At 48.6% G+C, this 57,671-nt stretch carries 35 protein-coding genes and 1 pseudogene (2 of these 36 running past the window's edge); 28 read left to right on the top strand and 8 right to left on the bottom strand.

Translation table 11 applies throughout. The features are described 5' to 3' along the window. The 5 genes from AC0YN0_RS21875 to AC0YN0_RS21855 all read left to right on the top strand — a co-directional run. Nucleotides 1-478 carry the end of a family 43 glycosylhydrolase gene (locus AC0YN0_RS21875; RefSeq protein WP_475823155.1) on the top strand. Its footprint begins 788 nt before the window's first position, so 478 of the gene's 1,266 nt are visible here — the last part of the coding sequence; its start codon lies off the left edge, out of view; it ends in the stop codon at nucleotides 476-478. A 93-nt stretch (nucleotides 479-571) separates the two neighbouring features. Continuing rightward, entirely contained in the window at nucleotides 572-3,736 is a 3,165-nt protein-coding gene (locus AC0YN0_RS21870; RefSeq protein ID WP_475823154.1) for a CBM96 family carbohydrate-binding protein, read from the top strand. Nucleotides 3,737-3,754: 18 nt separating this feature from the next. Beyond that, nucleotides 3,755-5,566, top strand: coding sequence for an RICIN domain-containing protein (locus AC0YN0_RS21865; protein WP_475823153.1), 1,812 nt, complete (start codon nucleotides 3,755-3,757; stop codon nucleotides 5,564-5,566). 89 nt (nucleotides 5,567-5,655) lie between these two features. Further along, a complete protein-coding gene (locus tag AC0YN0_RS21860; RefSeq protein ID WP_475823152.1) occupies nucleotides 5,656-7,743 on the top strand; it encodes a glycosyl hydrolase 115 family protein in 2,088 nt (695 codons plus the stop codon). A 508-nt stretch (nucleotides 7,744-8,251) separates the two neighbouring features. After that, the gene (locus tag AC0YN0_RS21855) at nucleotides 8,252-8,569 is read left to right on the top strand and encodes a DUF4085 family protein (protein ID WP_475823151.1); all 318 of its coding nucleotides are present in this window, start codon (nucleotides 8,252-8,254) and stop codon (nucleotides 8,567-8,569) included. 110 nt (nucleotides 8,570-8,679) lie between these two features. On the opposite strand, the gene AC0YN0_RS21850 is transcribed toward AC0YN0_RS21855, so the two are convergent. Together AC0YN0_RS21850 and AC0YN0_RS21845 are read right to left on the bottom strand one after the other, a co-directional pair. Continuing rightward, the gene (locus AC0YN0_RS21850) at nucleotides 8,680-9,156 is read right to left on the bottom strand and encodes a GyrI-like domain-containing protein (protein ID WP_475823150.1); all 477 of its coding nucleotides are present in this window, start codon (nucleotides 9,154-9,156) and stop codon (nucleotides 8,680-8,682) included. Between the two features lie 34 nt (nucleotides 9,157-9,190). After that, nucleotides 9,191-9,664 carry a hypothetical protein gene (locus tag AC0YN0_RS21845; protein ID WP_475823149.1) on the bottom strand — a complete coding sequence of 158 codons (474 nt, stop codon included), beginning with the start codon at nucleotides 9,662-9,664 and terminating at the stop codon, nucleotides 9,191-9,193. 91 nt (nucleotides 9,665-9,755) lie between these two features. Between AC0YN0_RS21845 and AC0YN0_RS21840 the strand changes: the two genes are divergently transcribed. Continuing rightward, complete coding sequence (locus tag AC0YN0_RS21840) at nucleotides 9,756-10,724, top strand: helix-turn-helix transcriptional regulator (protein WP_475823148.1); 969 nt, start codon at nucleotides 9,756-9,758, stop codon at nucleotides 10,722-10,724. A gap of 13 nt (nucleotides 10,725-10,737) precedes the next feature. Here AC0YN0_RS21840 and AC0YN0_RS21835 read toward each other — a convergent pair whose 3' ends face one another. After that, entirely contained in the window at nucleotides 10,738-11,892 is a 1,155-nt protein-coding gene (locus AC0YN0_RS21835; protein ID WP_475823474.1) for an MFS transporter, read from the bottom strand. Between the two features lie 372 nt (nucleotides 11,893-12,264). Here AC0YN0_RS21835 and AC0YN0_RS21830 point away from each other — a divergent pair, with 372 nt between their 5' ends. Together AC0YN0_RS21830 and AC0YN0_RS21825 are read left to right on the top strand one after the other, a co-directional pair. Next, complete coding sequence (locus AC0YN0_RS21830) at nucleotides 12,265-12,846, top strand: TetR/AcrR family transcriptional regulator (RefSeq protein WP_475823147.1); 582 nt, start codon at nucleotides 12,265-12,267, stop codon at nucleotides 12,844-12,846. Nucleotides 12,847-13,314: 468 nt separating this feature from the next. Then, nucleotides 13,315-13,716, top strand: coding sequence for a hypothetical protein (locus tag AC0YN0_RS21825; protein ID WP_475823146.1), 402 nt, complete (start codon nucleotides 13,315-13,317; stop codon nucleotides 13,714-13,716). Between the two features lie 106 nt (nucleotides 13,717-13,822). On the opposite strand, the gene AC0YN0_RS21820 is transcribed toward AC0YN0_RS21825, so the two are convergent. Next, nucleotides 13,823-14,692, bottom strand: a complete 870-nt coding sequence (locus AC0YN0_RS21820; protein WP_475823145.1) for an AraC family transcriptional regulator — start codon at nucleotides 14,690-14,692, stop codon at nucleotides 13,823-13,825. Between the two features lie 157 nt (nucleotides 14,693-14,849). Between AC0YN0_RS21820 and AC0YN0_RS21815 the strand changes: the two genes are divergently transcribed. The 11 genes and pseudogenes from AC0YN0_RS21815 (at nucleotide 14,850) to AC0YN0_RS21765 (ending at nucleotide 32,569) form a co-directional block, all read left to right on the top strand. Beyond that, nucleotides 14,850-16,610, top strand: coding sequence for a sensor histidine kinase (locus AC0YN0_RS21815; RefSeq protein WP_475823144.1), 1,761 nt, complete (start codon nucleotides 14,850-14,852; stop codon nucleotides 16,608-16,610). Then, nucleotides 16,603-18,225: a response regulator transcription factor gene (locus AC0YN0_RS21810; protein WP_475823143.1), complete on the top strand. Its 1,623-nt coding sequence runs from the start codon at nucleotides 16,603-16,605 to the stop codon at nucleotides 18,223-18,225. Before AC0YN0_RS21815 ends, AC0YN0_RS21810 begins: the two co-directional genes overlap by 8 nt. A gap of 111 nt (nucleotides 18,226-18,336) precedes the next feature. Continuing rightward, nucleotides 18,337-20,028 (top strand): extracellular solute-binding protein, encoded by a 1,692-nt coding sequence (locus AC0YN0_RS21805; RefSeq protein WP_475823142.1) that lies wholly within the window; start codon nucleotides 18,337-18,339, stop codon nucleotides 20,026-20,028. Nucleotides 20,029-20,132: 104 nt separating this feature from the next. Next, nucleotides 20,133-21,035 (top strand): ABC transporter permease, encoded by a 903-nt coding sequence (locus AC0YN0_RS21800; RefSeq protein WP_475823141.1) that lies wholly within the window; start codon nucleotides 20,133-20,135, stop codon nucleotides 21,033-21,035. 19 nt (nucleotides 21,036-21,054) lie between these two features. Continuing rightward, a complete protein-coding gene (locus AC0YN0_RS21795; RefSeq protein ID WP_475823140.1) occupies nucleotides 21,055-21,939 on the top strand; it encodes a carbohydrate ABC transporter permease in 885 nt (294 codons plus the stop codon). Nucleotides 21,940-21,959: 20 nt separating this feature from the next. Further along, entirely contained in the window at nucleotides 21,960-24,677 is a 2,718-nt protein-coding gene (locus AC0YN0_RS21790) for a family 78 glycoside hydrolase catalytic domain (protein ID WP_475823139.1), read from the top strand. A gap of 105 nt (nucleotides 24,678-24,782) precedes the next feature. Beyond that, nucleotides 24,783-27,158, top strand: coding sequence for a glycoside hydrolase family 95 protein (locus AC0YN0_RS21785; protein ID WP_475823138.1), 2,376 nt, complete (start codon nucleotides 24,783-24,785; stop codon nucleotides 27,156-27,158). 139 nt (nucleotides 27,159-27,297) lie between these two features. After that, complete coding sequence (gene cyoE / locus AC0YN0_RS21780) at nucleotides 27,298-28,218, top strand: heme o synthase (protein WP_475823137.1); 921 nt, start codon at nucleotides 27,298-27,300, stop codon at nucleotides 28,216-28,218. A gap of 233 nt (nucleotides 28,219-28,451) precedes the next feature. Then, a pseudogene (locus tag AC0YN0_RS21775) lies at nucleotides 28,452-28,565 on the top strand (LacI family DNA-binding transcriptional regulator); the annotation flags it as partial. A 39-nt stretch (nucleotides 28,566-28,604) separates the two neighbouring features. Next, a complete protein-coding gene (locus AC0YN0_RS21770) occupies nucleotides 28,605-29,462 on the top strand; it encodes a LacI family DNA-binding transcriptional regulator (RefSeq protein WP_475823136.1) in 858 nt (285 codons plus the stop codon). Between the two features lie 170 nt (nucleotides 29,463-29,632). Continuing rightward, nucleotides 29,633-32,569, top strand: a complete 2,937-nt coding sequence (locus tag AC0YN0_RS21765) for a DUF4832 domain-containing protein (protein ID WP_475823135.1) — start codon at nucleotides 29,633-29,635, stop codon at nucleotides 32,567-32,569. A gap of 298 nt (nucleotides 32,570-32,867) precedes the next feature. On the opposite strand, the gene AC0YN0_RS21760 is transcribed toward AC0YN0_RS21765, so the two are convergent. After that, nucleotides 32,868-34,163, bottom strand: a complete 1,296-nt coding sequence (locus tag AC0YN0_RS21760) for a Gfo/Idh/MocA family protein (protein WP_475823134.1) — start codon at nucleotides 34,161-34,163, stop codon at nucleotides 32,868-32,870. A 29-nt stretch (nucleotides 34,164-34,192) separates the two neighbouring features. Then, complete coding sequence (locus AC0YN0_RS21755) at nucleotides 34,193-35,731, bottom strand: glycoside hydrolase family 31 protein (protein ID WP_475823133.1); 1,539 nt, start codon at nucleotides 35,729-35,731, stop codon at nucleotides 34,193-34,195. A gap of 239 nt (nucleotides 35,732-35,970) precedes the next feature. On the opposite strand from AC0YN0_RS21755, the gene AC0YN0_RS21750 reads away from it, so the two are divergent. The 7 genes from AC0YN0_RS21750 to AC0YN0_RS21720 all read left to right on the top strand — a co-directional run bounded on the left by AC0YN0_RS21750 (nucleotide 35,971) and on the right by AC0YN0_RS21720 (nucleotide 50,641). Then, nucleotides 35,971-37,305 carry an ABC transporter substrate-binding protein gene (locus AC0YN0_RS21750; protein WP_475823132.1) on the top strand — a complete coding sequence of 445 codons (1,335 nt, stop codon included), beginning with the start codon at nucleotides 35,971-35,973 and terminating at the stop codon, nucleotides 37,303-37,305. A gap of 78 nt (nucleotides 37,306-37,383) precedes the next feature. After that, on the top strand, nucleotides 37,384-38,253 hold the full coding sequence (locus AC0YN0_RS21745) for a carbohydrate ABC transporter permease (RefSeq protein WP_475823131.1): 870 nt from the start codon (nucleotides 37,384-37,386) through the stop codon (nucleotides 38,251-38,253). Between the two features lie 20 nt (nucleotides 38,254-38,273). Then, entirely contained in the window at nucleotides 38,274-39,104 is an 831-nt protein-coding gene (locus AC0YN0_RS21740; protein ID WP_475823130.1) for a carbohydrate ABC transporter permease, read from the top strand. A 124-nt stretch (nucleotides 39,105-39,228) separates the two neighbouring features. Continuing rightward, a complete protein-coding gene (locus AC0YN0_RS21735; RefSeq protein WP_475823129.1) occupies nucleotides 39,229-45,606 on the top strand; it encodes an S-layer homology domain-containing protein in 6,378 nt (2,125 codons plus the stop codon). Between the two features lie 135 nt (nucleotides 45,607-45,741). After that, a complete protein-coding gene (locus tag AC0YN0_RS21730; RefSeq protein WP_475823128.1) occupies nucleotides 45,742-47,262 on the top strand; it encodes an extracellular solute-binding protein in 1,521 nt (506 codons plus the stop codon). A gap of 35 nt (nucleotides 47,263-47,297) precedes the next feature. After that, a complete protein-coding gene (locus tag AC0YN0_RS21725) occupies nucleotides 47,298-49,010 on the top strand; it encodes a sensor histidine kinase (RefSeq protein WP_475823127.1) in 1,713 nt (570 codons plus the stop codon). Between the two features lie 17 nt (nucleotides 49,011-49,027). Then, on the top strand, nucleotides 49,028-50,641 hold the full coding sequence (locus AC0YN0_RS21720) for a response regulator transcription factor (protein WP_475823126.1): 1,614 nt from the start codon (nucleotides 49,028-49,030) through the stop codon (nucleotides 50,639-50,641). A 414-nt stretch (nucleotides 50,642-51,055) separates the two neighbouring features. Here AC0YN0_RS21720 and AC0YN0_RS21715 read toward each other — a convergent pair whose 3' ends face one another. Then, entirely contained in the window at nucleotides 51,056-51,928 is an 873-nt protein-coding gene (locus AC0YN0_RS21715; protein ID WP_475823125.1) for a helix-turn-helix domain-containing protein, read from the bottom strand. A 135-nt stretch (nucleotides 51,929-52,063) separates the two neighbouring features. Between AC0YN0_RS21715 and AC0YN0_RS21710 the strand changes: the two genes are divergently transcribed. Then, nucleotides 52,064-54,547 (top strand): glycosylhydrolase-like jelly roll fold domain-containing protein, encoded by a 2,484-nt coding sequence (locus tag AC0YN0_RS21710; RefSeq protein ID WP_475823124.1) that lies wholly within the window; start codon nucleotides 52,064-52,066, stop codon nucleotides 54,545-54,547. A gap of 19 nt (nucleotides 54,548-54,566) precedes the next feature. Here AC0YN0_RS21710 and AC0YN0_RS21705 read toward each other — a convergent pair whose 3' ends face one another. After that, nucleotides 54,567-55,391, bottom strand: coding sequence for an AraC family transcriptional regulator (locus AC0YN0_RS21705; RefSeq protein WP_475823123.1), 825 nt, complete (start codon nucleotides 55,389-55,391; stop codon nucleotides 54,567-54,569). A 146-nt stretch (nucleotides 55,392-55,537) separates the two neighbouring features. Between AC0YN0_RS21705 and AC0YN0_RS21700 the strand changes: the two genes are divergently transcribed. After that, nucleotides 55,538-57,671, top strand: partial view of a glycoside hydrolase family 2 TIM barrel-domain containing protein gene (locus AC0YN0_RS21700; protein ID WP_475823122.1) — the 5' portion only. 170 nt of this gene lie beyond the right edge of the window; 2,134 of the gene's 2,304 nt are visible here — the first part of the coding sequence; the start codon lies at nucleotides 55,538-55,540; its stop codon lies beyond the right edge, outside the window.

The following is a 57,671-nucleotide window of genomic DNA, read 5'->3' as shown; positions in this document are numbered from 1 at the left end:
GTATCCTTATCAAGCCTCGAGCGCCACGCAGGTATGGCTGCCTATCACCGTTCATGAAGACACGTGTTCCATTTCGAATTATTGGCCGGCATGGGAGAGTGAATCGGTTTCCCAGGTACTGCTTGATGGCACGACAGAACTGTTGCCGTTTCGTTCCAATGAACGCGGGGCAACCGTAAGTCATGCATTTGAAGGCTCGCGTATTATCGTTTACGGAACTAGCGATTGTCATGGCGGGTATGCGGAATTTACGCTGTATGATGAAGCGGACCAACTTGTTCATCGAGCAGTAGTTGATTTCTATAGCTTGGTTTCGGATTCCAATATGAAATATGTATCACCGACCCTTTCTTCTGGAAGCTATACGATGCGAGTCAGGGTCATGGGTGATCACGGCGTTTGGTACAAAAAAGACGGCACGCAATTCGGAAGCGACGATGACTTCGTGATAATTGAAAGCGTTAAAGTTTGCGTTTGAAGGTAGTCATATGTCGGGGAATGTTCTACTGCAAGGGCGATAGCGTTTGATTTCCGTTCATCGAATAATAGCATGTGAAAGAGAGGGAAAATGATGTCCAAACCGTTTATTCAACGATTCGGTATTACTCTTTCCATCATGACGCTACTGACGGGTTTACTATCATTTCAGACTATGCAAAGCGCGGCAGCCGCGACTCCGATCTCCACAATCGATACCTCGCTGTCCGCCCACGACAGGATCGTCATGAATGTGGATGGGAAGCCGTTCTTCTTCAACGGCATTCAGATTCGAGACGATAAAATTATTGAGAGATTTAATTACACCGACGCGCAGATGCAAAACGTTTATCAGATGGCCGCCGACAATGGATTTACAGTCGTCAACTCTCAAATTCTGTGGTCGATGATTCAACCGGATCAGGCTTTCCCGGCGATCGAGTCGACCTACATCTCCGGCGGAACGAACGCGAATACGAATTTCTCGAGCAGCGGCTCCATGAAAGCGAAATACGATTCGGCCAATACGAGTAATCAGGCGTTATCTTACTTCAAGTTCGATTTTTCCAGTCTCTCCGGCACGCATGCGGATGCGGCGAAGATTCGTATTTATGTCAATGCGATGGATAGCGGAACCGCCAACCTGCATCTATACGGTATCGCGAATGATTCCTGGAATGCGTCCACGATGACATGGAACAACGGCGCGCCTAATCATAGCGGATACAACTTGTCGGGGACGCAGGGCGTCGATTACTTCGATCTGGGCGTAACGCCTTCCTATGATCCCGTGAGTCAAGTAGCGGTTTATGACTTCGACGTGACAGACTTTCTCAATAACCATGCCTATGGGGATGGGAAAAAAGCCAGCTTTATGCTAAGGGCGGACACGACGAATAACATAGGCGTGACAATCGATGGGGCTACGGGGACGACGCTGGCTCCGCAACTTGTCATTTCTCGTAAGGACGTGTGGGATTACAGTTGGGTCGATAAGGTGATCGGCTGGGCGGAAGCGGCCAATCTTAAATTGGAGCTGATGTGGTTCGGCACAGATACGACCAAGCATACGATCGACAGCCGTGTTCCCTACTACGTCATCCGAAATTATGAGAAAGCGCAAGCTTATGATGGACGAGTACTGCAGCAGAAGATGGCGGGAATACGCTTGAACGATTACGTTTATGATTTTCTTATGTCGAAGGACGACCCGACTCTTAGAAGTCAGGAATACACGGCTTTAAAAAATTTGTTCGACCATGTCGCTGTCTATAATAGCTCGCACGGCAACAAGAAGACGGTCGTCGGCGCCCAAATCACGAACGAGCCGAGCAATATGATCGGGGGAGGTCGATCCTATTCCCCTTACAGTCAGGCTGCGTATACCGCCGGAGGCTTCACGTCAGAAAATCTGTTCATGTGGGATACCTTCGCGAAGTATGCCCAAAACCTAGGGGCGGCCGTAAAACAGTCCAACTACCCGGTCTGGACGAGAATCAATTTCCATTCCCAGCAATTCTACTTCCTGTACCGAAACGAGGAGTTAAAAGCCAGCGGAGGCACGAGCTATGTCGACTTTGTCGGGTACGATCCGTATATCGGCACGACTGACGAAGGCTTCCGTTACGGTCTCGGACTTTGGAGCGATGCAGAATATTATCCCTATAATTATGGGCGCAACCTCCCCATGATCATGGAGACTGCCGCCAACCGTTCCAATTCGGATTATCTGAATCTGGCCACGCTTGCGGGAGGATCTCTTTACAACCTGTACAACTTCATGGCCAACGACGGCAATGATATGTACAACAACGGAACCGGCAATGTTCCGGTGGCGAATAACAGCAATATCGAGGGTATCAAGAAGACGAATTTCTGGCTCCGGACTCTGTGGCATGATCTTGCGACCAACCAGCCGGACGCTGCCGGCGGAACGAGGCTCAAGTTCTTCAACGAGCATGCGAACGGATCGGCCACGGTCACGAAGAAATTGCGCGGCATAGACGTGACCTATGGCACGAGCAACACCGGAGTCGGGATCGCGGTTGAGAGAAGCGACAAAGAGATTGCGCTGGCGAGCAAAACGTCGTCTACCTTTACGCTTAAGAATTTGCTCCTCTATGGGCCCGTGACGATGACGATCGGTTACTACGATGCGAATAATAACTGGGTATCGACCGGAACCAAATCTTATACAAGCAGCGGGAACGATGTCGTCGTTAATATGAACGGATACGAGACGGTAAGGGTGCTGACGAATGCTTCTATTCCCACTCTTAATACGGTTTATTCCGTCAACGACAACTTTGACAGCCTAAGCGCTGGCAGCGCTCCCACGGGCTGGACGACGAGCGGCACAACGGGGGGGACGGTCAATATAGCCGATAAGCCGGGTATCTTGGATCGCAGCCTGCGGATTAACCGTACTTCAACCTCATCCGGCGTCTCTTATGCGGAGAAATCCTTCACGCCGGTTAGCGGTGTTGTGAAGTTGGAAGCGAGGGTTCGCAAGGACGACACCACGCAATGGTATGCTGCGCCGTACGTATACGACGGAGCAGGAAACGCGATTATCAGAGTAGCCTTCGATCAAGCCGGTAATATTGTCTATAGGAATGCAAGCGGAGTTTGGACGACTCTGCAAAGCTATTATACCCGGGCATGGTTTAAGCTTGATATGGAGATCAACACCGATACGGATACTTTCGATCTTTATATTAACGGAATCAAGATGCTCAACCAAGCACCGCTGATTTCGCCGGTATCCGATATTGCGAAAATTCGTTTTTACACGGAAAATGCTCCAGGAGCAGCGAATTTCGACTCGATTAAAGTGTTCCAAGAATCCGTAAACGGCAGCGGCATCGTTAGCGGTGCTACTTATAAAATCAAAAATTCGGTATCCGGTAAATATCTCGATACCGATGCGAATGGCGTAGTCATACTCGCCCCCAATTCGACTTTTGACGACCAGAACTGGATCGTGACCCAAGATGCATCCGGTAATTGGACTATCAAAAATACCAGATCAGGACGGTATTACTTGGATACCGACGCCACCAACAACCAAGTAATCTGGAACTCAGGGGCAGTGATTTCCGATTCCTTATGGAGTCTTGAATCCGTCTCGGGCGGAGGCTACCGGGTGAACAATCTGTATGCCGGAAGGGAGTATATGTATGCCACTTCGGCGGATGAGTTGAAGTGGAATACGGGTGCCGCGGATTCCAGTACGGTCTGGATCTTCGAGAAACAGTAAACTTGGGAGGGATATACAGTGAAGCGTGCGATGAGAGCAATCCTTATCTCCCTATTGTCTATGTCCACTGTTTATGGTTTAGGATCGCAGCCTGGGCTAGCGAATGCAGATGTGGCTATGCCCGCTGTAACAGCAGGCGCGACCTTAATCAATGAAGATTTCACGAATGGCAGCGGTACGTTCGGATTTGATGCAGGTGCGTCGATTTCCGGCGGTGTACTCAACGTAACACAGAACATGGGGAACTACTCGACTTCCGTCAAACATTTTGACGCCAATATCTCCGGGCAGCGGCTTGTAGACCTGACCTTTGATTGGAAAACGGCCGTCGTGAGCGATGGCAAGAAGACGGGTATTGAGTTCCGCGATCTGTATGGCAGGTTAATCTTTGCAATTTCTGGCGCCAAGGGCACGGAGCTGCGTTATTCGACAAGTGGAAGGGACTCGGATTCCACCCAATCTCAGTTCGACTGGGAGCCGACGTGGTCCAAAGTTACCCTTGACTCTTCCAAGACGTACACGGTCCGGCTGCTTGCCGACTTTGACCAGAAAACCGTGAGCTACTCGATCGCGGAGAAAAACGTCAGCACCCTAATTGAACAGGTCGATATTCCAACGCAGGCAACCGGCGTGGCCAAGATGATCGCGAGCAACTACTATACGGCTGGCGGCAACGGCACGCAGATGATCGATAACTTCAAACTGTTTGCTCCCGTCCAGCAGCTTGATCTTCCTCTCGTGGGTAAGACCATGTACGCTTTCGGCGACAGTATTGTCGATGGTCATAAGTACTCTAGAGCAGGCTTCGCTGAATTCGTGGCGGCTAGGGAGGGCATGTTGCTGACTTATAACGGCGCTAAGAACGGTGCAACGATCATGCCTGGCGGGTCGGGAGGACAGATAGTTAACCAAGTTACGAATGCCCCTGCAGCTTCTCCCGACTTCGTCGTCTTCGACGGCGGAACGAATGACGCTTATGAAACCAATGACAGCCATTGGGGCTCCGTGGGGGAGAACAAAGACCCGGCTGCGCTAGACATTGGTACCGTTGCGGGCGCTTTCGAGAATTCGATATATCAGATGAAGCTGAAGTGGCCGAACGCGAAGCTCGTCTATGTCGCGGTACATAGACTTGCTGGGGGACGCACTGTCGAGCGTCAGGACATTCTTCATACGATAGAACTGACTGCGTGCGCAAAGTGGGGTGTTACGGTGGCCAATCTTTACGATGACGCCGTCCTTAATACGAGGGAACAGAATGATAGGTGGACATATACGTTTGACAACTTAGGCTATGACGGGTTGCCCGGAACTCTAGCAACGCGCGCTAGCTCGGAGTTCGATACGGATACGCCTACCGGTACGCACCCGAACTTCCGCGGCATCGAGGAATTCTACGTACCATTCGTCTCTCACGCGCTGCGTCAGATTGAGATTATTAGCGGAGCAACCTACAAAATCAAAAACGCGGCATCTGGAAAATATCTTGATACCGATGCGAATGGCGCAGTCATACTCGCTCCGCTTTCGAGCTATGATGACCAAGATTGGATCGTTTCTCGAGACGCTTCCGGTTATTGGACGATCAAGAATGCGAGGACGGGACGTTATTATCTGGATACCGACATCGCCAACAACATGGTGATCTGGAACTCGGGTGCTGTTATCAGCGACTCTCTGTGGAGTTTTGAACCTGTGGTTGGCCGCGGTTTCCGGATGAATAACCAGCATGCCGGCAGGGAGTATATGCATGCCACTTCGGATAATGAATTGAAATGGAATACAGGATCAGCGGATTCAAGCACGGTATGGGTCTTCGAGAAGAAATAAGCATACGCAGCGATCAAAAAGATGACCGGAATGCGCGTATAAGCGATTCCGGTCATTTTTTCTTCATTATAATTTAGGGAGAGTGAGTCATGCCTTGGATTGACGCAATGACGACGTACATTGAACCTACGCAAGCGGCAAGTCCGGTAAAGCACGCGCTTCGAATGCTATATCGAGATCATAAATCCGTTTTTCGTTCCAAAGCCCTTCTCGGGGACGCCAAGGGCGCCGCGGGAACGATCGTTACCATCCGTTACGCGGATGAAGCAGATGCTTGCCCGAGGTGGCCGGAAGCATTCGCTCTGCTCGTGAGAAATGAACACAGCGTCGAGATCATCGGGCGAGACGATCGTGGTCTCGTATACGGTATCCTGCACTATAGCCGCTTCGTCCTTGGCGTTGATCCGTTCTGGTTCTGGGCGGATCTGCCTCCCCAACATAGGGAAGCTATTGAGATGCCATCGTCCGGCTATGTTTCCGAGAAACCGAAGACGCGTTTCAGGGGCTGGTTCGTGAACGACGAAGTGTGCTTAATCGGCTGGAAGCCGAGCTATCCGCCGACCGATGAGGTATGGCTGCCCGTCTTCGAAGCATTATTACGATGCGGGGGCAATATGGTGATTCCAGGAACGGATTTGCCGAAGTCAGGCATTCATGCGGATCTCGCTTCCGAGATGGGACTTTGGATCACGCATCATCATGCGGAGCCGCTCGGGGCAGAAATGTTTCTGCGCGCTTACGAGGGGCTAAAGGCGAGCTACCATGAGCACCCTCGTCTATTCGAGGCGCTGTGGGCGGAAGCCATCGAGAAGCAGAAGGATCGGGACACGGTATGGGTGCTGTCGTTCCGTGGACAAGGAGACGCTCCTTTCTGGGAAAACGATCCTGCTTTCGATACGCCGCGGAAGCGCGGCCGACTGATCGAGCTAGCCGTCCGAAGACAGTATGAGATGGTCCGGGAAGCAGTCGCCGATCCGGTATGCTGTATGGCCATGTATGGGGAAATTGCGGAACTATACAAGCAAGGACATCTCAACGTGCCGGAAGGAGTCATTCTCGTCTGGGCGGACAACGGATACGGTAAAATGGTGTCTCGCCGCCACGGTAACGTGAATCATAGAATACCTGCGCTCCCAATTCCAAAGGAAGGGGAGGCCCATGGTATCTACTATCATGTGACTTTTCATGATCTACAGGCTTCAAATCATCTAACGCTATTTCCTTCGCCGGTCTCTCTTATGCGGGAGGAACTGGAATCCGCGTTTGCCGCGCAAGCGCATGATTATTGGCTGATCAACAGCGGCAATATCCGGCAACACCTCTACACATTAGACTTGATTGCGGAAATGTGGGGGAATGAGCAACCGAGTATAGAGGAGCACGGGGAACGTTTCGTCTCGAGGTTATTCCCGGAATCGAAGGAACAGCATACGCATATTAGGCAGTTTCTGACGGACTACGAAGAAGCTACAATCCATTACGGTTCTCATGAAGACGACAAGGCCGGAGATGAGTTTTACCACCATCCTGCACGGAGAATCATTGGGCACTGGCTTCGCGGAGAATGGGTCCAACCCGCTGAACCGTTGTTCTGGGCGACGGGCGACGTCGACTTCGATCGTCAGGTGCAGCGCTTCGAAGCTCTGTGCGAGCAGGCGTTGCCAGCGTGGGCGGCGCTAGTGAAACGGGCAGTAATCGTATTTAACGACACGGCAGATTCCGAGAAACAGAGATTCGAAGATCATCTCTTATTTCATATCCGACTGAATGATTCGGGATGCAGAGGCTTCTATTACTTATGCAGGTCATACCGCTCGTTTAGAGAGGGCGACGCGCCGGCGGCTTTTGTCTATGCCGTACGCTCTCTAGAGGCTTATCGCGAAGGGGTGGTCGTGCTTCATCAGGCAGAGCATGGCAAGTGGTCTAATTTCTATTCGGCTGATTACTTGACGAATATAGCCAGCACGGTCAATAACGTCGAATCAGTCGTGAGATACCTCCGCCTGCACGGCGACAGTCCGGACTTCTTCCAATGGTACAAGCAATATCTCATGCCCGAGACGGAGAAGTACATCTATTTGGAAAACACGCATCGCCGCGTGCGATCCGACGAAGAGCTAGCCCAACAGTTGGACGTTTTGTTTACCGCTCTTGGGAGGGTATCGCCAACTGAGTAACAGATTTTCGGCGCATTGTGTGGAGAACGGTCTGCTTTAATTACTAGAAGTTTTCGGTTATACGACGTTGGCTTTTGATTTCAAACAGCTGTTTCCGCGAATCACAAGGAAGCGTTTGCGCTTTCCTATACGAGGCTCTTCTTTCTGGAGATCCGGATGTCTCAGAAGTAAGCAAGGAATAGTCTCAGTCACAAATAATTGCGATTAAATGAAAATGGGAAGGATCAGATGTTATTTCTGCTCCATCCCGTTTCTATTTTACTCGAGTGAAACTTGCTGCAACAAATTATGGGCAAGCGAAAGCCACCTAGCAGTTTTGACAGTTCAGCGTCCGTTATCAGCAACCGGTCAAGTATTGTGTTCTTTATACAGTAATAGAAATTTTTATTAATCTACTTTTTTCGTTCTTGTGTTAAGGTCACGCTTAGCTTTTCGATATTTATATTATTTGTGATCTATTTAAAGCAAATGCGGCAAAGAACTTAGAAAAATAGCTGACCAGTGGCTATTGGAGTATGAAAATGTTGTTCAGTTGTATGAAAAGTCTTTACACGATGCACGAGTAACTTCGATTGAGAAGCCTTTGAAAGACACGTTTATCATGACATTGGATTGTACGGGCGGATATCATTATTTAACGGATATTAGGCTAACCTTTACAGGCGTGCAGCAAATTCAACCTACTAACTTAAATGTAGGGAGTGGCTGGCTTTACGATGAAGTTTATCTCACAGAAACAGGTTTTGAACTACATGTGTTAGTAGATGGTCCTTTAATGGAGTTCACGATCACAGCTGAAAACGTTACTATCGAGGTCATAGCATAATAAATACACAGAGGCAGCTGTACATACTAACGGGGAACTTTAGCTCAATAAGACAGCACGGCAGCTCACACATGATGAGCTGCCGTGCTGACAGTAATTAGACGAAAAAGTTATTTTTTAACCACAGGCACCCAAAATTCGCCGTAGAAATTGCCCTCGCCGTTTTCTTTGCGATAGGTGGCATTTGGACCGCCGATGTAAGCATAATCAGTGATTCGGGCTAACACTTCGCCAAAGGCAAGGTAAGTCAACTGATCAAACAAAGTTTCCTTGTCCCCATTTCCTGCGACCACGATGTACTCGCTCTCTGGAAACTCGATAATGCGCGTTGCGTCAGCCACTATCTTTCCAGCTTCTACCGCGAAATAATTCCACGGCTTGCCTTGATAAACCTCGTTCACTGACCATTCACGATCATCTTTTGCAGCGTCTTTGAGCTTAGCAAACCGCCCGTCAGCCTTGAGTTTGCCCCAAAACTCGGCTTTTTCCCGTTGCAAAGCTGTCATGTCTTGAAAATTGGACAGGATTGAAAAACCGTATGCGGTCAATGTGAATGATTTTTTGTGTTCAATTGTGTATTCTGCCATGTGAGCTCCTTTCAAATTATCACAAAGATTAGTTTTAGATTTTTTTAGCGCGAAGCCACATTTCACCGTAGAATTCATCGTTTTCAGCTGCTTTGACGAATGTTGAGTTACCGGGACCTACGTATTTGTAGTCTGTAATTTCTTGCAGCATGCCGCCGAACACTTTGCCTGTGATTTCATCAGCAAGGCTGTCTTTGTCAGAGCCTGTGCCAGGCACAACGAGGTAGTCGCCAGCGAGGAAATCGAGGACGACCGCGTCTTCCAAATTGAAATCCCCCATCACGCCGAAGCCGCGCCAAGCCTTCCCGTCGATAACATAATTGATTTGATATTCTTGCCCGTCAGCCAGCGCGAGAAGTTCAGCAAGCTTGCCATTTTCAGTGATTTCGGCCTTTTTCGCTGCCGTTTTTGCTGAATTGCCTGCCCAGTCGTTGAAGTCCTCAAATGAAACACCGAAAGCAGTCATTTTGTAGTTTTCTGAGATCGTTTGGATGGAGTAATTAGGCATTTTGTTCTCTCCTTTGTGAACTTACTTTTACAAGATCGATTCTATTTGCCGAATGTATCAAAAAATGATACTTTTTTGATACAATAAAATCATGAAGAAAACAGAGCGAGTAAACCTAATCATGCGCTACATCAATAACCGCGCACATTTTACGATTGCCGAGATTCAGCGGGAGTTCAAGATTTCCCGCGCGACGGCGATCCGCGACATTAATGAGATTCAAGCGATGGGTTTTCCACTGACGACCGAGCTGGGGCGCGGTGGAGGCTACAATGTCCTACAAAATCAGTATTTACCCGCAGCACGTTTCACGCCAGATGAGCTGAAGGCGATATTTATCAGTTTTATGGCTTCGAAAAATTCACAGCTGCCTTATCTGCAAAATCGCCGCTCAATCACTGAAAAACTTATCGGCATCGCGTCGCAAACTCAGCAAGACGAGCTGATCGAGCTGAATAATATCTTGCTTTTTGAAAATACAAATCCTGCTAATCCGAATCTTTTGGAGCTCGACGATGCAGCGCCTGCGGAGCTAAATCAGTTGATTTCGCTTGCTGTACGAGATAAGCATTTACGCTTGATTTATGAGCCGAGTCTTGGCTGGCCACAGTTGCTGGACGTTTATTTGCTTCATATTTTTAACTCGAACGCCCAATGGCTAGTCGAAGTTTATGATTTTGATACGGATGAGTTTCGTTATCTGCCTGTTGATTTGCTTCGGGATTCTGCAATTTCTGAGCTTGATATGAAGTACTCCGAGCAAGAGATTTTAAGCAAAAAAAGAATGGGTTCACGTCAGTCCAATCTTGTTGTGAAGCTCGATACGACTGGGATTCAACGCTTTAAACGCATGCACCCGCCGGGGATTATTTTGTCCTTTACCGGAATGTTTCAATCGAGCGGGATATTCAATGTTCAGTTGGATGTGACCGATGTTGAGGCGCTGTCTTATTACGCGGATTGGCTTTTGTTTTTGGGGAAAGGAGTCGTGTTTGAGCGTATTCCTGAAGAGTTGCGCTTAATTTTGGAGGGTCGTTTATCCAATATAAGATTTTCTTGATTTTTAACAGAAGTCATTTTATGCGACGGGTTAATGCCCAGAATAGAAGAGCCAAAGCACTGACAATCGCACCTAACAAGCACACGCCGTTCCAGCCTGAGTAAGCATAGATACTGGTGGATGCGATTGAACCGGTGGCACTTCCAACGGAATAGAAAATCATGTAACCAGCAGTGAGCCTGCTGCGTGCCTCGGGGATCAGTGTAAGGATCATGGTCTGGTTGGTGACATGAACGGCTTGTACTGCAAGGTCAAGAAGGAAAATACCGATGATTAATGCGAGAAGCGAATGTTGAGTATAACTTATTGGCAACCATGATAATAGCAACAGAATTAGTGCAACTCCTGTGGTCCTCTGCCCTAAACCTCGATCGGCAAGACGACCTGCCCGCGCTGCTGCTAATGCCCCAGCAACTCCAGCGAGGCCAAACGCTCCAATCGCAGAATGTGAAAGAGACAGCGGCGGAGCGCTGAGAGGCAACACGAGGGAAGTCCATAATATACTGAATGCAGTAAAAATCATCAAAGCTAGTACGGCACGAATTTGCAGGATTCGTTCTTGTGCGAACATCGTGAGCAGCGAACGAAGCAACTGTAGGTAGGATAATGATTCTCTTTTGTTCTCATCATGCGGCAGCACCCGATACAATACGCATGCCATGATTAGCGTTAATACCGCAGAGACAAGGTAGACAGAACGCCAACCGGCTAAATCCGTCAATACGCCAGCGAAAGTTCGCGCTATTAGAATACCAATAACGATTCCACTTGTCACCACTCCCACAGTTCTGCCACGTTCGGTTGGAGCAGCCAAAGTTGCAGCGAACGCAACGAGCGTCTGTGTCACTACGGCAAGCAATCCAACCGCAGCTATGCCTATGAATAACACCATGCTGGTGGAGGCGGTGCCAACCACAACTAAAGCCAACACGGATAATAGTATCTGTCCGGTGATCAGCCAACGTCGATTTAACAGATCGCCGAGCGGCACTAGCAATAGCAGTCCGAGTGCGTAACTCGCTTGAGTGATTGTAATTACAATGCCGACGGATGAATGAGTAATACCGAACTCGGTTGAAATTGCGTCCAGCAAAGGTTGCGCGTAATAGATGTTGGCGACTGCCAGTCCGCAGGCGATTGCAAATAAGAGTGCCACTTTATGAGACATTAAAGATGCGGGTAATGATTCTGATGCTATAAACGCTTCTTGAGCTGGTTCAACGTGTCTGTCTGTGAAATCCACGGTAATGACATTCGGTTCATCTACAATCTTTCCCAAAGTTAACGCCTCCGTTTACGTTTATCAAATTTATAAAATAAAATACTGATTGGTATGAAATGTTTCCTGAAAAATATAACTTTAAAAAAGATAACTGTCAAGATACTCCTGCAGAGGCTAGACTCAAAAGAGTGAAGACTCTTTATCCTATCACTATTCGTGGTCTGTAAGCTGTAAAAGGTTAATCTTATCTTATTGACAGGATAATCTTCATACAATAAAATTATAACGTACCGTTCGATATGAAAAGAGGGGATTGCTATGGCTCGACAACGCGAATTTGATGAGGAAAAGGCATTGGATGCAGCTATGCAACTATTTTGGGAAAAAGGGTACGAAGCTACCTCTGTAAGCGATTTGACATCAAGAATGGGCATTCAGCGACCAAGCATATACTCCACCTTTGGAGACAAAAAGGGACTATTTGAAGCTGCGTTGCGCAAATATACGAGTTCCCATGCTGCCTATGTTCGCGCCAATTTTCAAAATAGTACTTCTGTTAAAGAAGCATTCCGTGCCTTTTTTGAAAATATGGTGGCAAAAGAATATGAAGGTGGTCCGAACTGGGGGTGCTTTTGCATCAATTCGATGGTGGAACTTTCGCCCCATGATGAGAAATTTGAAATCCTAACAAGAGAACATCAAATGTATCTTTCGGTAATATTTCAAGAAACGATTGAACGAGGTTTGCGCTCAGGTGAGCTTGATACCGCTATTAACGCAAAGAGTTTAGCACAGACACTAGTCATATCGTTAATAGGAATCACTGTGATTATGAAATCTCGTCCAGAACGATCATTTGTTGATAACTCTGTAAAGGAAATACTTGCATTATTAAGATAGGTACTGATAAATGCTAAGTTAGTTAATGAAAGTTAAAAAATGAGAATATTTACTTTTAAGAACATATGTTCTAAAACTGGTTCGATCTGTACTATAAGCCGGAAAGCCTGAGGCTGTCGGACTGGGAGAAAGGGGAATGGCTGATTGTGAACGGCGGACGAATAGTGGGAGATACCCCTTAGTGATGATTAATTGGTTAAATCATTACGCTAACGGCACACTTTAGAGTAATGACCAAGGAGCAGAACCGTCTTAATGGTTCTGCTCCTTTATTTTCGTTGAAGCAACTGGTAGGAGAACATCGTACGATACAGAAGTCCGGTACTAGAAAATGATGGTACTATTCCTAAATTATCGCTGTGATACACTTAGTAATAGAGTAAGTAAGGGAAAGAGTCTTTTGGTCTACTCGAGAATTATATTTAATGATTTAAATAGAATAAATTGAGTATAGAATGTGGGGTGATTATGATTAAAAAACTAATTTTATTTATAATAATAATTGCTATAGGCATTATACTTATTGAAGGTATGAGGGTATTGTTAAACCCATTAACTCGGTCAGAAGACACAATAAGAGAAAAATTGTTGACTCAAATTCCATTGGGAACCGATATGAACGAAGCTATCGATTTTGCAAAGAGAAAGAAAGGATGGTCAGATATCAAAATAGATGATGCAAATGGTTATAATAGTGAATTGGGCATAAAGACAACTGTAGGTGAAAAACACTTTTCAGTTCATGCTGGAGATTATCGTAGTCTTTTGAATTTATATTTTTTTGTAGCAGATGTAACAATCTATTTTGGTTTTAACGAAAACTCTGAATTAATTGATATTCGAGTTAGGAAAGATATAGATTCACTTTAAATAAGACGAGAATAATACGTGATCAGCTACAACCACAGTAAAAAAATATAACAAGAAAATCCTTAAGGACTCCGCAGAAAAAACTGCGGAGTCCTTTTTTGCGTTCTTACTGCTTATAGAGTTTGCGATATTCAGTAGGCGACTTCCCGACTATTTTTTTGAATACGGCATGGAATGAACCGTTATCATGATAGCCGACGAGCTGCGATATCACACTGATTTTGTGCGAGGATTCGCGTAATAGCTCACAGCTTTTTTGGATACGGGTATTTTGTAAATACGATCTAAAGGGCTGACCGAAATGTTTGAGAAACAGACGCTGTAGGTGCCTGTTGCTCCATTTTGAATAATGAGAGAGGTCCGTCAAGGTGATGGATTCAGATAAATGCTGTTCAATAAAGTTTATTATTCCGGTGAAGTCGGCATTATCCATTGTCGATTTATCGATAGTTGCGATCTTAAGCCTGTATACGAGAGTAATCAATTGGCTTAATAGTGCGTGCAGCATCGTTTTGGTACCGATATTTGGAACGGACATTTCGCGGTAGAGCGTACTCATCAGTCGTTCAATCGAGCCGTCTCTATCGAATACGGTGAAGTAAGATTGCGATTTATTTTCCAGCGTCGCTAGATGCTCCATAATCGAAGCATCCTCGATTTTCGAAGATAATAATTCAATCATTTGCCTATCAAATAAGCAATTGTAGACGATCAGCGGTTCTTCGCTGTACTGAGGAGTGGAAGGACGGAACACATGAGAAACGCCAACGGGTATGACATACAACATGCCTTTATGCACGGGAAAAGTCTCATGTTCAATGTGGTGGAATCCCTTTCCTTCGGCGACATAACAATACTCGATGAAGTCATGAGAGTGAAAGGGAACGGTAAAGTCTTCTGCATAGCGGTTTATGTATAGATGCAAGTTGTTTTGCAAGAAAAACTCACTCTTGAAAAGTGCACTATTCCGATTCATTCGAAACTCACCTCTATTATTAAAATGACGCATTCACAGATGTGTTTTGTCCTGATTAGCACATGTTTTGTCGATTTCAATCGTTATTATTATAAATTAGGACCAATATAAAATCTATACAGATCGTTGATCGTGAGAGGAGCAGCCAAGAGAACATATGAACGGTATCTGGCGAAGATCGATATTAACAAAATTGTTCATGCTCTTTTGCTTGACGGTGTTGCCTACCTATGTGCTATCCGTCGTCCTATACAAATGGGGGACGGAGGAGGTTATTGAGAAAATCAACACGTCCTCCTATTCGCAGATGACGAAGTACATGGATCGGCTGGAGCAAGAGGTGCTGCGCATGCAGGCGATTCAATACGAATTTCTGAATGACAGGGACTTGGATCGATTGTCTACCATCGTCGATTATATGCCGTGGCTCGAGCAATTCTACGCGCTTAGGGGGTTAGGGCAGCGGATCAATATGATCAAGAACAGCAGCGCTTACGCCAAGGATGTCCGTATTTTTTTGACGCGGGCGGGTAAAGTGATTTCGACCTCCGGGGGGATTAGTCCCCTTGAAGATGTGTCAGGGCTCGACATAAGGAATTTGGATCCGAGCTCTAAATCTCTGGTCGCCTATCGCCAGGGAGAGTTGTACGTAGACTTCTATAATATCGTAACGGACTTCTCGGAAACGAACCTGCCCTTGTTCAAAATCGAAATCATGCTGGACAAAACCGTGTTTCAAGCCGACCTCGAGCACTTCGGAGGGGAAGAGGTTAACGTTCTCATGTTGTCGGATTCAAGCGCCAGCCGCGTTATCGGCAAGAGCAATATCGATGAGCCGAATCTGGCAGAGATGCTCGACGAGGCTAATGAACGGAAAGGAAATGGGGAGAAGCAAGGTTGGGTCGAACCGATTACGATTAACCAAATCGAATATTCGATGTTGGTCGTCAAGTCGGAAGAGCTGAACATGACGTTCGTTAAGTTCGTTCGCAAAGGTCAATATTTGGAATCGTTGGAGAAATACACGGTCTGGTTTTGGGCGTTTTCCGTCATATCGTTTTTAGCTATTTCAATGTTCGTTATCTCTATGTATAAGGTAGTCTACAATCCGCTGCGCAAGCTGTCTTCGGCGTTCAAGCGGGTAGAGAGCGGCAATCTGAACATGAGCATTACGGATTCCAGCAATAATGAATTCGGATTTATATACCGTTCCTTCAATCGGATGGTCCATGAGCTTAAGGTGTTGATTGAACAAGTGTACGAGCAGCGGATCTTAACGCAGCGGGCGCAGATGAAGCAGCTCCAGTCGCAGATTCATCCTCATTTCCTCTACAACAACTTTCAAATTATATACCGAATGGCGAAGCTGGAGGATCATGAGAACTTGGCTGATCTGTCGCTTAAGCTGGCGCAGTATTATCAGTACGTCACACGCAACACAAGCGATGATGTACCGCTCGCCAGGGAAGTGGAATTCGCTCGCATGTACGTCGATATTCAATCCGTCCGATTCCAGAATCGGCTCGTCGTGCAATTCGCGGAATTGCCTCCAGACTGTGGACATATTATGGTGCCTCGCCTTATTTTGCAGCCGGTGCTGGAAAATACGTTCGAGCATGGGCTGAAGGACAAGGCGGCGGATGGCCGATTATCGGTTTCTTTTGAGATGGAAGAAGAACAGTTCACGATCTCGATTGAAGATAACGGAGACGCTTTGACAAGCGAGGAGCTGCAGCGGCTGCAAACTCTGTTCAACACTAGTGGTTCGGCAGATGCGGAAGTAACCGGTCTGGTGAATATTCACCGAAGAATCCAGATTAAATTCGGCAAGACGAGCGGCATGCGGGCGACCCGCGGCAGTTCGGGCGGTCTGAAAATCACGATTGCGTTATCGAAGGAGGCGAATAACGATGTATAGGCTGCTGATCGTCGACGACGAGCCTGTCATAGTCGAGGGACTGTACCATTTATTCCAGCAGGTTACCGATATGGAGCTTGATATTATAACGGCTTATTCGGGCAACGAAGCGCTGGATTGGCTGAACCGTACGAGAATCGACATTGTACTGTCAGATATTCAAATGCCGGGCTTGAATGGCATTCAGCTTATGGAGGAAATACAGCAGCGCTGGCCGGCATGCAGAGTCGTCATGTTCACGGGATACAGTGATTTCGATTATGTGTATCGTTCGATCCGGCATGAAGGCGTCCGTTACTTGCTCAAGAGCGAAGGTGACGACGTCGTATTGGACACGGTCAGAAAAATGATTGCCGAGATTAGGGACAAGCTTAAGGCGGAACAATGGACGGAGCTCATTGAGAACCAAATGATGAATGAGCTGCCCCTCTTGCAAAAGGAGTTCATCCTGGACGTTCTTTATGATCCCGCCACGGCAGAGGAACTGACGAATGGCCAATTGGAACGTCTGCACATTTCGCTTAGCAGCGATCGACACGTTATTCCGTTAATCGCTCGTCTTGACCCTTGCGATAATCCAATCACCATGGATGAGCAGACGAGACAGCTGTATGCGCTTAAGCAAGCTCTCGAGCGATGCTTGGAGGAACGATTTCGTTTCGTTGCGATCTCGTTAAAACATACGTTTTGGTACGTCATTGTCCAGCCTATCGAACTTACGCCAGTTAGCGATGCCGCCTTGTATGTAAGGGAAGCTTTGGCTGTCGCGCAGCGTATTTGTTCGGAGTCGTTAGAGCTGTCCGTCTCGTTCGTCCATTCGGCAAATGAGGTGAGCTGGAGGGGGCTGGGGCGTGCCTTTCCTTATATGAACGGACTTCTTGATTACCGAATTGGACAGGAAAAGGAAGTGATTTTGTCCGAGCCGTTGGAACAAGCGGACGTCTCGAAGGGACTTTCCGTGGAAAGGCTCAAACTCGTGGAAGGTTATTTAATGAGCGGTAACGATAAAGGCTTTGTTGCATTCGTAGAAGGATGGATGGGCAATGAGGAAAGCTTTGGCGGAAGAGCAACGCAAGCTTATGCGGAAAACTACTATACGCTGATCGTTTATTTGCTTCAATCGTTTCAACGTTTGGGCTTAACGGAAAAGCTGTCTACGCTCGTCGATCTGCGGGCGTTGCTCCGATTGGACGGCTATCGGTCGTACGAGGAAATGCTCGGCTTGTTCCGCAGGCTGGGTGAAAGCGTCGTACGTCTTCGGAAGGATGAGGAGGCGGATCAATTGGAGCGGCCGATTCGATTTTTGCAGACCTACATGAAGGCACATCTGGCGCAGGATTTATCGCTCGTCAAGCTGGCGGAGCTCGTTCACTTCAATCCTTCGTATTTGTCCAGGCTGTTCAAACGAGTAACGGAGGAGAACCTGTCGGATTACATCAACCGGATGCGGATCGAGAGAGCGATCGAACTGCTCTTAAATCCCGACATGAAGGTCCAACACGCAGCGACGTCCGTTGGTTTCGTATCCGTTTCCTATTTCAATCGGGTATTTAAGAAGATGGTTGGCAGTACGCCGCAGGCGTATCGGGACGCGCACCAAAGCAAGTCAATATAGGAGAAGAAAACAGAGGGCAAGGTCAAGATCGGACGATATGAAAGCGTATTCCCGAGCGGGATAATAAAGGAGCAACATCAATCAAGAAAGCAAAACGATGGGGAGGTCGGAATGATGAAGATGAGAAAGAAGTCCGGCATATTGCTGCTTATTGTTGTTCTGCTCGTTTCTTTGTTGGCTGCGTGCTCGAATAAGGCAGACAATGACGGCAAGAACACGGAGTCTGGCGAGCAAAGCGGCAATGGGGCAAATGGGGGAAATTCACCAAGCGGAGAAGTAGAGGCAGCAGATCCTTTCGGAAGGTACGAGGAGCCGGTTGAGGTTACGTTCGCAGGTTATATCGACGATACGATGCAAAAGAATTTGCTCGTAGACGGCCTTTCTTACGAAGACAACCAATGGACAAAAATTATTGAAGAGAAGCTGGGCATCAAAGTGAAATACAAGTGGATCTCCAAGACGGGAGAGCAGTCTGCGCAGAAAATGAACCTCGCGCTCGCATCGGGGGACATTCCCGATATACTCGTGCTTGACCCCGTGCAGCTCAGTCAAGCGGCGCGCGCCGATATTTTGGCAGATATAGGCCCTTACATGGAGCAATATATGTCGCCAGAAGTGAAGGGACTTGTGTCGCAGATAGGAGAATCGGCGAAACAAGCAGCCACCTTCGACGGCAAAATTCTAGGCTTCCCGAGCACGAACGATCTGGCCCCGGAAACCGGCTTCCTATGGTTACGGACCGACTGGCTGAAGAAGCTGAACCTGGAGTTGCCGAAGTCTTGGGCGGATGTCAAGGCGATCAGCAAAGCGTTCGCGACGCAGGACCCGGACGGGAACGGCAAAAATGATACGTTCGGACTTTCTTTAAGCAATGACTACAACACGATCGAAGGCGTAATGAACGGCTTCCATGCCAATACGAAAATATGGGTGGAGAAGGACGGCAAGCTGGAGTTTGGAGGCATTCAGCCCGAAGCGAAGGCGGCTTTGGCCGAGCTGGCCGACATGTACAAAGCCGGAGAGATCGATAAGGAATTCGGTCTTAAGGGCGGCGACAAAATCGCTGAAGGTGTAGCGAACCAGCAGATCGGAATGACATACGGTCCGTTCTATCTGTCGCTTCATCCGCTTGGCGAGGCTCTGAAATCGAATCCGGATGCGGATTGGACACCGGTCTTGATTCCATCGATCGACGAGAAGCCGGTTACGAGCACCTTCACGCTCGGCTACGGCAGCTTCTTCACGGTACGCAAAGGCTTCGAGCACCCGGAAGCGCTAATCAAGCTGCTTAACCTCTATTACAAAATGTATACCGAGGATTATGCCCAGTACGGCGTCAGCGAGAATGGCAAAGAAAATTGGAGGCTCTCGCCTGTCGAGATTCGCGATGTATCGAAGAACGTCAACACGTACCTGGCGATCAAGGACGCTATTGCTACCGGCGATACGAGTAAGCTGATCGGCGAACAGAAGGCGATGTTCGACAACGTGGACAAATTCCTGAAGGGCGACGCGTCCATGTGGGGCTGGAACAAGGTGTTCGGAGAAAACAGCACGGAAGCGGGCATCAAGCAGCTGATGGACAATAAGCAGTATGTTCAGGATAAGTTTGTAGGTTCGCCAACGAAGACGATGATTACGACGATGTCAACGCTGAACAAGCTTCGCGAGGAGACGTTCTACAAAATCATTATGGGCAACTCGCCGGCCGACGAGTTCGAATCGTTCGTGCAAAGCTGGAAGAAGCTTGGCGGCGAGCAAATTACGAAGGAAGTCAACGAGTGGTACGACGGCGTAAAGTAACGATTCAATAGCGATCAAGGTCTAAGCAGCGGTAGTTAGCCGGGTACTATGGCGCTTCCCTGCTTAGACGATCGCGAGATGACAATCAACCGAGGGGGACGATTATGAAGGGCTTCAGAAGTTCCAATACCTTTCCGCTGCATATGATGCTTCTGCCCGCTGTCCTGCTTGTGCTCATTTACAGCTATGGCCCGATGATTGGCGTGGCCATTTCGTTCCAGGATTTCATTCCTGCGAAGGGGTTGTTCGGCGAGCAGGACTGGGTCGGATGGGACAATTTCAAATACGTATTCAATATGCCGAATTTTATGCAAGTCATTATGAACACGATCACGATCGCTTTATTCAAAATCGTGCTTATCCTCATCGTTCCGATTTTATTTTCGCTGCTGATTAATGAAATCAAAGGTAAGACGCGCAAGAAGCTGGTACAGACAAGCATTTATCTTCCCCATTTTCTCTCATGGGTCATACTGGCGGGCATTTTGCTCGATGTTCTGTCTCCTTCCACGGGGATCATCAACAAGTTTTTGTCCGTTCTCGGCATCGAGCCTGTTTTTTTCCTTGGAGACAACAATTGGTTTCAATTCACCGTTATTACTTCGGATATTTGGAAAGAGTTCGGTTTCAGCACCATCATTTATTTGGCTGCCATTACGGGAATCAACCCGTCTTATTACGAGGCGGCCGTTATTGACGGAGCTAACCGTTATCATATGATGCGATATATCACGCTCCCTGCCATCTCCTATGTCATCGTTCTGCTTGGGGTGCTGAGCCTGGGCAACGTGCTGAATGCGGGCTTTGACCAAATCTTCAATCTGTACAGTCCGCAGGTATACGAGAGCGGCGATATTTTGGATACCTTTGTATACCGATTCGGACTGATGGACGCACAATTTGGCCCGGCTACCGCCGTAGGATTGTTTAAATCGGTTGTTTCCTTCGTATTCATTACGGTATCCTATTGGATTGCCGTGCGCTTCGCTAACTATCGCATCTTCTAACGGAAGGGAGGAAACTCCAATGAACCTATTCAGCCGAAAAAAGCTAAAAGCTTTCGATGTATGCAACGGGTTGTTTCTAACGGCGGCGGTGCTGCTATGCGTATTGCCATTCGTTCATATATTGGCGGTCTCGCTTAGCTCGAGCACGGCAGCTACGAAAGGAGTCGTCACTTTTTGGCCGGTCGAATTCAATTTATATGCCTATAAATTCGTATTAGGCCGAATCGACTTTTGGAGAGCCATGTATGTATCCTTAGAGCGCATATTGATTGCCGTGCCGATCTGCATGCTGCTCACTGTTCTTGTGGCGTATCCGTTATCTAAGGATCACTCCATCCTGAAATCGCGCTCCGCATATGTCTGGTTTTTCTTCTTCACGACCATATTTAACGGGGGTCTTATTCCGACTTATTTTATTGTCAAGGAGACCGGCCTGATGGATTCCGTCTGGTCGCTCGTATTGCCGGGCGCCGTGCCTGTATTCAACATCATCGTATTGCTTAACTTCTTCCGTCAGTTGCCGAAGGAGATGGACGAAGCAGCCGTAATGGATGGAGCGGGGCACTGGACCGTGCTGTGGAAAATATACGTTCCTACCTCAATGCCGTCCCTCGCGACGCTGCTGTTGTTCGTCATCGTATTTCACTGGAATTCCTGGTTTGACGGAATGATCTATATGAACGATCCGATGCATTTTCCAATGCAAACGTATTTAAGGACTGTCATCACGATGCCGGATCTAAGAAACGTAACGCTCGAAGACTTGGAGAATCTGAAAAACCTATCGGAGCGGACGGTCAAAGCTTCGCAAATTCTTGTAGGCGCGCTTCCGGTATTGATTACTTATCCGTTCCTGCAACGGTATTTTGTAAAAGGCATGGTTATCGGCAGTGTTAAAGGGTAACGGGAGGAGAAGTCAAAGCAATGATCATATCCAATTTGTTAGTGCAATATTTGAAAAATCCGATCGGCTTGGCGTGCAAGCAGCCGTTGTTTAGTTATACGCTAACCTCGGATGTCCCACATCAAGCGCAAACGGCTTATCGCATTGTAGCCGCCTCGACGGAGGAGCATCTACGGCAAGAAATCGGCGATGTATGGGATTCCGGGAAAGTATTCGATTCGAGACCTTTCGCTATCGAATATGCGGGGAAACCGCTGATGTCCAGGCAACGAGTGTTTTGGAGAGCGAAAGTATGGGATAAGGACGATATCGAGTCCGAGTGGAGCGAGATCGCGGTTTGGGAAATGGGACTGCTTGACGAGTCGGATTGGACCGCTAACTGGATCGGGCATGGGGACGACATGAACGCGAATCCGTCCGCGGCGCCGCGAGTTGCGTATGACTTCGAGCTGAAGAGCGAACGGAAGATTGCTCGTGCGCGTGCTTATATAAGCGGTTTGGGACTATTCCATGCCACGTTAAACGGCCAGCGGCTGGACGATGCATTTTTTCATCCTGGCGAAAGCGATTATTCGAAAACCGTTTATTATGAAACCTTCGATGTGACGAACATGCTGCGGAGCGGCTCGAATGCGATAGGCATCGTAATCGGCAACGGCCAATACGTCAACTTCAAGGTAAATCCGGTCATGACGCTTGACGATGGGACAGAAGCGCCCGAGCATCGGTATCAGAAAAATGACAGCGGCTATACAAGGAAAGGGATCTACGGGGAGAAGAAGGTGCTCGCTCAAGTGGAGGTCACCTACGATGACGGGATGGTCGAGATCGTTGCGGCAACGGACGAGAGTTGGAAGCTGACGGACAGTCCGATTACGTTCAATAACTGGTATGGCGGCGAAGATTACGATGCCACTGCAGAGTTAGATGGCTGGGACTTACCGGGCATGGACCGAAGCAATTGGAATGATGCGGCCATCATGAAGAAGCCTCAGGGGACATTAAGAGGAAGAGAATTTCTTCCTATACGGATGATCGAGAAGTTTCCCGCCGCTTCCGTTACGAAGCTGGATAACGGCAATTGGCTCGTTGATATGGGGAGAAACGTTGCCGGATTTCCGGAGCTCGTTCTCCGCGGTACGACTGCGGGCGATCACGGAACCGTTATCTCCATGTATCCGGCGGAGATGCTGAACGCGGAAGGAACAGGCGTCGATCAAGCATCTTGTACGCAAAGCGAGTCAAAGAAATATAACTGCAGCATTACGAATCGTTATACCGTGAAAGGCGTTGGCGATGAAGCTTGGCATCCGATCTTTTGTTATCAGGGGTTTCAATTCGTAGAAGTATCGGGGTTTCCAGGTGAAGCAACCATAAATAACTTCAATTGCTGCGTACTGAGAGCGGCCAACGAGAAGACGGGGACGTTCGAAACTTCCGATTCGGTCTTGAACAGGGTTCATGAATTAACGGAGCGTTCGATTGAGAGCAACATGTATTTTTCATTTACGGACTGCCCGCAAATCGAGAAGTTGGGTTGGCTGGAGACGTCGCATCTCATGTTCCGTTCGATTACTTCCGGGTACGATATCCGGTCCTGGATTCCTAAGATTACGCAGGATATGATCGATAGCCAGACGAGTGAAGAGGATGAAAGAAACGGAGATCCGGAGGGGAAGGGGTATGTACCTGCCATAGCGCCCGAATATTATCGGATCGTCGGACTTCACAGAGACCCGAATTGGGGCGGCGCTTGTATTCTGACCCCTTGGGAGTACTATCAAATTTACGGGGACATCACCCTATTAAGAAGAGCCTACAGAACGATGACAACGTATCTGGATTATTTAGAAACGCATACGCAAGATTCGCTTCTGATCGGTTACGCGCAGATGGGGGATTGGGGGCAGCTGAACGAAAGCACTCCGACCGTGTTGGTGGAAAACTGCGCCTATTACTACATGTTAAGCACCATGGTTCGCATCGCGGAGCTGACCGGGCATCACGAGGATGCGGCGATTTACCGTTTGAAAGCGGAAGAGGTTCAGCGTAAATTCCACAGTCACGCAGATTGTTATGAACCGGAAAGCAAACGTTACGGAAATGACAGTCAAGCGAGCTACGGCTGTGTTCTTTTCAGCGGCATCGTATGGAAGGAAAATATTGATCTTGCCGTGACGTTTCTGAAGGATGCGGTTCGGCGCAGGGATGATCATCTCTCCTCCGGCGAAGTGGGATTGAAACAAGTATTCGCCACGTTAGGCCGTTACGGTGCAAGCGATGTCGTATATCGCATGGTCACGAATGATACGCAGCCCAGTTATAAATACTTTGTCGATAACGGGCTAACCACGCTTCCGGAATATTGGAATTATCAAGAATTATGGCACGGCACGATGGTCCGCTCCAGAAATCACGCCATGATGGGGCATGTGAAGGAATGGCTGACCTCTTATGTTCTGGGCATCCGGCCGGAGGAGCCGGGGTATCGGAAGTTGATTATTGAACCGTCGTTAACGGACCTCATCGAAACAGTGAGAGGCAGCATATGGAGTCCATATGGTCTTATTCGCGTGGAATGCGTTCGCAATGATGCCGGTATAACGTTAGATGTCGAGATTCCGGTTGGAGCGACGGCTGAGATTAGACTGCCGTCCATTCCAGCGGAGCAGTCAACGATAGGGTCAGGAAAGTACAGGTTCACCATCAAGACGGATGGGGTAGGATCATTGAAGTAGATAGTTTTGTACAACAAAAAGTTAGGATTAAACCTTTATCAGGTCCATGAGGATTGCTAGGATAGAAACGAATCCTTTGAGCCAGAGAGAAAGGGAGGGTTACCCATGTTGAAACTCCAATATGACTCGCCTGCAGTGCATTGGACAGAAGCGCTGCCCGTTGGCAACGGTAGATTAGGCGCCATGATATTCGGCGGTGTAGAGAGCGAGAGAATTCAGTTAAACGAGGATACGTTGTGGTCCGGATATCCTCAGGACGGCAATAATCCCGAAGCCAAAGAGATATTGCCTAGGGTAAGGGAGCTTATCGCCAAAGGCGAATACGCGGAAGCCGAACGGCTCAGCAAGGGAATGCTTGGACCGTATACGCAATCGTATTTGCCGTTCGGGGATTTACGTCTGTCAATGGAACACGGCAATCACACCAGTTCGTATCTGCGAAACTTGAATCTTGAGCAAGGCATCTGTTCCGTGAATTATAAAATCGGTGATGTGGAATATACGCGTGAAATGTTCGCCTCGCACCCCGATCAACTGATTGTGATACATCTTCAATGCAATCGTACGGGGTACTTAAGCTTCCGTGCGAAGCTGGATAGTCCGCTGCGTTATGAAACCTCTGCTTCGGAGGGGGAATATGCTATTCACGGCATTGCGCCGGAACATGTATCTCCGAGTTATTATCCGACCGACGCTCCGATTCGTTACGGAGATCCGGCGAAATCGGAAGCGTTGCGATTCCACGGTCGTATGTTTGTTGCTCATGAAGGCGGGGAAGCTCGGGTTACTCACGACGGTATTCACGTGTCCGGCGCAACCAACGCAACCCTGTATTTCAGTGCAGCCACCGACTTCGATACGCGGATGGGTATGGCTAGCGATGACTGCGACCCCGAGCGAACGTCCAAACATGATTTGCAACAAGTTAAACACAAAAGCTACGAGGACGTTCGGGGCTTGCATGTTTCGGATTTTGCCAAGCTGTTCAATAGGGTCACGCTTCGCCTTGGAGAAAGCAAGGCACCGGAGGACATGGCGACGGATCGAAGAATTGCCGCTTACGGCGGCAGCGATCCCGGCTTGGTCGAGCTTCTGTTTCACTACGGCCGTTATTTGATGATTTCCAGCTCGCGTCCAGGTACGCAGCCGGCGAACCTGCAAGGGATATGGAACGAGCACACACGCGCGCCATGGAGCAGCAACTATACGCTCAATATTAATGCGGAAATGAACTATTGGCCTGTAGAATCATGCAATATGGCCGAGATGCACGAGCCTTTTCTTGACTACATCGCCCGCTTAGCGGCAAACGGCAGCCAAACCGCCGAAATCAATTACGGGGCGAAGGGATGGGTCGCTCATCATAATTCGGATCTGTGGGCCCAAACCGCGCCGGTAGGCGACTACGGTCAAGGTGACCCGGTGTGGGCATACTGGCCGATGGGGGGAGTATGGGTATCCCAGCATTTGTGGGAGCATTACGCATTCGGGCGGAATAAACAATACCTCAAGGATAAAGCCTATCCCGTTATGAAAGGCGCGGCCGAATTTTGCATGGATTGGCTGTACGAAAATGAAGAAGGGTACTTGATTACGGCTCCATCCACTTCGCCTGAGCATAAATTCGTTCATCAAGAGGGGAAAAACGGTGTCAGTGCGGCAACTACGATGGATTTGACCCTGATCTGGGATCTGTTCACGAACTGCATCGAAGCCTCCGAGGAGCTTGAGATCGACGTAGCCTTCCGAAACAAGTTGTCGGCAGCTTTAGACAAGCTCTTGCCGCTGCAAATCGGCAAACACGGACAACTGCAGGAGTGGTCCAAAGATTTCGACGACGAAGACATTCACCATCGTCATGTGTCGCACTTATTCGGAGTATATCCGGGACGGCAAATAACCGAGGACGCCACTCCGGAGCTTTTTGCTGCCGCCAAAACGTCCCTTGAGCGAAGAGGCGATGGCGGTACGGGCTGGAGTCTTGGCTGGAAGGTCGGATTGTGGGCTAGGTTCAGGGAAGGCAACCGCGCGCAGCAGCTCATTTCGAACTTATTGACGCTTGTTAAGGAAAACGAACCGGATAATTATCACAGAGGCGGGGTTTACGGGAATCTCTTCGATGCTCACCCGCCATTCCAAATTGATGGCAACTTTGCGGCTACAGCCGGAATCGCCGAGATGCTGCTGCAATCCCATCAAGGATGTTTGGAGCTTCTTCCGGCTCTGCCAGATGCGTGGCCAAGCGGACTCGTCACTGGATTAAGAGCGCGCGGAGGATTCGAAGTGAGCATGAAGTGGGCGCAAGGGAAGCTGACCGAAGCCGAGATTGTTTCGAGCCAAGATCAAACGTGCACCATAAAGTGCGGTCCAGACATCGAGGTTTGGGAAGATCAGCTTCAAATAAAAACGGTTAGAGCTTCCGATGAATCGCATCTGTTTTCCATGGAGACAGGGAAACGATATCGGATAACGGCAAAGTAACACGCGAGTGCAAGGGCATTATTCACGAAAGCGACACAGGTTTTTGACAGAATGATGAGGGTTGGCCTTAGAACGGCACATGAACGATACATTATGGTAACCTATACTTAAAAAATGAGTTATAGGGAGTGTTATCGTCATGCGAGTACAACCCAATACGGCAAGTATCGAACATATTCCGACCTCGGTCACGAAGGTCGTCTTCGAAACGATAAAGATTGGCATCATCAAGTCGAACCTCATCGCCATGATCGCCGGGCTTAGCATGGCGTTGTTCGTCCATGACTTGTCGTTCTTCGACAAGATCGGCAATATCGTGCTGGCTTTGGTCGGCTCTGCCCTTGTTATCGGAGCGGCCGGCGTCTTCAATAATTTATATGATCGCGATATCGACAGCATTATGGAGCGGACGAAAAACAGGCCTACCGTATCCGGAATCGTTGACCTCGGAAGCGGGCTCTTCATCGGAACGTGGATTGCCCTTGGCGGCGTGGTCGCGTTGTATTTAGCTTCACCGCTTTCCGCGTTCTTAGGTTTCCTGGGGTTGTTCCTCTATGTTGTGCCTTACACCATGTGGACGAAGCGCAGAACGATCTATAATACGGAGGTTGGAAGTTTGTCGGGCGCGATGCCTCCATTGATCGGTTGGGCCGCGATTGCGCCCGACATTTTGCATCCCGGAGCCATTGCGTTGTTTCTGTTAATGGTGATTTGGCAAATGCCTCATTTTTACGCGATCGGGATTCGTCGCATGGAGCAATACCGGGCGGCTAACATTCCGATGCTGCCGGTCGTCAAGGGGATTCGGCGGACGTACTTGCAGATGAACGCGTATTTGGTAGCGTTGTTCCTGTGCAGCTTCTTGTTCTGGTCGTTCAATCCGATCATCGCCGTGGCGAATGCGCTCCTAACCTTGGGCTGGTTGATCCTAAGCATTAACGGGTACCGTAAGAAGCCGGAGGATAAGTGGGCTCGTTCGATGTTCATTTTCTCATTGAACCACATTACGGTGCTTCTGCTGATGATCGTCGGCTATTCCATAGGCGCTCCGTTGTTATAATGAGACGAAATAGAACCCTTGATTCCGTTATGGATCAAGGGTTTTTCTCATCTAATAATTTATTAGTTTCACTTCTATAAACGCCTTAGAATTCACCGCGAAACGTTAGCTTGCCGTCAAGGACGGCGACAGCCGTTTACGCTTGCTATTGCGCATGATTGACTGAATACGATTATTAACGATATAATTTCCTTGTTGTGCAAAAAGTTTCTTAAGAATGGGAGGGAGCGCATATCAAACTAAAAGAAATTGCAAAAAAAGCAAATGTTTCGATTAGTACAGTATCCCGGATCATAAACAATCAGGGCAATTTCAGCGAGGAAACTCGCAGAAAAGTATTGGATATTGCGAATGAACATTTAAAGCCGGGGATCGCTCCCACCAAAATGATAGGCGTATCCTATACGATAGTCGTAATCGTGCCGGGCAATAATGACTTCTTCGATAATGACCCGTCTACCTCCGCGGACTTGAATCACTTAAAGGATGAATTCGAGGCATACGGCCATCAGATTCATATAGCGAAACACTACACGGACTTGCCGTCCTCTCCGGCATATAAGCTTTTGAGCGAGCAAAAAGTGGACGCAGCCATCATATTTGACCCATTTGTGGGCGACAAGATGTTTGAGGAGTTTAATAAACTCGGAGTACCGTATTTATTTACGAATGGAAGAACCTATAAGGCCGGTCAAAATTATATTGACTATGATAACCGAAAAGGCGCTTCTGAAGTGATTCGATATCTGCATGGATTGGGGCATCGGAAAATCGGGATGCTGGCGGGTCCGAAAAATCATCTCGTGAACTTGAACAGGCTGGACGGATGCAAAGACGCATTTCGTGAGTTAGAAATGCCATGGACGGACAGCAATGTTGTAATGGGTTCTTTCGATCCCGCGCATGGTTATGAGGCAGTAAAGCAATTGATGAGTGAACAGCCGTCGATCACGGCGATATTTGCTTTTAACGATATCATTGCATTCGGAGCCATGAAGGGATTGGCCGAGATGAACATCCGTATTCCAAAGGAAGTCTCCTTGATCGGCTTTGATGATTTAAAGCTATCGGAGTTCATGGTTCCGCCGCTTACGACCGTCCGGAGGTTCAGATATGATATTAGCTCTATCATCGTGAAAGTGCTGACAGAGTTGATCACGAACAAGAACATTGCAGAAGTTTGCATTAGTCTAAAGACTGAGATCATTGAGCGGGAGTCATGCTCCAAAGTGAATAAGGCGTAGAGTGCTCTCTGCGTATTGATCCCAAATAGCCGTCCCTCAGATCCTGCATCTGTAGACGGCTATTTTGCGTTTTTGATTGACGGAGAGAACGAAGGTAGAATATACTAAGAGCGCAAATTAGTTGCGCAATTATTTTGCGCACGATTTCACTATTATGGGAGGGATGAATGATGAAGGGTCAATTTTCGAAGCCATTAATGAAAGCGTTTACGGTATTGTTGTCGTTTATGATGCTGACAGGAGGTTCGTTTGCGGTGCCATTTCTTGATCAGGCTTCAGCAGCTGTGGGTCCGATTACGGTTAACTTAACGGAAACGCAAGAAGCTTTCAAAAATCCTTTTAAAGGATTTAGGCCTACCCGGTTTATGAATGACACCGGTTTTTCGAATCATGAATACGGAACTGTGTTCAAGCACTACATCAAATACACCGATTTGGAAAATGCGGCGTCCGACTCCGTGCAGAAAATCAAGGATTGGAGCAATGCGGCATGGGCAGGGATTGAAAGTCAGAATAAAAAGGTAATCCCTCGCGTGTTCATCGTCTACCCGAACGGAGGGGAGTATTGGCCGGAAGGCGTTCCTCATGGAGATGTGTCTACGCAATGGACAACGGAAACATTGAAAAACCGTCTGACCGCTTTCATCCAGAAGCTCGGTCAAGCTTGGGATAATGATCCGAGAGTCGCCTATATCGAGTTAGGCCTGTGGGGGAATTGGGGAGAGCATCATATTTGGCCGGATAAGCTAGCCGACGGGACCGACCGGATGCCGCTCGTCTTTCAGACGGCATTAGGGGACGCTGCTTCGCAAGCTTTTCAAAACAAGAAAGTTCAAGTGCGGTATCCTGACACCTTCCAAAATTATAGCTTCGGATTTCTGTGGGATTCCTTCGCCTTAATCGATGATCTGTCCGGAGGGGAGGGCATTGCTGCGAGGAATGTGTGGAGAACGCAAGTTAACGGCGGCGAGGTTGCCTACGATTGGGGGCAGAAGCATATTCAGCCGGGTGATTCTCCCAATGACACGTTAAGCGATCCGATCCATCGGGACTACGTCATCGACTGGATCAAAAAAACACATACGACAAGTCTAGGATGGATTGATCTGTACGATGCGGGCAATTCCGCCGTTTCGCAAGGAGCTGCTCTGATGCAGAAGGAATTCGGCTATCGCTTCGTCATCAATCAGGCTACCTATTCCGGCAGCGTGATGCCTGGCGGGTCGATGAATGTTTCCTTTTCGGTCGTGAACAAAGGGTCGGCTCCGTTCTATTACAATTGGCCGGTGGAAGCCAGCTTGCTGAGAAGTGATCGGACAGTAGCTTGGAAAGGCATATTCAACGGCGTGGACATCCGGAATTGGATGCCTGGTGACGACTGGAACAGCCAGACGCGTCAGTACAATCAAGCTCCGGCCGTTCAACAAGTTTCCGGCGCATTCACGATTCCATCCAATATGCCGGCGGGAACATACACCTTGGCGCTTTCCATTCTCGACCCTTACGGTTATAAGCCAAGCGCCAGATTTGCCAATACGAACTATTATACAGGCGGCAGAACTCCGCTTGGCAAAGTCGGAATCGGCATGGATCCCGCTAACCAGAACATCGGACCTTTCGATACATTGAAGCCGGATAATACGCTTACGTATAACCTGACTCAAACTCCGTATGATGGCGGGTATAGCGGCGGAGGAAGCGTGGATACCCAGGCGCCAAGCGTTCCGGGGAATCTGGCCGTAAGCGGGACGACTTCGAGCAGCGTCGGTCTGACGTGGTCGGCTTCAACCGACAACGTAGGCGTGACCGGTTATGATATTTATCGCGGAGGCGTGTGGGTAGGCTCGGCGAACGGCCTTACCTATACGGATACGGGCTTAAGTCCGAGTACAAACTATAGCTATACAGTCAGGGCCAAGGATGGAGCGGGGAACGTATCCGGCGCAAGCAGCTCTGTAAATGCGACCACCAATGCTTCCGGAGGAGGCGGTACGTTGACGGCTTATGAAGCAGAGACCGCAACGAATACGCGGACTGGAGCGGCGGTCGTTGCCTCGTGCGGCACATGCTCGGGTGGCTCGAAGGTGGGGTACGTCGGGAATAATGACGGTACGTTGCAGTTTAACGGAATAAGCGCGTCAGCGGCAGGAACGTATACGATGACGGTTTCTTATCTCAGCGGCGAGGCTCGTTCCGCGCAAATACGTATTAACGGAGGATCAGCTTTTACGCTCAATATGCCGAGCACGGGCAGTTGGACTGCGGTTGGCACCGTTCAAGCGCAAGTGCAGCTGAATGCCGGCAATAATACCATCCATTTCTCCAACCCGGCAGGATGGGCACCCGACTTTGACCGCATTCAGATTAGCGGCGGAGGCAGTACCGGTGATACGCAAGCACCGACTGCGCCGACGAATGTGAGCGTGCCTAGTAAGACATCGAGCAGCGTCAGCTTAACGTGGAACGCTTCGACAGACAATGTCGGCGTTGCGGAGTATGTGATCTACAGAAACGGAAATCAAGCGGGCACGTCTGCTGCGACCAGCTTTACGGATAGCGGGTTGAATGCCAACACGGCATACACGTATACGGTGAAAGCAAAAGACGCAGCGGGCAATCTGTCGGCAGCCAGCGCAGCTTTTAATGTATTGACGAACGTCGGAGGCGGCGGAACCAGCGGGCTGCTGTTGGATAACTTCGACAATTCGCCGGGCTGGCCTGGAACGAATGATCTTGGCAAATGGGCAGGCGCTAACGGATTCGTAAACAATGCGGGCGTCATTGAATCAGGGGCATTGAAGCTAGAGTATAACAACAACGGATGGTTAGGCACTGATATTACCCAAAACATCGGAAGTTACTCGAAGATGGTGATTCGCATCAAAGGCGCAAGCGGCGGCGAGCAAAGTCATATGCAGCTCACGATCGGCGGAGTAACCCAAACGTTGGCAGCTTTCAGCGGCGATACGATTACAACGAGCTACAAAGACATTGAAATCAATTTGGTTTCGAACGGTGTGGATCGCAGCACTCCTGGACAGTTGACGATGACTTTTTGGCACGGAGGCAATAGTTCCGTCTGGATAGACGAGATTCGATTCGAATAAGCGGTTGTAAATTAGCGTCATCAAATAAGGAGCTATCCCAAGGGATAGCTCCTTCATCTTTGACTGGAAATCATCCAACCAAATTGCCTGTAGCACGCATATCAAGCCCCTTTGAGTGGAAAACATCCAGCCTAATTCGGCCATTTTGCTCATTTCCGCCAACTTTTCCCCATTAGCCTGTATGAAATCCAAGCAAACTACTCATTTGATGTCATTCGGCCCATTAGGCTGTATGAAATCCAATCAAACTCAGACCAAACAAAAAGGCTCGCAGCGTATTCGCTGCGAGCCGCTTCTTTCAGACCTCAGCCTCCACATGGAGCGGGGGCGATGCAACAAGAGATTGACGGAAGAGCTTCATGTCTACAACGGCGCCGCCGCTCAGCCTGGATTCTTCGGCAGCGAAGGCCATCAGATGGCTTTCCAGAGAGGCTTGCGCAGAGGTCAAGGTATCTACATATCGTTCACTCCGGAGGTCGGACAGAAATTGCCGCATGATTCCGTCGTCGCCTCCTTGATGACCGCTGCTGCTGATCGGGATTTGAATGACGGACTGCATGCCCGTTGAGAACTCGAATAGTTCGATGCGGCCGCTTAGCAAATCGCCGCGAATTTCTCCTTTGGTTCCCATCACTTGGACGATACGATTGATGTCACGCGTAAACCCGCTCATGCTGAACATGACGGTAACGCCATTCTCGAATTCCATATTTACGATTTGATGATCCACAACGTTATTATCCGTCCGATAGACGCATTTGCCGTAGGGACCTCCCAGGATGGCGTTCATTCGATTCGTTTCGGTAGGAGGATCGGCTATGAGAGCCGCAAAAGGATTGGATTCAATGTCTTGCATATAGAATCGTAATGCCGAATAAGGACAAGTCGCTTCCACTTCGCAGCCATCCGTGCATCGATCAGTCGAGCCTGCAGGCGCGTTCTCGATCCGGAAGTGGCCTAGCGAACCGAAGGAGCTGACCTTCGTGCAATCCGCATCGACAAGCCAGCGGATCAGATCCATGTCGTGACAAGACTTGGCCAATATCATGGGACTTGAGAGCGTGTCGTTCCGCCAATTGCCTCGGACAAAGCTATGAGCGTAATGGAGGTAACCGACGTTTTCGTTATGTTGAATGGACATAACGTCTCCGATAGCGCCGTCTTGAATAAGCTTCTTCATTTTTTGCCAAAAAGGGGTATATCTCGAAACGTGGCAGATCGAGAGCAAGCGCCCTTCTTCGCGAGCGATGTTCTCCATTTGTACGCATTCCATCGGGTTATTGGACATCGGTTTCTCAAGAAGGACATGATACCCTTTGCGGAGAGCGGCAACCGTAGGCTCGTAATGCATCTGATCCTGCGTGCAGATGAGGAGCGCGTCACAGAGCTTGGGCTCGTTCAGCAGCTCTTCCCATGTTGCATAGAGCTGCTCCGAAGTCAGGCTTAACGCTTCCGCAAATCTCGTTCTTCGTTCCATGTTCGGTTCGGCTACGGCGACCACCTCTACCTCGCGGGGAAACCTCTGCACATATGGCATATAGGACAAGAAACCTCGAGCGCCTGCTCCTATTACGGCTAATTTGATTGTTTTCATAAGATGATCTCCTTCCTCGAAGTAACGATTTATACTTTTCGATACCATGGCAACCGGGAAAGAGGCGCATTCACTTCGACCTGGACAGGGCCTTCGACTATGCTTTCGTCGTCGCCGAGCCATCTGCCTTCCGGAAACTGGATCATTCGAGTCTGCTGTCCCTTGGTCAGGACCGGGGCTACCAGAATGGAATCGCCGACCATGAATTGATCCTGAACCGCATGGAAGCCTTGGCGCGGATAAACGAATTCCAAACTGCGCAGGATGGGAAGTCCGTCTTCCGCAGCTTGGCTCGCAAGCTGGGCGAGCAGAGGACCTAACTCCGTCCGGATCCTTACGGCGTCCATGCACCAAGACAATTCATCACCGTTCAGTACTCGCCATGGTGCCATGGAAAACTGCATCGCGGGAAATAAGGCCGAGCATTGGACAAAACGGATAAACAGTTCGGAATCAAAACGGAAATCCGGCGAATTAATGTCTCCGTCCATCCCTCCGCCAATCATATCGGGACAATTATAGGCATATCCCAACAAGCCCTGAGCGATAGCATTAGGGATGAGCCCCCCGAGTCCGGTCGCAGCATCCCAGGTATGCGTCTTATCGCGTTGCCGCTGAATGAGCGCTTGACCTCCGAGTTTCCAACACATGCGCAATTCGCTAAGCGCGTATCCGATACCTAAGCGGGCATAGCATTCCGTATCTTCCATTTGGAGGATGGGACGGGACCATGCGACCTCCCGCGAAACGTCATCCAGCAGGCCGGGCAACAAAGGTTCGCCTGCGTCGAGCTTGAAGCCGTCCACCCCGTAATCTTCAACCAGCCTGTCTAGCTGCTGTTTGAACCATGCGGCTCCATTCGTGCTTGTATAGTCAACGACCGCGCTGTACCCGTTCCACCATCTTCTTAGGACAGGCGTGCCATCGGCATGCTTCATCAAGATGCCCTCGTTACGTAATTGCCGGAACGTAATGCTGTCAGGACTTACATACGGGCATACCCAAAGCATGATTTTGAACCCTAATTCATGCAAGTCATTGATCATTCCGGCAGGATCGGGGAATCGATGCTTCTCAAAGTCCCACGTTCCATAGTCTTGCATCCAATTGTCGTCAATGATTAACACGCCCGGCGGTAAGCCGTGCTCTATAATGGATCGCGCATAATGGAGAAGCTTCTCCTGCGTCGGCTCGTAAAACATTTCTACCCAAGTGCAGTATTGCGGCGCCGTAAAGGCAAGCTTGTCGGGCGTAACGCCGGAAGGCGGGAAATGGTTATGGCAAGCATGGCGGTAAGCGCCTTGCAGCGTGCCGTGTCCTTCTTCTACTCGGATCTTCTCATTGTGATCGATTGTAACGGTACTCTCATTAAAGGAAAAAGCAAACGGCTCTTCGCTCCAAATATATCTTCCCTTATTAGAAAGCAATAAGGGGGAAGCTTGGTTATCATCCGTCATACGCAAATCGCGTGAATGCGGCCGGTCGCCGAACGGCATCAGATGTCCTTCGTTTATAACGCCTCCCCACCAGAATTCTCCAGGCTCTCTTTGCAATACAGTAATTGTCATCGCGGACACTCCTCATCGGTGTTATGAAATAATTTGCGCAATTATTTACTGCTAGTATGGATGAATCTGTAGGGTAATGCAAACGTTTTTTATCTTAACATTTAGGCATCCAATCTTAAGAATGAGGCATTTAAAGCGGTTGTACAGATCGATTACACTAAACATGTAAAGAGGCAAGCGGATTTGCAAATCGTAGTTTACGCAAATTTTTGCCTAAATTATTATTAGGGGGATGTCAGATGGTGAAAAGAAACAAATTTTCATTCATGCTCGCGGTTGTCTTGATGATTTTATCCTTAGTTTCTGCTGCATGCAGCAACGGCACGAACAACGGGGCGAACAACACGCCGGACAAAAGTTCGAACAGCAATGCCGGGGAAACGAAAGATGAGCCCAAAAAGAACGTAACGCTTACTTATTCCATTTGGGATAAGATTCAGCAACCGGCCATGGAAGCTATTGCGACGGAATTTACGGCACAAAATCCAAACATTAAAGTGAAGGTCGAAGTCATCCCATGGGGCGATTATTGGACAAAGATGTCCGCTGCCGCTCCTGCAGGAACATTGCCTGACGTGTTCTGGATGCATGGAGGTCAATTCGTAAAATATGCTACAGGAAAATTCCTCGAGCCGATCACGGAGAAGGTAGCATCGGGAGAAATCGATTTGAGCAATTATGCGGCAGATCTTGCTTCCATCTATACGATCGGCGGCCAAAATTACGGCGTGCCTAAGGATTTCGACACGATCGGATTGGCGTACAACAAAGAACTGTTCGATCAAGCGGGCATTCCTTACCCGGACGACACTTGGGATTATGCCAAGCTAGCCGAGGTTGCCAAAAAACTAAGCCAGCCTGACAAAGGCATCTATGGCTTTGGAGCCAAATTGGATACGCAAACCGGCTATTGGAACGATATTTTGGCTAATGGCGGCAGCATTGTTTCCGATGATCTAAGCAAGTCGGGGTACGATGATCCGGCTGCAATCGAAGCGTTGCAAGCCCGTTATCAAATGATTCTTGACGGCGCTTCTCCGACGCATCAACAAATGACGGATATGGAATCAACCGAAATGTTCAAGTCCGGCAAATTGGCCATGATCTTCGACGGATCGTGGAGAATCAGCGACATTGACGGCAGCGAAATCATTAAAGGCAAATGGGATTGGGCGAAATTGCCTACAGGCAAGGTGAAAAGAGGTAACATCATTAACGGCCTCGGCAACGTAATGTCTGCAAGCGGCAAAAACAAAGAAGAGGCTTGGCTGTTCCTTAAGTTCCTTGGATCCCAAAAAGCAGCGGAAATTACGGCAGAGATGGGCGCGGCTATACCGGCATTCAACGGTACGCAAGAGGCTTGGCTAACGTCGAGACCGCATTTGAATCTGAAAGTATTTACTGAACAAGTAGCTGACGCGATTCCGTATCCAAGCGGCTCGCTGGCGTATCCGGTATGGTTCGCGAAAGAGCCTGAGATTATGTCGCAGGCATGGGGCGGCGCTATCTCGGTAGAAGAAGCCGCGAAGAAGGTAGCCGAGATGATGAATCAAGCGATAGCTGACACGAAATAAGCGTTAACACAATTTATAGTGATTCAGGAGGCGTTCCTAGAGATGAGGAACGTCTCCAATGAATAGGGAGTGGTGAGATTGAATTCCAGAAGCAGATATATGTGGGCCTATTTCATGATCGCACCGACTCTAGTAGGCACGCTGGTATTCTGGGGGTGGCCGGTTCTCCAATCGATATTGCTAGGATTCCAACAGTCGGAGAATTTCGGGCTCGTCAATCATTGGGTTGGATTCGATAACTATGCGAAGTTATTCCGCGACGAAGAGTTTTGGCAGAATCTGCGCAACACCTTGTATTATGTTGCTCTGTTCGTACCGATTACGCTAGCGCTCTCTACCGTGTTTGCTATTTTGCTGAATACGAAGATCAGAGGGTTGTCCATTTACCGGGTTGTTTTTTTCCTGCCTCAAGTGACGATGCCTGCCGCGGCAGCGATGGTATGGGTTGTGTTGTTCGCTCAAGACTTCGGACTCATCAACCATTTATTAGGAACCCGCATTCCATGGTTGTCCGATTCCAATTCGGCCATGTTCGTGCTCGTTATCGTTGGCGTGTGGGGAGCAATCGGCATGAATATGCTGCTGATTCTCGCAGGTTTGCAAGGCATACCGAAATCGCTTTATGAAGCGGCGGATATTGACGGCGCCAAGCGATTTAACAAGTTTCGATATATTACGATTCCGATGTTGACGCCAACCTTGTTCTTCACGAGCATCATTCTATTAATTGGAGCGACGCAGATCTTCGACTCCATCTATCTCATTATCGGGAAGACGAATGTTGCGCTTCCATCGGTTCGCTCGCTCGTTTATGCCTATTACCAAAATAGCTTCGTTTATTTCAATCCCAATTATGGAGCTGCAATTATCAATGTTTTACTCGTGATTAACCTTATACTGACAGGCATTCAATTCGCATTTCAGAAAAAATGGGTCTTCTACGACTAAGGAAGGGGGAAGACAGTCAGATGCACATCTCGTCGGCGAGGAAGATCAACTCCGTTATTCATATCGTACTTATTATCAGCGCCATCGCTATGCTCGTTCCATTCGTATGGATGGTGCTGACTTCGCTGAAGACAACGACGGAAGCTACACAAATTCCGATTCGTTATTTTCCTGAAGCCCCCAGCTTAAGAGGATATATCGAGGCAATCAAGCAATCGGCGTTTCCGCATTATTACATGAACACGATTATATCGGCGGTAATGAAGACCGTGTTTCCGGTTATTTTCAGTTCGATGGCAGCCTATGCCTTTGCCCGGATACGGTTTCCGGGAAGCTCTCTTCTATTCGTCTTGATTCTATCGGTCATGATGGTGCCGAATCCTGTGTTCTATACGCCTCAATATATGATGATGAGTGACTTAGGACTCGTCAATACGGTTACCGCTCTATGGATTGCATCGTTGATCAGCCCTTTTGCTACTTTTCTTCTAAGGCAATTTTTCATGAGCATATCGAAGGAATTGGAAGAAGCGGCCGTTCTGGACGGCTGTAATCCGTTTCAAATTTATTGGCATATCATGCTTCCTTTAGTGAAGTCGGCCTTGGTAGCCATTGTCATTATTCAACTGCAGTGGGCATGGAACGAGCTGCAATGGCCGCTTATTATTAACAGCTCTCCGGAGAAGATGACCTTGTCATCGGGCATAGCGACGTTAGTGTCCATGTTCGGCACGGATTACCCGGTGTTAATGGCAGGCGCCTTTATGGCTGTCGTTCCGATGATTATCCTTTTCTTTATCTTCCAAAAGCAGTTTATCGAAGGCATCGCCTTCAGTGCGCATAAAGGTTAAGGCTTGCAGGTATCCGGACTTCTATGAGTCCGGATTAGCCTGTTAAGGAGTGGGAGATGACCAAGAGGCAAAGAAGTAAATGCATTAATGACAGCGCTTTCAATTATGAAAGAGGAGGATTTTGATGAAACCATTATCCGTGCATGTTAGGTGGAAGGCATCACTCAAAGTGATGCTTATTGTTTGCTTGTTATTGAGCACGTTGTTTGGCAATGCCGCGAGCATTGCAAGCGCAGACCCGGATCCATCGCGCGTACCTGCTAATCCGTATCCGAGCCCTGCGGTAGATAGTGCGTTAACGAAACATGATTTGACCTATGCGCCAAGCCCGCTTGACAATCCGCTGAAAGGATTCGCGCCGTTCTATCCGTGGGAAACGGAGACTTCATTCCCCCACAGCTTGGAATGGTATTATATTCCGCTGAAAGCGGTGATGGATGGCCCGGATTCCTTTACCTTCGATACGGGCATCGAACCGGCATTGGATGCCATTGCGGCAAGAGGGAATCAAGCGGCGATTCGAGTGTATCTTGAATATCCGGACAAAGAGGATGCCATACCGGCATTTATTCACGATAGCGGAGTTGCCATGCGTCATAACGCTACATTTAACCAAGACGAGCCTGATTATGACGATCCTTTAATGGTAGAGTATTTGACCAACTTTATTCGAGCTTTCGGAGCAGAGTATGATGGAGATCCGCGCATTGGATTTATCCATATGGGACTCGTTGGCTTATGGGGAGAGTGGCACACTTACCCTTATGACGAGGATGATGCGGACGGCTTGCCGAACTACATGCCAAGCGCTGCAACGATCGAACAACTATTCACCGAATATGATGCAGCCTTCGACCAAACGAAGCTTGAGGTGCGATATCCCGGCTTGTCTGGCGCTTCGGAGTTCAATCTGGGGTATCATGATGACTCCTTCGGCTATAAGGAAGGCAATCCGCTGCAAAGCGTAACGCAGCCTGAGAGTATGGGCGGAGCTTATTATTCGTTCTTGACCAAGATGCTGGAAGCCGGTTCGGAGAATAAATGGATTACGGAATCGATTGGCGGAGAAGTGCGTCCGGAAATTCAGAGTCAGCTGTTCAGCGGCGGAGCTAATGTCGATGATGCCATCGATGATATTGAACTGACTCATGCGACATGGATGATTAATCAAGGGGGTATTAGCAACTATAACGCCAATGATGCCGCCGTTGCCGCTGGCGTGAGAAAGATGGGCTACGATCTGAATGTGGAGAGCGCCTATTATAATAATGTTGCCGGGGGAGACCCGCTTAAGGTCGGAGTCACCATTCAGAATAATGGCGTTGCTCCTTTCGCTTATCCTTGGCAGGTCGAACTGGGAGTCAAAAATGCATCGGGTAAGCTTGTTAAGCAATGGGATACTGATTGGGATATGACGAAAGTTATGCCTTTGCAGATCAGAACGTATCCGGAATGGAATGTATCTGGCGATCCGAAGTACGTCCCGTTCGGCGAACCGTATTATTTTGATACGACAATTGCCGATCCAGACTTGAACGATGGCTACTATTACTTAGTTATGAAGGTCGTTAATCCGTTAGAGGTTATTAGCGACAAGGCGAAAAAAGTAGGGTTTGCGAATACGGATCAAGACAACGAAGGTTGGCTCAATCTGGGGCCGGTGCGGATAGGGGATTGCGCTTCGCCGTGTTCAGAGCCACCGACTTCGCCGCCAGCGCCGGCCAAGCGTCTGCTCGTTGATGATTATGACGGGAATCCGGCATGGGCTGACAATCAGAATGATCTTAATCAATGGACGACAGCGACCAATTTTGCCAACGGGAATGGCGCTGGTGTCGTAGAAGACGGTGCATTAACGCTGCAGTATAAGAATATGTCATGGCTGGAAACGAATATCGGCCAAAATGTTGCAGAGACGAGTAAGCTGGTCGTTCGGGTGAAAGGAGCCGTCGGAGGCGAAGAGAATCAGGTCAATCTTAGAATTGGCGGCGTAACGAAAACACTCGGCCAATTCAGCGGCGATACGATAACGACAAGCTATAAAGACTTAGTCATCGACTTGCCTGATCATGAAGTGGATCTAGCGCAAACGATATGGAGCATTGCCATCTCGCAAGCATCTTGGGATACGACGGGAACCATCTATATCGATGAAATCTACTTTACGGACAAGTATGAATCCGATACCGATCCAGGAACCGGTCCTGGATCGGGTTCTGGCTCGGACAAACCGGGGCTCATCGAGGATTTCGAGTCTTATGCCGACGATGCTGCTCTCGAGGAAGCATGGACGGAGGCGTGGTCCGATAAGCCGGGTTCCGTTACAAGAGCTCTTGGCGAAGCGAGCGGAAGCAAAGGTCTGGAGCTTTCGGTAGCGATTACCGATTCGACTTGGTCGAATATCAGCCATTCTATCCCTGCCGACAAACAAAATTGGTCCAAGTTCGACGGCTTAAGCTTCTGGGTGGACAATACGACAAGCGATAATAAGGATTTCAGCTTGAATGTCGCGCTTCAAACCCCTGTATCGAAAGGCGAGTTCGGCTTGAAAGAAGGCGGGTCAGCCTTAACGATCGCAGCTGATGGAAGCTGGCATCCTGCGGCATTCAATGGAAGCTCGCTTAATGTTCCCGCAGGCTTCAAAGGCGTTGTAAAAATCGCTTGGGATCAATTCGTGCAATCCGCATGGCAGTGCGACGGCGTTCAGGCAGATTGCGCAGCCGCGCTCGATCCAAGCGTTGTAACCGGACTTCAGTTCGGCTACCCGCCAGCGGGTTCTATTCATAACGTCATCACCATTGATGACATCCTTCTTTATCGGGCAGATAAAATATTGGATGATTTCGAGAGCTATGCGGACGATGCTGCTTTGCAGAACATCTGGAGAATAGACTGGGAATCCGGTGAACCATCTACGCTGCGTTCGATTGACCGCGTGAATGTGTCGAATGGCGATCAAGCGATGAAGTTTTCCGTTACGGCTCCACCGGGCGGAGCGACATCCGATTGGGTCAACATTAAACGCGCGGCATTTACTGGAACAGACTCGGACTGGTCCGCATTTGACGGACTTACCTTCTGGGTCAACCATACGACGCCAAGCAACAAAAATATGGATTTGAATCTTTCGCTTGTTACGGATGCGCCAAAAGGAGAGTTTTCGCTAAAAGCAGGAGGAGTCGTACAGCTTTACAACGCGGAGGACGGTTGGAAAGCGACTACGCTCGGCGGAGGCTCCCTATCGATCGCCGCAGGCTACAAAGGAATGGTTCGCATTCCTTGGAGCGCATTCGCCCAATCCGAATGGCAGGGCTGCGATGCTTGCGACGCCGAGTTCGACGCGAGCAAGGTGCTTCAAATTCAATTCGGCTTCGGTCCGAAAAATCAATCCGACAATGTTCTCAGCATCGACCAGATTGGCATCTATGCTTTAGCCGGCAGGACCGGCGGACCAGGAGGAGGATCAACGACAGATCCTGTAGATCACCCGGCCCCGCCAGCTTGGGCAACAGCAGCCGGAACACAAGCGCTTTCGTATCAGACTGCGCCGGTAGACAATCCGCTCAAAGGTTTCCTACCTTTCTATGATGCATCCGAGGAAGCGTATTTCAAAGTCGGCGACGATTGGAGAGATCGGCCTACGCAACTGCCATACAGCTTAGAGTTTTTCTACTTGCCTCTTAACAAGCTGATGAACAATCTCGATGACTTTAATTGGACGGAGCTAGACAAACGGCTTACAGAGGTGGCATCCAGAGGCAATCAGTCCGTATTCCGGGTGTATCTCGACTATCCGAACAAACCTTCGGGAATACCGCAATTCCTGATCGATGAAGGACTGTCGACTTATGAATATGAGGAATTCGACAATGGCAAGGATGCCACGAGTTTAGCGCCTGACTATAATGACGAGCGTCTATTAGGCGCGTTGGACAATTTCATTAGAGCGCTTGGATCTCGTTATGACGGCGATCCTCGAATCGCATCCCTCATGATCGGATTGATCGGTTTCTGGGGTGAATGGCATACGTATCCTTATGACGGGAATATCAAGTCGCCTAACCTCATGCCAAGCAACGCGAACATGAAGCGGGTTCTTACCGCTGTGGACGATGCGTTCAACGAAACGCAGCTCGTATTGCGATATCCGATGGACAACAGCGAGCTGAAAACGAAAAACTTCGATGTCGGCTATCATGATGATTCTTTTGCTTTCCAGACGCTCCCGCCAAGCTTGGGAGGACAGGGCTGGCATTTCTGGGGCAGAGTCAATGACGCGGGCGTAACAGAATTCTGGAAAAACAACAGCATGGGCGGCGAGATGAGACCGGAAATTCAAGTGAAGATGTGGAACAATGACCCGCCGAGATACAATGAACCATCGACGCCGATCGAAGGGGCGCAAGGCGAAGATTATTATACGAGTCTAGGCCTGACCCATGCCTCCTGGTTGATTGCTCAAGGCATATTCCAAACGCCGCTCGAGACTGCGCCGTTGGCAAGAGCGACTGAAGGCTCACGCAGAATGGGCTATGAATATTATGTGCCCGCAACCTACTTGGACGCTTCCGATGGAAGCTTGAAGGTAGCGGTAGAGCTTGAAAACAAGGGAGTAGCGCCGTTCTACTACGACTGGAAGGTAGAGCTTGCCGCCAAAACAGAAGATGGCATTGTGAAAGTATGGGATTCAGGTTGGGATTTGAAAGACATTCTACCTAATACGAATGGATTTGATAACAATAAGCTGTTCGAATCGACCGGCAATCCGGCATTAAGCAATGGAAGTTATCAAATCTTGATGCGTTACGTGAATCCGTTAGAGCAAATTAATGCAGACGCCAAGAAATTCCACTTCGCCAATACGGAGCAGAATAGTAATGGATGGTTGAATCTGGGCAACGTAGTCGTATCGAATAGCGATGCCGAAGCTCCAATAAGGGTTACGGGTATAACGACGAATACGCCGAACCGGATCAAATTGGCTCCAGAAGCCAGCGCCCAACTTAGCGTTGCGGTAGTGCCGGCAGAAGCGAGCAATAACAGAGTCGTGTGGTCTTCGGCAAACCATAAAGTGGCCTATGTATCTGCCACTGGCTTGGTCAAGGCTGTAGGCGTCGGCAGCACCGTTATTACGGCTAAGTCTTCTGACGGCAATCTGGAAAAGCAATTCCAGGTGACGGTTGCTTCCAATTCAAATCCGAACCCGTCTACTGGCGGCACATCACCACAGCCAGAGCCGGAACTATCGGACAAAGGAATCAAGCTGGGGCAAGATGCGGCAACCCTTGTTCGAACAACGAACGAGAATGGCGTAACCGAAACGATCGCAACCATTGATTCGAAGAAGCTTCAGGAAGCATTCCAAGCTCTTCGAAGCCATTCGAATACCGTCAAATCGAATTCGGTTATTATCGAATTGAAAAACGACGGCGGAAGCGTGAAGGTCCATATTCCATCATCGGCACTTGCAACGGCAGGCAATGAGCTGCCGGACGCGTCAATCCTTATCCAGACGGATTTCGGTAGCTACAAGATTCCTGTCCAATCTTTGGGTTTGACAGCTCTAGCAGAGAAGCTTGGAGTAAGACCAGAAGCTATGACGATCAGTATTGTCATTGACAAAGTTGCGGGCAGCACGGCGGATCTATTGGCCGAACAGGCGCGTAAAGAAGGTCTGACCTTGCTAAGCCCTGCTCTGGATTACAAAATCTTTGCTCATGCAAACGGCAAGTCGATCGAAATCACGGACTTCGGCAGCACATACATCGAGAGATCGGTTATTGTGCCGGGAACAGTGAATCGAGCGCAGACGACAGCACTTCTATTCAACCCGGATACCGCGACATTCGGTTTCGTTCCGTCGACACTTCAAGATAACGGCGGACTTACGGAAGTTGTAATCAAACGAAACGGGAATAGCATTTATACGGTCGTCTCTAGCAATAAGACTTTCGCCGACCTTCAAGGCCATTGGGCAAAAGCGGACATCGAATTGCTGGCCTCCAAGCGGATTGTGTATGGTGCTGCTCCTAACAGCTTCTCACCGGAGAAACCGATTACCCGCGCAGAGTTCACGGCCATACTTGTTCGTTCCCTCGGACTTCGCTCTACCGATACGGTCGCCGCTTTCGGTGACGTAGCCAAAGGAGACTGGTTCGCAGATGCAATTGCGACAGCGGTTGAAGCGGGGATCATTAGCGGCTACACGGATGGCACTTTCAGACCAAATGATCGTATCACTCGTGAACAAATGGCTGTTATGGTAGCTAAAGCTCTGCGCTACGTGAACAAGTCCGTCCAAGTAAATGACAATGCACTTGGTAAATATACGGATAACGGTTCCGTTAGTGTTTGGGCCAAACCTTCAATAGCTGAATTGCTCTCGGCTCAAATCATGAATGGGAAATCGGATACTACGATCGATCCCGCTGCGACTGCAAGCCGAGCTGAAGCCGCTGTCATGATCAAACGGTTCCTGCAGTTCGTACAATTTATGAACTAACTGATCAAATGAATAAAGGAGCACATGGCGTTAGCACGCATGTGCTCCTGTTCTATGACGGAAGCGTATTCACGTTAATAGAATTAGTGTAGACTAGCACCATAGACTCTATGGGGAAGGGGGGAGCGATAGAAGATGAAGCCTGCTGTCATCGGTACGGTTGCGATCTTTTTCGCAGCCCTTATATACATCTTATTTAGTCACTATAACAGCCCAGGCTTATCTCATTCGCAAGGATCCCAAAATGACGATACAGCGGATAACAAGGTGGAAGACGCGCCAGAATCATTTGTCACCCTGAAAATGATTATGCCCGGCGATCTGTCGGCGCGAATGGGCGACTTCGTTGAGAATGAATTGAACGACCGACTGAAAAAAGATTTGAATATGAAGCTTGAATTGACGTATATCCCATGGTCCAATTATCAACAAAAGTTGGAACTGGCCTTATCCACCGGAGAAGATTACGACTTGTTCTGGTATGGCGCACCGTTCGTCTCCGTCTACTACACCAAAGGTTATATTAGGCCGTTAGATGAGCTTCTTAGCCAATACGGGCATGATCTGATTAAACATATTCCCGACAGTAACTTCAAGCAGAACCGGATCGACGACAAGCTGTGGGCGATACCGTCCCAAGCATTCACGTCCGCCGGAAAATTCTCTTCCGTCATGGTCCGCCAGGATTTGCTGGAGAAGGTTGGCATGTCAGACATAAAGACAATCGCAGATTTAGAACAGTTTTATCAAGGCATGCAAGGGATAGATCCCAGTTATTACGGTTATTTGGAAACCGATCGCGGGCATGAAATGTTGTGGCGCGAATTGACGGACAGAAACTATTCATCCTTGGATGAGCGAATGTTATTTATGGTGGACGAGGATTCCGGGGAGCTTGTGAGTTATGTGGAGTCTGATTTATTCAAAAAAGTAGCTCAATTACGCGAGTCATGGGTGAATAAGGGTATCGTTGATATGAACCTTGTGGGCAATCCGGCAGCGAAGATCGATCAGGAGAATGCCGGCAAGCTTCTTTTTCGTGTAGGGGCGGTCTCCAGAGCGATGGAAAATTTGCAGACGGCACGGAATGCCGATCCGAATGCGAGGCTACGCGAATATTATCTGGCCAAGGAGAAGCCAAAGTATATTACGACCCCAAGCAATGAAGCCTTTATGATTACTTCCGCATCGGAAAATCCGGAACGCGCGATGATGTTTATGAACTGGATTTTGCAAAGCAAAGAAAATTACAATTTTATTATATATGGGGTAGAGGGAAAGGATTATGAACTGGAAAACGGTAAAATCAAGCAATTGACCAATGACCAGTTAATGTACGAATGGATGTGGCGGAACAAGGATTATTTTATCGCGCCTGCCAGCGTAGAAGATGACATTATCGAGGATATGCTTACGAATGACGAGAACTCCCGCATTTCCAAGCTATTCGGGTTTCATTTCAACGAGGCGTCCGTCAAAAATGAAATGGCGCAAGTGATGGCGGTCTATAAGGAAAAGCTAGAGCCCATTATATTCGGGTTGGCCAGTTATGATCAATATTACGAAGATGCAATCGCATCGCTCAAGAAGGCAGGCTTCGACATTGTTTTCGCCGAATTGAACAAGCAGTTCACGGAATTCCAACTCCAACATTAAGATGCTAAAGCCCGAAGCCTGGAGGACGATCGATCATGAGCAGATTCAATATCTTTACAAAACTGATGGCCACTTTGTTTATTTTATTGATCCCGATCCTGCTCCTGTTTGCCGTGTCGAATCGAACAAGCACGGGGGTATTGACCGACGAAATTATTAAGGTGAAGCGATACCAGATCGAAACGTTCGCCAACCAATTGGATCAATTGTTTTTCCGGCTGGATACGTATAAGAAAATGCTGTATGAAAGTACGGATGTACGAAATTTAGCCTATCCCGACTTGCTTGATGACGTCTTGGATAAATATAGAATCAATCGAACCGTTTCCGAAGAGATTAATCGACTTGCCGGTTATGGCGATTGGAAAGCGGTGATCGCGGTACTCTATCCGAAGACCGGAATCGTCATCAAAAGCAACTCCAGTTTGAACGCGCTTCCAAAAGAGCTTCCCGCACAAGATACGTTCTGGCAATACTATTCCGATTCCAATGAGGATTATTTCATGGGAATATTGTCATATCCCGAGAACTCGGCGGAGTCGGGCGAGGCGCATATGAGAGTTGTGCTTAAATTCGGCGTAGCCGCCTTGCGCAGCGCTTTGTCTGAATTTAAAGCGAATGGTTCGGGAGATCCGTTCCTGTATCATCCAGGAGCCGACCCTATCTATAATTATTCGGTAAATGTGAATCAAATCGAAGAGTTTCTACCCCGGCTTAAAGGGATCGATCCCTCGACGGAAAGCGGATATATGCTCCTGAAATCCGACAAGACGAGGTTTCAGGTTCACTATCAGAAGCTGGAGTCATTAGGCTGGTATCTTGTTGATTATGTGCCGATCAGCCATATTATGGCGCCGATCAGCCGGAACCAGACGATGTTCTATGTCATAAGCGGCATGCTGCTGTTTATGGGGGCTTATCTTGCCTTTGTTATGTATCGTAATATTCAGATTCCGTTTCGCAAAATGATGCAGAACATGAATTTGATCGAAAAAGGGATTTATTCCGTAAGGATGACAGACAAGCCTAAAGGGGAGTACCGGTTTCTTTATGATCGATTTAACTCCATGGCGTCCAAGATAGAGGAACTGATTGTGGATGTATATAAAGAACAGCTTCGATCAAAGGATGCGACGCTGAAGCAGCTGCAATCGCAGATCAATCCGCACTTCCTGTATAACACGCTCGCTTATATCAAAAGCATGATCGAGTTGAACGAAAACAAAGCCGCCATTTCGATGACCATGAACTTAAGCAAGTATTATCGATATACGACCAAGACGGGGAGCAAGATGGTGCGGCTGAAAGAAGAACTGGACTTGATCCATTTTTATCTGGAAATCCATTGCATGTTAAGAGACGACTTTGAATTTCATATCGAAATCGAGCCGCAGATGGAAGATCTCGAAGTTCCGCGGTTAATTGTACAGCCGCTAGTCGAGAATGTCATTCTTCATTCATTCAATAATCATCCGGAATACGGAATGATTACCATTAGGTGCTGGAGGGACGAAGGGATGAACCATGTAGCGGTTGAGGATACGGGCACAGGAGTTGATTATTCCATGATCGAGTCTATTAAAAGGAAGATTTATTCGAGCAACGAAGAAATAGAATCCGGTCTGAAAAATGTCCATCAACGTCTGCGATTAATGTACGGCGGCGACTCGGGCTTGCAGCTTAGCAAATCGGATTTGGGCGGACTTTGCGTACAATTAAGTTGGAGCAGCAAGGAAAGTATGTCTTGACCTAAGGAGGAACAAGCATGTACGAAATATTGATCGTGGACGATCATACACATTTGGTTGACAGTTTGGCGATCGGACTTCCATGGGAGCAAATGGGGATTACCAATGTCTATAAAGCCTATTCAGGTGAAGAGGCTCTGGAGCTGCTCAATTACCGATCCGTTGATATTGTAGTAACGGATATTCATATGAACGGAATGACCGGACTCGAATTGATTGCCCGAATCAATGAAAAATGGAAAAACACGAAGGCCGTAATAATAACCGGATACGATGAATTTCAATATGCAAGAGAAGCCATCCAGCAGCAAGTAAGCGATTATTTGTTGAAGCCGGTATCGAACGAGGAATTGGAACAAACCCTTCGCAATCTAATTGATCGAATTACAGAAGAAGGAAAAGAGCTGTTGAATCAACAAAAATTCGTATATCGTTTCCGGGAAAGCTTGCCCAAATTAAGAGAAATGTTTTTGTTTGACCTCATATCCGGTAAAAATTACCCTATATCTGATTTGAAGGACAAGATCCAGTTATATGGGTTGCCCTTTTCTGTAGAAAAGGAATCCATCCTCTTATGCATGAGAGTGGAAGAGGATTATTCGAATACGGATCTCTATAGTCTTTCGTTGATTGAATATGCCATGTATAACATCGTAGAAGAAGTGTTTATGAATAAATTCAATGTGATGTATTGTAAAGATTCGCATGATTATTTGATTTTCATGGTTCAAACCAATGAGCTCGAACAATCGGACAAAGACAGTTCGGCTATGATAGAAGACTTGGCCAGACTCTCCCAGCATCAAATCAAACTATATTTAAAGTCGAAGGTTTCCATTGTACTAAGCAATTGGGGAGCATTTCCCGCAGACATCCTGCCTATGTATCATTCTGCTTTATCGATATATACCGATTATATCGGCTATCAGACGGAAAGCTTTTTTCATGCGACGCAAAAGAAAGAAGTTTTCGAAATCCAGCCGCTTGGCGAGCTTTATCGCCCCCAAACCTTAATGGAGCTAATCGATATCGAGCAGTGGGCGGCATTCGAGGGCAAGCTGACCCGGATCTTCGAGGAGCTTGAAGGCGCTGGCAGCGGAGCCCGTGAATACGGGTTTGAAATCTATGTTGCGTTGCTGCAAGCGTACTCCTATTATTTGCACAAGAAGGGCAAACGGGTCTTTGAAGTGTTTGGAAGAGATATTGAGAAGCTGTTGAAAATGGATGCCAGCTGGAGTGCGGGTCCGTTAAAAGAATGGGCCTTCGGCAGCTATGTTCAAATCAAAGCTTACAGCGACAGCCGTTCGGACAATATCCGAACGGACTTGATGGAACGGATTCGCCGTTTTATACAAGAAAATATAAAAGATATAACGCTGCAAACGGTAGCCGATCATGTTAATCTGCATCCGGTATATGTATCCAACTTATTCAAGCTGGAAACAGGAGAAAACTTCTCCAACTATGTGCTTCGCCTGCGAATGGAGAAAGCGGTTCAGTTGTTGAAGCACAGGGATTTGAAGATCAATCAGATTGCGCTTGAAGTCGGCTATCAGAAGCCGCAATATTTCATTAAGTTATTTAAGACGCAATACGGGATGACACCGCAAGAGTATAAGAACAGTTTGTGAGATTAGAGAGGCTAGATTCGGAGAGTTGTATATATAGATTGACAGCCCCTTCGTTCTTTAGATCCTTGCCTAAGCTAAACTGCGCAAAAAATATTCTTCCGATCGCTGTTGTGCCCAGATTCCATTAATAAATTCTAAGGGGTGGAATCCGGGCACAAAGGCGACCGCTGCCGCTTCTCCAGAACATTTCTTGCTCCGTTTATGCAGGCTGTGATCATTTGAAATTACATTTTTTGGACAGCATCTTTTGCTTGTCACTTTATACTAGACTGGAAATCATACGACCAAATCGACTAGACAGATCCATCCATGCTGCGATTTTGCCCATTAGCCTGTATGAAATCCAATCAAAGACAATTTGTGTGGGAGCTGCCCCTTCTGGGACAACTCCTTTTTTGTATGATTAGAAATGCACTAATGCGCTTGGCCGGTTTCCTTCCGGTACTCCCTGGGCGAGAGGCCCGTTTTTTTGCGAAACAGTCTGTTGAAAAAAGTGATATCCTGGTAGCCGACTGAGGAAGCAATGTCCGCGACTTTGCGGTCGGTCGTACGGAGCAATCGGCATGCTTCGTCGATCCGGGCCGATTGGACGTATTCGATAAACGTCATGCCGGTTCGGCTTTTGAATTTGCGATGAAATTGCCGCTCTCCAAGAGCAGACAGTTCGGCTGCTTCCTTTAGTGTAATGGGGGAATGGAATCGATTATGGATAATATGGAGCGCCATTTCCATACCTGGCGAAATGGGTTCCTGCGCATTAGAAGACGGCTCGTCCCGGTAGCGGTGAAGGTACAGCAGCAGCTCGAATACGGCCAAGTGCATCTCGGTGTTCCAGCCTGGCCGCTTGGTTGTGTAGGCGTCATACAGCTTCAGAAATAGCCGCCGGAATTCACCAAACGCGTCGCGGTATTGTTGCCAATCGGGCTCATCCAGCAGCGTCGCAAGCTCCGCTCCTCCGGGAAAGCTCTGCAGCAGAGGTCGAATCGATTCTACAGCCATCAAGCAGTTGTAGACGATGGGCGGGCGGCTGTCCGATGCGGCAGCAGGACGGAATACGTGGGAGACTCCGACAGGAATGAGGAAAATGTCACCTTGATGCACTTGCAACGCCTGATCGCCTATATAATGAGTGCCGGAGCCTTCCCCGACATAGCTGATCTCCAGAAAATCGTGGCGATGTTCGATCTTTTCGAAAGCTTCAACCGCCCGGTTCACATATATGGGAACATCGGGACGAAAATAGTTATCGCCTTTGGACAAGCTGATTGAACGTTGAATCGCCATCATGATCTCTCCATAGTCGCACAATGATGTCTGAAATATCCCGTATAGAAGTCAGGATCGACAGGATATTCGGACTCAGCCTCATCTTATAATGAAAAAAAAACGAATACAAGCATTACGTGAATTGGAGATGACGGCGTGAACAGTTTGCACCAAATAAATGTGTTAAAGAGAGAGTTCCTCGATCCGCCGGCTGAATTTAGCCCGCTGCCGTTCTGGTTCTGGAATGACGAGTTGTCAGCAGAGGAAATCATCGGACAAATCCATGACTTCCACGCGAAGGAAGTAGACGGCTTCGTCATTCACCCGCGGATGGGCCTGCCAAGGTCGATGCCTTATCTATCGGAGCCTTATATGGAGCTTGTCGAATTGGCGGTAGCCGAAGCGGATAAGCTGGGCATGAGGGTCATTCTTTATGACGAAGGCATGTATCCTTCCGGCTCTGCTTGCGGAATGGTCGTGAAGGAGAACGACGATTACGCCAGCCGTGGTTTGCAAATGAAGGAATATCCTTGCATGGCGACCGGAGAAGATTTTCAAACCCCGATTGAGCTGCAGCCGGGGGAAAACCTGGTTTCCGCATTGGCGGTTCGCAAGCTTTCCGATGTGGAGATTGATGCCAAGAGCACGCTTGTGCTTCGTCCCGAGCAGGACCGTATTCGGTTTACCCCTCCTGATTCCGGAGATTGGTCGGTCTTATTATTCATCGAGACACCTTCCAAGGGGACTATCCGAGGGGTTCATCCCGGTCAGGACGACGGAGAATCCGACGCTCCTTTGGCCGCCGACTTATTGAATCCCGATGCGGTTCAGACCTTCATCAGGTTGACGCATGAAACGTATTACAAGAAGCTGAGCCGCTTCTTCGGAAGCACGGTTATTGCCATGTTTACGGATGAACCTGATTTGCTCGGGCGCAATCATTTGAAAGGATTAAAGCCGTGGACCCAAGGTTTCATGAATGAATATATGGAGGGCGGATGCCGGGAACAGGATTTGGCGGCGCTTTGGTTCGAAGCCGGAGACAAGGCGGCAATGATCCGCGAAGCTTACGAAACGGCAGTCCGCAATCGGCTGGCCCGGACGTATTATAAGGCGCTGGCCGATTGGTGCGAAGCCCACGGGATCGGTCTGACCGGTCACCCGGCGGCGAGCAACGATATCGGGCTGTTGGAACATTTTCATATTCCGGGACAAGATGTGGTTTGGAGATATGTTGCGCCGGAGGCAGGAAAAGCGGTGACTGGCGTGCACAGCACGATGGGCAAATGCTCGTCGGATTCGGCGCGCCACCGCGGCAAACGGAGAAATCTGAATGAAAGCTTCGGCGTCTGCGGAATCGAGGGAGGCTGGTCGCTCAGCGCCGACAATATGAAGTGGTATTTGGACTGGTTGTTCGTCAGAGGCGTCAATCTGATCGTCCCGCATGCTTTCTATTACTCCATTCGCGGGGAACGCAGAGATGAGCGGCCGCCGGATGTGGGACCCAATAATATATGGTGGCAGGATTATGCCCAATTCGCGAGATATATGAAGCGGATGAGCTGGCTGATGACCTACGGCCGAAACGGCGCGGAAACGGCGGTTATCGCCGGGGATGCCGAATTGCCATGGAGAATCGTCAAGCCGCTGTACGAAGGGCAGATCGAGTTTAATTATTTGGAAGAAAGCCTGCTTAGCAGCTCCACCGAATGCAAGGATGGCGTATTGTCGATTGCCGGATACCGCTACAAGGCGGTTTTGGTGGAGGACGGCAAGCGGCTGGCGCCGGACAGTTGGCGGATGCTACAAATCTTTGCCGGACAGGGCGGATTGGTCATCGAGCTTTCGGATGACGATCTAACAACGAATCACATCGGTCAGGTTCGGGTTGGACGCGAGGAAGAAATACCGGAGCTGCTGGCGCGCATGCTCGGCAAAGATGCTCATCTTGAGCCTGCAGCGGATTCCATTCGGATCAGCCGGATAACGAAGAATGGCATCCTGTTCTACGTTATCGTGAATGAAGGCGAAATCGGTTACGAGGGAACGCTGGCGATGAGCCGCTCCGGTTATACGGAATATTGGTTGCCTTGGACCGGAGAAGTTAGGCCGGCAAGAGTCGAACAGGCAGGGGAAGGGCAGAGGCTGCATGTAAGAGTCGAGCGCCGGGAATGTGTAATTATCGCCGTAGATCCGAATATGGAGCAGGACGGAATGGACTGTGAACCAGGCGAGGGCGTTGCAATTGCCGATTTGTCTTCCCATTGGCGTGTCGTTGGAGGCCAAGTGAGGAATGTAGAACTACCGGCTCTTTCCTCCTGGACGGAATGGGATGGTCTGAAGCACTATTCCGGTACGGTTACGTATGAGAAAAGCTTTGAGCTAAGCGATCCGTCCGCTTGGGCCGAGGTTAACCTGGATCTTGGCGAGGCTCATGAACTGGCACGGCTATGGGTCAACGGCCGGGAAGCGGGAGTGCGCATGTGGAGCCCGTATGTATTTGACATTGGAGACTTTTTAAGGCCAGGGACAAATGTACTTAAGGTGGCGGTAACGAACAGCTTGGCCAATCGTTACGACGGCAAGTCGTATACATCCGGGCTGATCGGTCCGGTACAGCTTAACGGTGTAAGGAAGTAACGAAATTGTTTATATAGCCTCAGTAATGAATTTTTCTGAACTGGCTGGGGCTTAATTGCTCATGCTTCTTGAAGACGGAGCAGAAATAATTAACATCCTCAAATCCCGCCAGCGATGCAATTTCCTTCACTTGCATGCGAGGATGCTGCAGCAGCAGCTCCTTGCTTTTCTTAATTCGCACGGAATTAATATACTGGAAAATTCGGATGCCTGTTGTTTTCTTAAATACCGTGCAAAGGTGCTGAGGCGTATATTCCGTAATAGCGGCCAAGTCATCCAAAGCCAAAGGCCGGGCAATGTTCTGTTCAATATATTGGAATAACGGCTTCAGCCTACTATTCAGATTCGTAGCGCTATTGTCTGGTTGGGCGGAAGTATATTGCAAAAGATCCGTCATCAGCGCGTAAATGATGCTGGAGCATTGGACGCCTTTTAAGGGGATATCCGATTGTTCGATGTCCAGTATGGCTTGCGTTTTGGCTGAGAATATTTCAGGTCTCGATATGAACAAAACGCCGGATGATACGATCCCAGCCGTTCGAGTCAAGAACGCGTCGACTTGATGGCCGTCGAAGACGATCCAATCCACGACCCAGGAAGGGCTAACGGCGTAATATTCGTGAGCGACACCCTTGAATAGAAGCATAGCCATTCCTTCTTTTATACGAAACGTTTTTCCATCCACACGCAGTTCGCCTTCGCCTTCTACGCTTTGAATCCACTGATATAAATAGCCATTCGGACGCACGACATGCTCTTGATTCCAACCTTGCCCTACCTGAACAAGATAATAAGGAAGCTCCCTGTCCGATTCCGTAATGATAGGAATGTATCTTTTCGTCATCTGATCTCATCACCTTAATATATTGCTATTATTCTTAAAATCATTAGATTGTTAGCGCTTTTGTGGAGTCTTACAATAAAAATATAACAAAGGTTAGGAAGACGCAAGGGAATTCAAATCCATGCAGCGAAAGGATGTTACTCGTTATGTGTCGTGTCGAAACAAAGATAATGAATGGCTGGGAATTTACTTTGAAAGAACCCGAGGATCGCAACTTCGAGCCTGTGCATTTGCCGCATGATTGGGCGATCACCGCTCCGATCAATCCAAACATGAAGCAAGCGAAAGATCAGGGATTCAGGGATAGATGGGGGATTGGCTGGTATAGAAAGCAGTTGGCCATCAAAGAGATAAAGAAAGGCTTTGTCTATAAGCTGCAATTCGACGGCGTGTATGAAAACAGTACGGTATGGGTGAACGGCAAAGAGGCAGGCGGACAAAAATACGGTTATTCCAGATTTACGCTCGATATTACGAGCTTCATACAGGAGGGGGATAACCTCATCCTGGTCAAAGTCGATAATACAGCCTTTCCGGCCGACAGATGGTATTCGGGAGCGGGGATTTATCGGACCGTCAAATTGCTTGAATTGAGGGAAAACCATCTTGAGCCGGAAAATATATTCGTGAAAACAGCGGTTAGCGGTGATACGGGCATGCTGACGATCGAGACGGGTGTTGCTTCCTTGGTCAAAGCACGTGTCACGAATGGAACCACACAGGTGATCGGCGAGTCCGACAGCGGAACGATCCATATTGAAATCCCACAGGTCAAGCTGTGGAGCCCGGACCAGCCGAATCTGTACCGTGTGGAATTAACGCTTATGGACAACGACCAAATCGCCGACATTTATGAACTGCGAATTGGCGTCAGAACGATCGAAATGGTTGTCGGCAAAGGCATGCTGATCAATGGTCATGCTATTAAAATAAAAGGTTTTTGCGTTCACCAGGATGCAGGCTGCGTTGGCGTAGCCGCCACTCCTGAAATATGGAAGGATAGGCTGCTAGAATTCAAAGCAATGGGCTGCAATGCCATTCGCACCGCCCACCATATGCCGGCATCGGAGCTGCTTGATCTATGCGACGAGCTGGGATTGCTAGTCTACGAGGAGCCATTCGATAAGTGGACCGGCGGCTCGTACCGAAGATATTTCGAGACGGAGTGGCAGCGTGACCTGGAAAGCATGGTTCGGCGGGATCGGAACCATCCGTGTATTTTTATATGGGGAGTCGGGAACGAGGTTGAGAATCAGGGGCAGTCATCGATGCTGAAGATTCTTCAGATGTTGAAGGACCACTTGCTTACGCTCGACGATACAAGGCCGGTTACTTATGCGATGAACCCGCATTTTAAATACGAAAACAATGTTGATCTGGCAAATGTGGAAGATATCCAGCAGTTTGTGGATACGGAAAGCGATACGGAAATCTATGACCAATCCGAAAGGGTCGAACGCATCCGCAGAATCGGCGAGATTGTGGACGTGATCAGCTGTAATTATCAGGAGCAATGGTATCCTGCCATCCACGAGGCGATTCCGGATAAATTAATATTGGGAACGGAGATGTACCAATATTTCAGAGGTCATCCTGATCAAATGCAAAATTTCAGCGAGGATGTGCCTTGGATCGATGTGGAGAAACACGATTACGTGATCGGCGGCATGCTGTGGACAGGCATCGATTATTTGGGTGAATCGATGGGGTATCCTGCTAAAGGCTGGGCGGGCTCCTTGTTCTATACCAACAACGAGCGTAAGCCGCTCTCCTATTTGTATGAGAGTTATTGGTCGGAAAAGCCGATGGTTTATTTCTCCGTGATGGACTATTCCTTGCAGGACGAAGGAGTGAAGGAGCATTGGGACGCGCCAAGATACGCGAGCCATTGGAACTTCCCGCAGTTCAACAAAACGGTTATTCCTTACATGATCGCGACCAATTGCGAAGAAATTACACTGGAATTGAACGGCAAGCAGCTTTATGTGAAGCAGCCGTCTTCTTATCCGAACCGAATGATCACCGGCTTTATGCCTTATCTGCCCGGAACCGTAACGGTAAAAGGTTTCATTGGCAAGCAGGAGGTCTGTACGTATACCCTCAGAACGGCGGAGCCTGCTTCTAGACTGCGCTTTGATGGGGAAGATATCAGACTGGCAGCCGAGGAAGGTTATCAGAAATTATTCACTGTCCGATCATTCGATAAGGAAGGGACACCCGTATTCCGGGAAAGCGCGAAGGTAACGTTCCAAGTTACCGGACCGGCGGAGATCGTAGCTG

This window comes from Paenibacillus sp. J22P218, assembly GCF_056269195.1.
Note: the sequence above shows the minus strand (reverse complement) of the source record. Positions and strands in the feature narration are given on the sequence as shown.

What these genes read in the sequence shown, in the direction of transcription:
- AC0YN0_RS21795 (WP_475823140.1), top strand. Translation starts at nt 21,055, where the DNA reads ATGAACCTATTCAGCCGAAAAAAGCTAAAAGCTTTCGATGTATGCAAC.
- AC0YN0_RS21805 (WP_475823142.1), top strand. Translation starts at nt 18,337, where the DNA reads ATGATGAAGATGAGAAAGAAGTCCGGCATATTGCTGCTTATTGTTGTT.
- AC0YN0_RS21720 (WP_475823126.1), top strand. Translation starts at nt 49,028, where the DNA reads ATGTACGAAATATTGATCGTGGACGATCATACACATTTGGTTGACAGT.
- AC0YN0_RS21760 (WP_475823134.1), bottom strand. Translation starts at nt 34,163, where the DNA reads ATGAAAACAATCAAATTAGCCGTAATAGGAGCAGGCGCTCGAGGTTTC.
- AC0YN0_RS21725 (WP_475823127.1), top strand. Translation starts at nt 47,298, where the DNA reads ATGAGCAGATTCAATATCTTTACAAAACTGATGGCCACTTTGTTTATT.
- AC0YN0_RS21730 (WP_475823128.1), top strand. Translation starts at nt 45,742, where the DNA reads ATGAAGCCTGCTGTCATCGGTACGGTTGCGATCTTTTTCGCAGCCCTT.
- AC0YN0_RS21810 (WP_475823143.1), top strand. Translation starts at nt 16,603, where the DNA reads ATGTATAGGCTGCTGATCGTCGACGACGAGCCTGTCATAGTCGAGGGA.
- AC0YN0_RS21705 (WP_475823123.1), bottom strand. Translation starts at nt 55,391, where the DNA reads ATGACGAAAAGATACATTCCTATCATTACGGAATCGGACAGGGAGCTT.
- AC0YN0_RS21715 (WP_475823125.1), bottom strand. Translation starts at nt 51,928, where the DNA reads ATGATGGCGATTCAACGTTCAATCAGCTTGTCCAAAGGCGATAACTAT.
- AC0YN0_RS21740 (WP_475823130.1), top strand. Translation starts at nt 38,274, where the DNA reads ATGCACATCTCGTCGGCGAGGAAGATCAACTCCGTTATTCATATCGTA.
- AC0YN0_RS21840 (WP_475823148.1), top strand. Translation starts at nt 9,756, where the DNA reads ATGAAGAAAACAGAGCGAGTAAACCTAATCATGCGCTACATCAATAAC.
- AC0YN0_RS21790 (WP_475823139.1), top strand. Translation starts at nt 21,960, where the DNA reads ATGATCATATCCAATTTGTTAGTGCAATATTTGAAAAATCCGATCGGC.
- AC0YN0_RS21750 (WP_475823132.1), top strand. Translation starts at nt 35,971, where the DNA reads ATGGTGAAAAGAAACAAATTTTCATTCATGCTCGCGGTTGTCTTGATG.
- AC0YN0_RS21770 (WP_475823136.1), top strand. Translation starts at nt 28,605, where the DNA reads ATGATAGGCGTATCCTATACGATAGTCGTAATCGTGCCGGGCAATAAT.
- AC0YN0_RS21850 (WP_475823150.1), bottom strand. Translation starts at nt 9,156, where the DNA reads ATGGCAGAATACACAATTGAACACAAAAAATCATTCACATTGACCGCA.
- AC0YN0_RS21835 (WP_475823474.1), bottom strand. Translation starts at nt 11,892, where the DNA reads ATGTCTCATAAAGTGGCACTCTTATTTGCAATCGCCTGCGGACTGGCA.
- AC0YN0_RS21785 (WP_475823138.1), top strand. Translation starts at nt 24,783, where the DNA reads ATGTTGAAACTCCAATATGACTCGCCTGCAGTGCATTGGACAGAAGCG.
- AC0YN0_RS21825 (WP_475823146.1), top strand. Translation starts at nt 13,315, where the DNA reads ATGATTAAAAAACTAATTTTATTTATAATAATAATTGCTATAGGCATT.
- AC0YN0_RS21830 (WP_475823147.1), top strand. Translation starts at nt 12,265, where the DNA reads ATGGCTCGACAACGCGAATTTGATGAGGAAAAGGCATTGGATGCAGCT.
- AC0YN0_RS21860 (WP_475823152.1), top strand. Translation starts at nt 5,656, where the DNA reads ATGCCTTGGATTGACGCAATGACGACGTACATTGAACCTACGCAAGCG.
- AC0YN0_RS21765 (WP_475823135.1), top strand. Translation starts at nt 29,633, where the DNA reads ATGAAGGGTCAATTTTCGAAGCCATTAATGAAAGCGTTTACGGTATTG.
- AC0YN0_RS21755 (WP_475823133.1), bottom strand. Translation starts at nt 35,731, where the DNA reads ATGACAATTACTGTATTGCAAAGAGAGCCTGGAGAATTCTGGTGGGGA.
- AC0YN0_RS21800 (WP_475823141.1), top strand. Translation starts at nt 20,133, where the DNA reads ATGAAGGGCTTCAGAAGTTCCAATACCTTTCCGCTGCATATGATGCTT.
- AC0YN0_RS21820 (WP_475823145.1), bottom strand. Translation starts at nt 14,692, where the DNA reads ATGAATCGGAATAGTGCACTTTTCAAGAGTGAGTTTTTCTTGCAAAAC.
- AC0YN0_RS21815 (WP_475823144.1), top strand. Translation starts at nt 14,850, where the DNA reads ATGAACGGTATCTGGCGAAGATCGATATTAACAAAATTGTTCATGCTC.
- cyoE (WP_475823137.1), top strand. Translation starts at nt 27,298, where the DNA reads ATGCGAGTACAACCCAATACGGCAAGTATCGAACATATTCCGACCTCG.
- AC0YN0_RS21735 (WP_475823129.1), top strand. Translation starts at nt 39,229, where the DNA reads ATGAAACCATTATCCGTGCATGTTAGGTGGAAGGCATCACTCAAAGTG.
- AC0YN0_RS21870 (WP_475823154.1), top strand. Translation starts at nt 572, where the DNA reads ATGTCCAAACCGTTTATTCAACGATTCGGTATTACTCTTTCCATCATG.
- AC0YN0_RS21845 (WP_475823149.1), bottom strand. Translation starts at nt 9,664, where the DNA reads ATGCCTAATTACTCCATCCAAACGATCTCAGAAAACTACAAAATGACT.